We start from the raw sequence: 55,005 nt of genomic DNA on the forward strand, positions 1-55,005 counted from the left end.
GAAAACGTCAAGACCACCGCCACCGACGCCGCCCAGCACGTCAAGGAAGAAGGCCAAACCGCCGCCTCCGACGTCAAAGCAACCGCCACGGACGCCAGGGACCACGTCCAAAACACGTGAGCCGGCATGAGCCTGGCTCATTCCACAGGACCGGAACGCTGGCCAACGCACCGGCTCCTCAGCATCGCTGCCCGTCTGGATGAGCTGCGGATCAACCGCAACCTCACGCACCTGGGCCTGACCAAAGGATCCCTGGACGTGTTGGAATCGGTGGCAGACCTCGAACCTGTCACCGTCTCCGACCTGGCCACCCTGCTCTGTGTAAGCAAACAAAGCCTGGGCAGGGTGGTCCGCCGCCTTCAGGGACTTGGGTTCCTGAGCAGGGAACGCAGCGGTGACAGGCGCTATACCGACATCCGGCTAACGCACCACGGCCGAAAGGTGCTGGCCACCGCCGAGGCCGCCGTGGACCGGCTCAGTCAAGACAGACCGGACAGCGAATCCGCCCTGCGCGGCGACCTGGAACGCTACATCCGTGGCATTCGGATGTAGTGTTCCTGTCCGTCGCGGCCCTGCCCCGCGGGCGGGAGCGCGTCCGCCGGCCGCCGGAGCGCCGACCGTCACTACCTGCTGACCAATAGACCGAAACCACCCGCCGGTTGCACCGCTGCTGCCGGCCGAGGAGAACCATGAAAAAACCCGAACCGCGCGGTCCCGTCAGCGCCGAGCTCATCGACCTTCTGACCCGCCGGCCAGGAGCTGATGGGGCAGCACAAACAGAGCTGCTCGGGCTCGTCACCGAAACTGCGAGACTGACGGACGACATCCTCACTGACGACGATCTCCAGCTCGCACTGTTTTGCCTCTACGAACTGCACTATGGAGGCCTGGAGGGAGTGGATGACTTGTGGGAATGGGAGCCCGGGCTGATCGCCGTCCGCCGGCTTCTGGAAGAACCGTTCGAACAGGCCCTGCGCTCCGCCGCGCTCGTGGCCGCTGGGCCCCCGGCAGACGGTAACAACGCGGCCGCGGAGGGCAAACCCGACAGCGACGCCGTGGCAGAGATGCTGTTTGCCCTGGCCGCCCAGGACGGCGGGCCCAGCCTCTCGCGCTACGTGGCCAAGAAGGCCACCATTGAACAGCTGTCAGAATTCCTCATCCACAAGTCGGTCTACCAGCTCAAGGAAGCCGACCCGCACACTTGGGTGATTCCCAGGCTGACAGGGCGTCCCAAGGCCGCCCTGGTGGAGATCCAGGCGGACGAGTACGGAGGCGGACGCCAGCACCGGATGCACAGCGCGCTGTTCGCCCGGACCATGGATGGACTGGGACTTGACAGTAGCTACGGCAGCTACGTTGACGCTGTTCCTGCCGTGGCCCTCGCCTCGGTGAACATGATGTCCCTCTTCGGCCTCAATCGCCGGCTGCGCGGCGCCATCACCGGTCACCTCGCGATCTATGAGATGACATCCTCCCGGCCAAACCACCTGTACGGCGGGGGGTTCCGCCGCCACGGATTCGGCGCCGAGGTCACTGAATACTTCGACGAACATGTGGAAGCCGACGCCGTCCACGAACAAATCGCCGGCCGGGACCTCGCAGGAGGCCTCGCCGAGGCAGAACCTGAGCTCCTTGAGGACATCCTGTTCGGTGCCACGGCCGCCCTTGCAATCGATGCCAGGCTCACGGCGCACATCGTGGAAGCCTGGCAGGATGGCAGATCCTCGCTGCGCACTCCCTTGCCCGCGCCAGCATGACAAAAGCGGCACAACCAGGTCCACGACCGGACACGGAGTACATTCTGCCCCTGCGCTGGACCGAGGATTCCGGGATTGAGGAGCTGGCGGAATACATTGCGGAGCTCTGCACCTGGACCCCGGTCACCGTGGTGGATGGCTCCCCCGCCGCGCTGTTCGCCCGGCACCGGGCCCTGTTCCCGCCGTCGGTCCGGCACATCCCACCGAAGGCCAACGACGGCGGCTCCGGGGGCAGCAACGGCAAGGTGGCGGCGGTTCTGACAGCGGTCAGGCGGAGCACGGCCGAGCGGCTGGTGATCGCCGACGACGACGTTCGCTACACACGTGAGGGGCTGGCCGCGGCATTCGCCGCCCTTGACGACGCCGAACTGGTCCGCCCGCAGAATTACTTCACCCCGCTGCCGTGGCACGCACGCTGGGACACCTCCAGGACCCTCATCAACCGGGCATTCGGCGGGGACTACCCCGGCACGCTGGCAGTTCGCCGGTCCGCGCTGGCAGCCACGAACGGCTATGCGGGCGTGCTCTTCGAGAACCTGGAGCTCATCCGGACCATCACTGCCGCCGGCGGCCGTGAAAAGCAGATGCCGGCATTGCTGGTGGCCCGGAGGCCGCCCACCGCCCGCCACTTCTTCAGGCAACGTATCCGGCAGGCCTATGACGACTTTGCGCAGCCCGGACGGCTGCTCGCCGAGCTTGCCGTGCTGCCCGTCGTGGCAGTGGTGCTGGCGCAACGGCGAGTACCGCGTGCCCTTGCGGTCCTCGCACTGGCCGGTACCGCCGTCGGCATCGCGGAACGCGGAAGAAGACGCGACGGCGGCACGGCCGCTTTTCCGGCAAGCACCGCCTGGTTTGCCCCGCTGTGGCTTTTTGAACGGGCAGTGTGCATCTGGGTTGCCCTTGCTCTGCGGGCCGGCGGCGGGGTTCCCTATGCGGGCGTCAGGATCAAAACGGCCGCCCATTCCCCAGCCGCGCTCAGGCTCAGGCACCAAGGCAAAATCCGGCCGGTCCAAGGGGCCCACAACCAGAATGGAACACAACATGGATCATGAGACCAAGCAGCCAGGCGACCCCAGCTCCGTGGTGCTCTGCCCGGACGGGCCCATCCTCATACGGGGTGACTTTGAAATAGTCACCCCGTCCGGCGACCCGGTCCCCCGGCATCGGAACACGGTTGCCCTCTGCCGCTGCGGCGCCTCCGCCATCAAGCCCTACTGCGACGGTTCCCACAAGCTGATCAAGTTCCGCACAGGCGTTCCCAGCACGGTGGATGAGGACAGCTGATGTGGTTCCGGAGGATAGGGAGTAGGCTCAAAAGTGAAGGCGAAGCGATCATCAGCATCCTGCTGGCGCCAAGGTCGTAATCCACCTGTTCGTCACGTCACTGGCCGTGGAGGCAAACCAGTCCACGATCGTTACCGGACCTCACATCCGGCCGTAGAAATGGACCGGGCAACCGGCTCCACGTGGATCGGGGCATTTCATGGCCGCTGGCCAGCCGCCGACATCCGGGCGAAATCCCGTACCAACGCTCGAGCAGTTGCAGGACCTACTCCTCGAAAGCCCGGGGTTTGACGAGTTCCTCCTTGAGCTGACCGTTTACTCGGCGTCGAAGCTCGCAGCACCCGAACCGATGCTGTGTGCGATCTCGGTCGAGCGCGACGGGCGGCCGGCCACCGTGGCCAGCAGCAGCGATACGGCCAAGCAGATGGATGAAAAACAGTACGGGTTCAACGACGGCCCCTGCCTGACGGCTTTGAGGGAAGACCGCACCGTTCTGGTCGAAGACCTCAGAACATCCAAAAGATGGCACCGTTACTCACAAGCGGTGACGGGGGAAGGCGTTGTATCAATCCTTGCCGTTCCAATCGATGCAGGGGCCAGCGCAGCTGCAGCCCTGAACTGTTACGCCCTCAGCACGTCCACTTTCGACACCTCGACCATCGCGGCAGTGGAATCGTACGGCGTGTCCCTGTCCCGCATTCTCCGCCTGGCGCTTCGGGTACACCGCTCCGGGGTGCATCCGGAAGGCTTGCACGGCGCCCTGCAATCAAGGGCAGCAGTCGACGCCGCCCTTAGCCTCGTCATGGCCCAGACCCGCGTCAGCCGTGAGGAAGCAGCCAAACTTATCCATGAAATGGCGCGGTCCAGCAAACAACAGCTAAGGCAGATCGCGACGGACATTCTCAATGGTGCGGAGCTCCCGGATCGGCAGTACCGTGATGGCGAGGCGGACCAGTAGGTCCAAGGCCGTGGTCGCGGGACCGGGACTAGTATGGAGAGCACCTGCCGAATAATTCCCCAAAGGGATGTTCACAACACTGATGACATGTGAGGCCAGCCCGTGACGCGGAAGCACCCAATGGCAGGCGAACTGCCCGAGATCTTCGCGCGGGTCGCAGGGCTGCTGCTCACGGAGCCAGTAGTTGACCGGGCTGTGGCCAACCTGGCTCAAGCGGCCCACGAAAGCCTGCCCGGCAGCGTGGGCGCGGGGGGCACACTCATCGATGCCCAAGGCCGGCCGACGAGCACGGCCTCCACAAACAGCCTCGTGAAGCAGGCGGACCGTCTGCAGTACGACCTCGGAGAGGGACCTTGCCTCACGGCCTGGGCAAGCGCCCAACCCGTGAGGGTAGACGATCTTCGCTACGACCAGCGCTGGCCGAAATGGGCCGGGGCCAGCGCCCCTCTCGGCTTGTTGTCCTGCATCAGTGTCCCACTCCTGGTGCCGGACGTGACCGGAAGCGGCGCGCTTGAACCCATCGGAGCCCTGAAAGTCTATGCGGACAGGGCACACGCCTTCGATGCACGCAGCGAACAGGTCCTGTCACTCCTTGCTGGACCCGCGGCACTCATCCTGTCCAACCTCCAGACCAGGGAACGCGCCGCACAACTCAGCGAATCACTCAAGGGCGCACTGCATAGCCGGAGCCTCATCGACATGGCCAAGGGCGCCCTCATGGAACGGCTGCAGATGAATGAAAGGGACGCCTTACAGGTCATGATTAACCGCGCACGCACGGAAAAACTCCTGCTCAGCGTAGTGGCCCTGGGGATTATCGAACCTGCAGCGGACCTCGACCCCCAAGCACCATGACCGCGGAGCGTGATGGAGAGGCGCAAAGAGACCGGACGGCCCACTCATTCCGGCGGTCCGACCTCGATGTCGACGAACTGTGGATGCACTACTTCAGCATCGGCGGCGATGCAGGAGCCATGGAGATCGAAGCCTACCTCCACGGCTCATACATGCTGCGCCCCATCCAGCGGGACCTGCTTGACCACGCCATCTATGAACTGGGCGATTCCTTCAGGGACTGAGGCGGGACTTGGAGGAGCCGGCCCGCGGCTCCCACGTTAGTCCCGCCGTCGTTGGTTGACGGCACCGTCGCCCCGCCCCGGCGCCAGCCCGCCGTCGGCCGTCAACTCCCGTGCGTCGGCTCCAGGGGCGTCAACGGGACTGTTGCGACGGATTGTTGGGGACGCCGTGCGACGGCGGGTTGATCGGCGGTCCCGATGTTGCCGGGCTGACCTTGGAGCCGGTCTGGGCCTGCCCCACTTCCGGGGTGTCCGGAGCGGAGGAGCCGCTGGGTTGCGCGCCCCCCTTTAGGGCCTCCAAACGGTGCTCCAGTATCTGCACCACCGGAAGCCTGTTGCCGTGCGCCCGCTCGTACTCCAGCAGCTGACCCACGCCGCCCTCGTCGAGCCCCGAGATCCGGGACGGCAGGGTTCCGCTGGGGATGTGGTCGTAGTCGGCGAGGGGCAGTTCATCGTGTCGAGGAATATCGTTCATTGAAGCAACCTCCTAAAACAACAGCCTGCATTGCCAGCGAGGACGGCAGGCATCGGTCAGTCTTGCCAAAATAGCAGTGATCATGCGGGAGCATAAGTCAGACGCTCCTGATCTCGAGCGCAGCCAAACCCCGCCTGTAGAGCAGCCAGCCGCCAGCGGTGAGTAGCAGGCTGAATGCCAGGAACCCGAGGTCCCACGCCAGAGGGCCTCCCAGATCGTCCCGGACGTGGTGGATTTGGAGCAGCTGGTGATCCACCAGGCCTTCCACCACGTTGAAGATTCCCCAGCCGGCGATCACCAGGCCGAAATGAAAGCTCCAGTTAGGTGCCAGCCTCCCCTGGCGCCAGGCGCTGATGGTGACAACGGACGCCGCGAGGACCAAGAACCACATAACGAGGTGGAAAAACCCGTCCACCAGCGTGTTTACTTCCAGTCCGGGCACCGTGTCCACCGGGTGATCGTGCGTGTTACTCACCATATGGTGCCACTGCAGAATCTGGTGAAGGACGATGCCATCCGCAAAGCCGCCTAGACCCAGGCCGAAGAGAATGCCCCCAGCCTTGGACGGCGGTTTTCCGACTGCCCCGTACTGCTGCCCCTTACTTGCCATAGGCGTACGCTACCGCGGCCACCCCCTAGTCACACCTCCTGAGCCTTCCCACGTGAGTGGATGGTGGGTAATCTGGGAAAACGGTCGGCCTTCGCGTCTGCGGGATCGGGCGGGCGGTTGAAGGCTCGTGCAGGACGGCCGCTGGTGCTGATAGGACAGCAGCGCCCACAGCCTGGGGCCCAGACCGGCCCTTTCCCATCGAGGATCTCCATGAGCCGAGTTGGACCAGCTACGCACAAGGCAAAAGCCCGCACGTTCGGCGTGGAAGAAGAGTTCCTGCTCGTCGACAGCCGGACGGGGCAGCCCATGCCGGTCGCCGAACAGGCACTTTCCCGCCGCCATCACCCTGCGGGAGCAGTCCCGGGACCGGCACTGACACTGGAGGTCAAGCAGGAGCAACTTGAGGCGGTTGGCCCAGTCTGTTCTACCCTGCCGGAGCTGGCTTCAGCCATCCGCGCAGGCCGCACCATGGCCGATGAAGCTGCCAAGTCAGTGGGAGCCCGGGCAGTGGCGCTTGGCACGAGCCCCCTGCCGACGACGCCGACGGTGGTACCCCAGCCGCGGTACCTGAACATGGCGGCCCGGTTCGGACTGACCTTCCAAGAGCAACTCACCTGCGGCTTCCATGTTCACGTCCGCATCAGGTCGGCCGACGAAGGTGTCGCAATTCTGGACCGGATCCGCATCTGGTTGCCGGTTGTGCTTGCATTGAGCGGGAATTCCCCGTTCTGGCGCGGAACCGACAGCGGTTATGCGAGCTTCCGGTACCAGGCTTGGGGCCGCTGGCAGACCGCTGGCCCCTGCGAGCGCTTCGGCTCAGCGCGCGAATACCGGCGCCATATCCGATCCCTGCTGGCCACAGGCGTACTTCTGGATGAAGGCATGGTGTATTTCGACGCCCGCCTCTCGCGGAGCCATCCCACGGTGGAAGTGCGCATCGCCGACGTGTGCCTGGATGCCCGCCATGCCGCGGTCATTGCAGCCCTCGTGCGGGCGCTGGTCGGGCAGGCAGCGCGGGAAGTGGCAGCCGGCAGGCCAGCTCCCCGCGTCTCCGCCGCGGAGCTCCGCCTGGCCTCGTGGAAGGCCAGCTCGGCCGGCGTGGACGGAACCCTGGTGCATCCGTTGCTCAACACGCCGTGCCCGGCTACTGAAGCGGTCCAGGCTCTCTTGGCCCATGTCCACCCCTCCCTGGCAGAAACAGGGGACGACGAACTGGTGACCACCGAGCTCGCTCGCATTCTTGCGGCCGGCACAGGTGCACGGCGGCAGCGGGAAGTCATGCTCAGCAGCCAAAGCCTGACCGCCGTAGTGATGGACGCCGTCGAACTCACCCATGGCACGAGGCAGGGGCCACGTCCTGTGCCTGGACGACTTCAATCGGCCTGACTACCCGACGGGAGCACCACCATGGATGTGGACGACAAGGTCCGAAGCTACCTGGATGCCAACCTGCCTATGCTGGTCGAAGGGCTGTGCGAATGGGTCCGCATACCGTCGGTGGCCGGCGCTCCCGAGAGAACTGGGACCAGACCTCCCCGTTCGACCTCGTGCCGCGGGACGGCCGCCTCTACGGCCGGGGAAGTTCGGATACCAAGGGCCAGGTGCTGAACCTGCATCCGCGGCATGCTCGGTGCGCGGCTCGAGGTCTACTCGCTGGCCTTTCTGCTGGATGAACTGGGCAAACGCGATTTATTCCCCGTCCCGGGGCAGGCGCGCCACCTTGACGGCGCTCCCGGTACGTATTAAACAATAAGTAACCTTAGTAATTGTTGCGGCCCTGCACGAGGAGGAATTGCCATGAGTGAGAAGCCAGGTAACCAGACGCCGAACACCCCCGATGTCAGCGAGACCGAGCTGCGGGAGATGAAGGTGGATGAGCTCCGGCAGGAGGCGAAGGACGAAAACATCAGCGGAACTTCGGGCATGCGCAAAGAGGAGCTCGTGAAGGAGGTTGCAAGCGCCCGTTCCCAGGGCGGAGGCAACAACGACGGCGGTGCTGACGCCGACGATCTGGGCGCCGGCCCCGAAGGCGGGAAGATCCGGCACGGCGACGCGTCATCCAGCTCGCTGAAGTATTCGCAGGAGGTCACCTCCACCGAGGATGAACCCGAACGTGAAGGCCGCAGCCTGGCCACGACGCACCACGAGGTCATCAGGCAGTGGGCCGAGGAACGCGGCGGAACCCCGGCCACTGTTGAAGGCACTGAACACGGCGACCACCTGGGCGTGCTGCGGATAGATTTTGGCGGCAACGACAGCAACCTACGCCGCGTCAGCTGGGAGGAATGGTTCAAAACGTTTGACGGCCGCCGCCTCAACTTCATCTACCAGGAACAGCGCACTGACGGCACACAGTCCAATTTCTTCCGGCTAGAAAACCCGGAACGTGAAGACGCGTAGGGCTGCCAGGGGCCTGCGGTTTGGGCTCCTCCCCCTGCTGGCGCTCTCGGGGGGCGTACTTTCGGGGTGCGCCGCTGAGGGAACGGAGGCCGCCGAAGCGGCTGAAGCGTTCCACCGGGACGTGGCCGGTTCCGACATGACGGCGGCGTGCTCGCTACTCCAGTCCAAGACGCGGGAGGAGACGGCGCGGTCGAGTGATGCGGGCACCTGCGAGAGCCAGCTAGAAAAGGCCCAATTCGGGGACCCGGGAAAGCTGCTGAGCACCGAGCAGTTCGGCCGTGACGCGTTCATTGAGTTCGAGAACGACACCGTTTTCCTGGCCGCCTCTGACGCGGGCTGGAGAATCACGGGCGCAGGCTGCACCGCGAACGGGGAAGAAGCACCGTACACCTGCGAAGTAGGAGGCACATAGAATGCGCTGGAGCTTTGCCCTGTACCTCATCCTGATCTTCGGCGGACTCGCCTACATGGCCGCCGTCGGGCTTGTTCGGGGATAGGCGGACCGTGAAAAAAGCACTTAGAAACAACGGCCTCAGCCTCTTCTTCGGCCTTATCTTCCTCCTGGCCCTGCTGGGCCAGGCGCTCACCGGCCATGCCCTCTTCAACGAGGAGCAGGTAGCTTCCGGACTGGAAGAAATCAACTTCGCCCAGTACCTGGTGTCGTCCAACTTCGCCGTGGACGTCTCCGAAAACTGGCAGTCCGAATACCTGCAGTTCCTGCTCTACATCTTCGCAACCATCTGGCTGGTCCAGAAGGGGTCCCCGGAGTCCAAGGAACTGAACGCGCCCGGGCCGGAGTCGGACAAGGATCAGCTCGTGGGCGAGTACAGCAACGCCAAGTCCCCGAAGTGGGCCCGCGTCTCCGGCTGGCGGCGCACCCTGTACTCCAACTCGCTGGGACTGACGATGGGCTTGATCTTCGTCCTGTCCTGGCTGGTGCAGTCCATTGCGGGGACTAGCAACTACAACCAGGAGCAGATCCAGAACTTCCAGCAGCCCGTCAGCTGGGCGGAGTACATTGCGTCGCCCGAGTTCTGGAACCGCACCCTGCAGAACTGGCAGTCCGAGTTCCTCGCCGTCGGTTCCATGGTTGTCCTGTCGATCTACCTCCGCCAGCGCGGCTCACCGGAGTCCAAGCCCGTGGGCTCGGCGCACGACGACACAGGCACCACGGGCTAGCGCCGCTTCACAGCCCGTCGACTGCCCAGCCCTCCTGGTAATCCGGATGGTCCTTGTAGACGGCGGCGAGGGACATCAGGACATACTCGCTCGTGGCGCCGATCGCGGTGGCAACATCGGTGACCAGCGGGACGTTGCCCAGAATCACCCGTTTGGCCGCACATTCCGAAAGCACACGCCCGGGATTAAACCAGCCGACGACGGGTCCCGCCGATCCCTCCATCTCCAGTCCCCGCCGGGCATCCGCCTCGTCCTCGGCGATCCGCGCTTCCAGAAAATCGATCAGGTCGGCCATGTGAAGCCCCTCGCATTCTTCTTGTGTGGGTGGATGGTGTCAGTGCTCTGGACCGTCGCCGCGCCGGAGTAACGTCAGGCGTCCTCCTTGGGGCGGTGCCGTCTTTGCGGTGCGAGCGGAACAACAACCACCGGCCGGGTCTGCCAGTGCGTGAGGTGGCCGGCCACCGAGCCGAGCAGCAACTGCTCCAGCCGCGCGCCCACCCCGCCTTCGCGCGTGCCCACCACAATGACCGAGGCATCCGCCGAATCGGCCAGCCGGGCCAGCGCCCGCGCAGGTTCCCCGACAAGGGTCAGGAGCGACCAGCGGATCCCGGCCTTGCCGAGGATAGCCTGCAGGTGCTCCCTCAGATGGGCGCTCGTTTGCTCGACATCGTCGACGGTTCCGTCCTGCCCCGCCAACTGGAGCAGGTCCTGGTCGTCCCGCTCGTTGCTGAGGTAGGAGGTGATGTCCACATAGGCGCAGATGAGCTTGACGTTCAGGGAGTAGGCCAACCGGGCGGCGTTTCGCACGACGGCGGACGGCTGCCCGGGCACGACGCCAACCACCACCGGCCCGACAATGCGCTGGGGGACGAATTCGCCCTCCCCTCCAGGGGACCCGGCTTTCCTAGCTGGCTCATTCATGAGTGCTGCCATTCCCACTGTCCTCACGGCAGATCGACACGACTCTCACTGCCAGCCTACTAGGACCCAATGGCACAGGCGGGCAACCTGGTGGAGGATGGGCGCATGGCGGAACGGGAAGGTCGCACGCAGTTTGCCGTTGCCGGCTGGCTCTTCGGGTCCGTCACTGTCGTCCTGGGCCTGGTCATCCACGCTGTTTCCGGCCATCCCGTGCCTGCGGCGCCGATCACCCTGGGCGGCCACGGACATACGGCCGCAGCGTAGTTCACCGGCCCCGGTCTGCTGCTGGCCGGCGTGCCAACCCAGCCGCTGCACGTGCTGCTGTACGCGCACCTTGCGGCGGCGCTGCTGACATTTCTGCTGGTTCAGCGGCTGAAAACATCGGACCCGAAGCGGTTCAGCCCGGATGCCGCAGCGTACCCCAGATAGGGCAGGCCGAAGGTGTCCTCGATGCTGGCCAGCAGGCTGTAGTGGTTGTACAAACGGTCCGAGGTGGTGCCTGCCCTGGCCATCGGTGACAGCACCAGCGCCCCGATCAGTCCGCCCGCCGCTCCCCCCGGCAGCGCAGCATCCGCGCGTTCCTTCCCCTCCGCCTCGTCGAAGGTGATGACCAGCATCCCGTCCTGCTTGTACGCCGGGGAGGCCAGGATCTCCGGAACATGCTTGCGGAGCCATGCGTCCGCGGACACCAGACCACCCTCCCGCCCGTCAACGCACGGGCTGTCGTGCCCGTCATTACACAGGTTGGGGCTGATGTAGGACAGGTTCGGTGTGGTCGCCACGGTTTTGAGGTCGGCGGCGAGGTTTGAGAAGTCGACGTCGTTGGCCTGGCACTCGGGCGACGACGTGATCCCGGCAAAGTACACGAACGGGTTGTGCCGGGTGGCGTACTGGTCGCCGTCCTGCGCAGCATGGTTCGTATCACGAGTGCCCGGCTCCGGATGGAGGCACGGGGTGCCCATATCCTCCATGTACCCCTTCCAGGTCTTCCCTGCCGCGCTCAACTGGCCGGCGACCGTCTGCACGGACTCGGGGTACACGCAGCCGCGGCCCTGCGCCTGGCCAAGCGATGCTATGCCGCTCGAGTCAAACTGCTCGTAGTCCGGGCAGTCGCCCTTGGTTGCCCGGTTTGGGCCCTGTCCCGAAACCTGGGCGATGTAGTTGGGCAGGGAGGCATGCCCGATTGCGTAGTACCGGCTCAGCAGCACGCCCTGCGGGCGCAGGGTCTGGGACAGGTACTCTGCGTCCGACTGGTCGTTCCAGACATCCCGGAAGGACTTGTTCTCCAGGTTGATCACGAACACGTGCCCCGGCGTTGCCGCTGCCGGCGAGGGCGACGGCGACGGCGACGGACCAGTTCCGCAGGCAGCAAGCCCCGTGAGGGCGGCCACCGTCAGCAGGGCGCCCGGGAGGAGGTTCCGGCCACCCGGACTGCGCCGCCGCCACCCCGGAAGGTCCCACCCGTGGCGGCCCCACCCCGGAAGGTCCCACCTGTGAATCAAAGCAGCTCTCATTGGATCCTGCCTTCTGCAGCAGCGTTGGTTCGCGGTCCAGCTCCATAGGCCCCAGCTCCATGGTGGCACCGCTGCCCCGGCAGAAGCATGAACAAAAGCTGGGAGTTGTTTGGGAGGGCGCACCATGATCCTTTGGAACGCGGGGCGGCTCACATGTTAAGTTGAATCGGTGGGACAGACCTGTCCTGCGCGCCAGCTGAGAGAGCCAACACGTGGAATCGCCTTCGCCAGTCCGAATCCTGACCGTCTGCACGGGCAACATCTGCCGTTCCCCCGTGGCGGAACGCCTGCTGCAGGCCGGCCTGGACCAGGTGCTGCCCGGCGGCTTCGAGGTGCGCAGCGCCGGAACCCGTGCCCTGGTGGGCGACCCCGTCCAGCCGCTCTCCGCGGACATCATCCACACCTTCGGCGGCACGGCGGAGCGCTTCGCGGCACGCCAGCTGACGGGCAAGATTCTTCGGAACGTGGACCTGGTCCTCACCATGACCTCCGGACACCGGGGCGAGGTGCTGCAGCTGGATGCCTCGCTGCTGAAGCGCACGTTCACTATCCGCGAGTTCGCCAGGATGCTCGATGTCCTGGAGGAGCGTGCTGACCAGGCACCCCAGAGCGGCGGCCTCAACGGTGAACGGCTCGCGGCCAACACCAAGCTGTGGCGCAAGCTTCCCGCCCGGGCAGCATCCGTGAGGCACCTCGCGCTGGCCCCGGACGCCGCGGACAACGACGTCGTCGACCCCTACCGCCGCAGCGACGAGCACTACCGGCAGATGGAAGACGAACTGGCCCCGGCGATCATCTCCATCCTGCGTTTCGCCCGGCTGAACGCGCCCTCCTAAAACCGGCCCACCGCCGTCGTTCTCACGGGCGACTTTTGGTGGTACCGTCCGATCATGAAATCCCGGAACAGTCCGGGAGCAGGGGACGATGGCGACCCCGCTCCTGGCGCCAATGGTGGCGCCAAACCCACGCGGACCACACACAACCTAGTTTTGGCCGTGCTGCTCGGGATTGCCCTGGTGGCCGGCGGCTTCCTGTTCAATCTGGCCCAGATCTGGAATACCCAGACCGCCAAGACGGAGGTCAGCGCGGCCCCGGAAAGCCCCCCGCAGACAGCCACCTCCAAGCCCTCGCCCACCAAACCGGTGAAGCCGGCGCCAAAACCGGTGAAGCCTCCGCCCCCGCCCACGCTGCCGATGAACATCCTGCTCATCGGCAGCGATCACCGTAAAGGCGACGCCCCCACTCCGAACGGCCTGCCGAACCAGCGCTCGGACGTCCTTATTCTCGTGCACCTCGCGGCCGACGGCAGGCACGCCTACGGCATCTCGCTCATGCGCGACCTGTGGGTTCCGATCCCCGGGTACGGCGAGGCCAAAATCAACGCCTCGCTGGAACAGGGCGGTATGCCGCTCGCCGTGAAAACAGTGGAATCGCTGTTCGGGCAGAAGATCCAGCACTCCGTCATGATTGATTTTGAAGGCTTCAGGGGAATCACCGAGGCGCTCGGCGGCGTGGATGTGAACGTCCGGGAGGCCTTCACCTCCACGCATGACACGCACCAGCATTTTCCCGCTGGAGTGAACCGGCTCAAGGGCCAGCGCGCCCTCGAATTCGTCCGCGAACGCTACGCGTTTGCCGACGGTGACTTCCAGCGCGTCGAGAACCAGCAGCTTTTCCTGCGCTCGACGCTGGGCAAGCTGCTCTCCGCCCGCACCCTGGCGAACCCGGTAACGCTCTATAAGCTGGTCAGCACTGCGTCCAAGTACATTAAGGTGGACAAGGGCCTCAATGCTGCGACGATGGCCAGCCTCGCCTACAGCCTGCGGAATGTCCAGGTGCAGGACGCGGTGTCCTTCACGCTTCCAACAGCGGGATTTGGGACCAGCACCGACGGGCAGTCGATCATCCTGCCGGACTACGGCGCCATAGCCCAGGTTGGTGCGGCTCTGGGCAAGGACAGGATGGGGCAGTACGCTGCGACCTTGGGGAAGTGAGACGTTCGGAAAATAAGGGGCATTTGTGAAAAAACTTCTTTGGATCATCGTTGCCGTCGCGGTGGTGTTTCTCATCATGGGCGCCGTCATCAAAGCGGTGGCCTTCCTGCTGTGGGTGGCGCCGGTCCTCCTGCTGGCCGCCGTGCTGGTGTTCTTCCTCAACCGCTCAGGCGGCAAACGCATCCCCTGACGCCCCCTCAGGTCCTGCAGACTATTTCCCAACGCTTCCTCACGTCCTGCACGTTTTGGACCGACGCTTCCTCACGTCCTGCGTGCTTCGGGCCAACGCTTCCTCATCCGGTGATGGAGTGTGCCGAAAAGGGCGACGAAAAGTGATCGTGTGTCCGAGGTTGAGCGGAGGGTGGTTACTCTGCTGACATTCCGGGTACGGCACTAGTAACGTGGAAAATTCGCAGGCTGAACGGGAGTGCAATCGTGGGACAGAACGGAACCTCCGCTGACGGAACGCACAAGGATGCGCCGGTACCCGCTGCCTGGACCGCCGGTGCCGTGGAACTCATCCTGATCCGGCACGGCGAGAGCCAGGGCAACGTGGCCGCCACCGACGCAACGGTTTCCGGCGCCGAGGTGATCGCGGTCCCGGCCCGTGACGCCGACGTCGAGCTTTCCTCCACAGGGCGGGAGCAGGTGACTGCCCTGGGCCGCGCGCTGGCGGCGGTCCCCGAGGACCGGCGGGCCGACGTCGTCATCTCCTCCCCGTACATGCGCGCCTACCAGACGGCAGAGATCGCCGTGGAGACGGCGGGCTGGCCCGTCCCCGTCCGCTCGGACGAACGCCTCCGCGACCGCGAACTGGGCATCCTTGACATGCTCACCGCCTTTGGCGTGGAAACCCGGCTTCCTCAGGAAGCAGAACGACGGCGGTGGCTGGGCAAGTTCTACTACCGCCCGCCGGGCGGGGAATCCTGGGCGGATGTGGCACTGCGGCTTCGCTCCGTGATCGGGGAACTGAACGCGCTGGGCAGCGGCCACCGGGTGATGCTGGTCTGCCACGACGCCGTCGTCATGCTGTTCCGCTACATCCTCGAAGGCATGTCCGAACGGGAGCTCCTGGACGTGGCGGCCAGCACTCCGGTCCTGAACGCCTCACTGACCCGCTATGTGCGGCCGGACGGTGTGGGCCCGTGGACGCTGGACAGTTTCAACGTGGCCGACCACCTTATGGAGCAGGGCGTCGAAGTGACCGAACACTCCGGGGACGCCAATGTCCACCCGCGCTGAGCCTGCCAGGGCGTCTGCCGCCGACAGTGCCGCCACCCTGATCACGCCGACGCTGCTGCGGAGCTGGCCGCTGCCCTCGGCGGGATCCGACAAATACTCCCGCGGCTCGGTGCTGGTCATCGGCGGCGGCCGACGCACCCCGGGTGCCGCATTGCTCGCTGGCACCGCCACACTTCGCGCCGGCGCCGGCCGGGTGACCCTGGCCGTAGCGGAGTCAGTGGCCGTTCAGCTGGCGGTGACGCTGCCGGAGGCAGGGGTGATCGGATTGCCCCAATCCGCAGGCGGTTCCGTGGGTGATGCCGGGCTGGAAAACCTGCTCGCGGACTTCGATGCTGCAGATGCCGTCCTGATCGGCCCGGGACTGGACGACATCGATCAGACCGAGGCGCTCCTCCGCGGTCTGCTGCGACATGAATCCTCCCGGGATCCGGGTGATGCTCCGACAGTTGTGCTCGATGCCTACGCCTTGGGCGCACTCCCCCGGCTGCTTGACGAACTGAGCCCTTGGGCGGGGCGGCTGATCCTCACGCCGAACCCCGCCGAGGCCGGGATCCTGCTGGGCCGGGATACTGGGGATTTGGCGGCCGACGTTGTCGAGCTCGCCCGGAAGTACCGCGCGGTGGTGAGCTGCCAGGGCGTCATTGCCGGGCCTCCCGGCGTGGGAAACCCCGACGGCGGCTCACCGGGAACCGGCTCCCCCGGCGTTGATTTCCCGGATACCGGAGACCACTGGGAAATCACTACCGGATACGGCGGGCTGGGCACTTCCGGCAGCGGCGACATCCTGGCGGGTGCCATTGCCGGGCTCCGCGCACGGGGCACCAGCGACGCCCAAGCCGCCTGCTGGGGCACGCACCTTCACGCCGCGGCAGGCGACAGGCTCGCCAGCCGGGTGGGCAGCCTGGGCTATCTGGCTCGGGAACTGGCTGACGAACTGCCCCCGCTCATGATGGAACTGGCCACGTAGCATAGGCCGGCTCAACCAGCGGGCCCAAGCCGCGGAGGCAGGCGCAACCGGCGGCTCACTTCAGCGACTTCAGGATGGACCGGAGGGACGCGGCGGCCTTGGTGGCTGCCGCCTGCGGCTCGGCCCGGCCCGCTGCAACGTCGCTGACGGCATTCGCTATTGGCTGTTCGTTCAGAGAAGCGCCGGCAAGGTCGCCGTGGCCCTGGATAATCCCCCAGTGCTCCAGGTCTTCGGAGCCCTGCAGCACGGTGGCGAGAACGTCCTTTCCGTAGATGCTGCCGAACCGCTCGGTCCTTCCCGTTGCCACGGGAAGGGACATCCAGGCCTCGGCGTACTCGGCCGGATTTGCAGCGCTGCCCGAGCGCACCGGAACCCGCTCCTCCGGGGCAATTGCAAGCCACTCGGCATAGCCGTCGGTCAGGAAGTACTCCACGAACCGGCGGGCAGGTTCGGTGTCCGAATCAGCTGTCACGGTCCACGAGATCACCTCGCCGAAGTGCGCCGGCCGCTGCCCGTCTGGCCCCTGAAGGCCGGCAACTACCCCGGTGTTCCGCGCCAGGAACAGCGGGTCTTTGCTGCATTCGGGGCAACTGGGTCGGGCGTCAACACGAGTGCCGGCCAACTCGTCCAGCATGTGCGTCGGCCAGATGGCCATGGCGGCCTTACCGGCGAAGTATGCGGTCCGCACCGAATCAATGTCCTGGATGCCAGGCCTGGAGTAGTCCTTGAGCAGGTCGCGGTAGAAGGCGAGCGCCGCCACGCACTGCGGGCTGTCGAACATGATGCGGCCCTTGGCATCGACCATCTCGCAGCCGTTGCCCTGTGCAATGTGCTCAAAGGACTGCTGCGTGAAAGCCTGGCCGGTCTTGTTGGCCGCGACAATGCCCGCCAGTTCCGGGGAATCCAGTTTCCTGGCCGCGGCGACGACGTCCGCGTACGTCCGGGGCGCCTTCAATCCAGCCTTGGCGAAGAGGTCCTTGCGGTAATAGATCAGCTGCTGCCAGGCGGAGCCGGGAACGGCCAACTGGTGGCCGTTTTCGCGCGTCAGGTCGAGTGCCCGGGCGGTCCACGTTTGTTCCCCGAGGCTTTGCACTATGGCCGCATTTGTCTTGTAGTCGATGTGTCTCGCGGCCGCTATGGTCCGGACCTGCCCCAGCGACAGGGAACCCATCACGTCGGGAAGGTCACCCGAAGCGGCCGAGGACGTCAAGACCTGGTTGAAGCGGTGCGCGGGCACACCCACAAGGTCAGCCTTGATTCCTGTGGCCGCGGTGAAATCCTCGATGACGACCCGAAGCTTGGCCATGCGGTCCGGAAGCGTCTCGGTGGTCCATACCGTGATGTTGTGGTGGTCGGCATCCGGGCTGGGTACGGGTGGTTGACCGTTGCCGGACGTGCAGGACACCAAGAAGGCCGCCGCCAAGGACACCGCTGCTAGAACGCCCGCCCTGACGTGGCCTCTGGTCCTATTCACCTGGCGCTCCTGCCAAACGGTGCCGCAGTATGAATGCACGCCGGGCAACGAACCCCGCGCACAACTAGGAGACCTGTCTTGTAAGCGTATCCAATTGCTCCCCGACTGTCAGTAGGGCGGAGCCACCACCGCGCACAGGGCGCACATGAAGGGACGGCCCCCGCTCGTTGAGCCGGAGACCGTCCGCGAGAGGATCCGGATGCTGCTGCCGTGCGCTATTTGGCGCGGTGGCGTGCTCCTGGGCTAACCGCCCCTTCTGGCAGCCAATTTAAAGCCCCGGGTCCTCCCGTTCACCGCCAGCCCCATCGGCTGGCTGTAGATGTTTTATAGCACCCCGCCCCTTCCGCCACAAGGGTCCGGCCGCGGGTTTTTTCCTTGTGAATATCCCGCCGCTGGGGCAGGGATTCAGGGCGTACGACGGCGGCCGCCGGGATGTTCCGGGGCGGTCTCCGCCGGGTGGGGGTGCTATTGCTCGGCCCGGCAGGGCGGGAGTATTTTAAGCGTGGGATTGAGCTCAAGCAGCAGGGCCCCGATGCCCCCTAAACAGGAGCACGTCAATGACGACTATCTCCAACGCCCAACTGCCCGGCGAAGCGCAGCGTCCCTCCGGCGACCCCTTGTGGTGTTCCGAGTGCCAGACAGATGAACACCTGATCGTCGAATCGATCGAGGCCCTTCATCCCGCTCAGGACGGCCTAGTGGACGTGTCCTACACTTGCGTCGAATGCGACCACTTTTATGCCCACCCGGCCGGCGTCCACGACGTGGCAGGTGTGTTGAACCGTCACGGCCAGGTGCTGGGGGTGCTGCAATTCGGCGGCGAATACTTCCACTGTGGCGCGCCAATGACGTCGCTCAGCTCGGGAACCAGCAGCATCGCCGGCTCAGAGCTGGGCCGGCACCGCACCATCCACGACGTGCATCTGCCCACCCGGCTGCTGCACTGCGCCTGCGGGTTCCAGATGGAAGTGCCGGACTGAAAAAAGACCCGCACTGAAGTGAACGCCCGAGTTTTTGTGCAGATAATGGGCGCTAGATGCCACTTTGGAGCCATTATCTGTACAAAAACTCGGGGGCAGGTTGGCAGGGAGCGGCGGCAGCCCGCCGTCGTACGGGCAACGAAGGTGAGGAGAACGGCAATGTCCATCTTGGCACGCGACATCATGACTGGCGGGGCAGAGTGCATCGGCGCCAACGAAACCCTGGAGCAGGCGGCCAGGAAGATGAAGGACCTCGACGTTGGTTCCCTCCCGATCTGCGGCGAAGACAACCGGCTCAAGGGCATGCTCACCGACCGCGACATCGTGGTCCGATGCCTGGCTGAAGGCGGCGACCCCAAGAGCACCAAGGCGGGCGATCTCGCGGAGGGCAAACCGGTGACCATCGGCGCCGACGATACGGTCGAGGAAGCCATCAGGACTATGCAGCAGCACCAAGTGCGCAGGCTGCCGGTCATCGACGGCCACGACCTGGTCGGAATGCTCAGCCAGGCCGACATCGCCCGGAACTACCCGGAGGACCGGGTGGGCGAACTGGTGGAGTTCATCTCCTACTGAGCGCCGGGCTCCGTGTCGGGCTGCCCGTCGCCGGCATCGGCAGGCTCGGGTTCGGCAGGCTCGGTGGGCGAAATCTGGGCGTCCGGGTACACCTGCTCGGGGCGGTCGCCGTAATAGCGGGCGAGCCAGCGGCACAGCCCGTCGAGGCCGGGAAACAGCACTCGTTCGGTGACGTTGGCCTGGTCCAGGTGATTCCGGATGGCCCATTTCAACTCAGCCGGAAACACCACCTTGCGGTACAGCTCCGGATGTTCCGCCAGCCAGTCCGCCAGCGAAGCCTCCGGATCCGTCATGATCGAGAACACGGCGGACTGGTTGACGATCCGGTGCTGCTCCAGGCCGCCGGCGGCTTCAGCCTGCAGCCTGGCGAGGCCGGTCTCCAGTGGATAATCGTCCGAGGAGAGGCGCCCCGGTAGGCGATGTTGATGCGGTACGTGGCCTCCGACGGCTGCCACTGGTCCTGGGTCAGGGCAAAGATCAGCTCCTGAAGATCTCCCACCTGGACTTCCTGTCCGTTTCCCCACAGAACCGCCTTTTGGACTGGCGCCAACACAACTCTCACCGGGTACTTATCTTCAGATACTAATCATGCTTACTATATTCATGCCAGCAATGGACAACCGCAGGAGAATATATGCGCAGAGCGCTTGCCACTTTCACCGCCGTGCTTGCCCTAGCCGGTGCCGGGCTTTCGCTCGCTGCGCCGTCATATGCAGGGCCATCCACGACGGCCGCAACAGCGGCTGTCCACGCCGAGGCAGTTCAAGCTGTCACGGTCCAGACGGGCACGTCCGATGCAGCCGGAACGCCGGCGCCCACAGGAACGTCGTCCCCGTCCGCAACCCCGTCGGAACCTCCGGCCAACCCAGGCACAGGAGAACCGGCCGAATCGGAAGCCAACCGCCTCGACTACGCCCCGTACGTCATCGCGGCGGTGTTGATTATCACCCTGATCATCATCTTTATCTGGCGACGCCGCCGCGGGAACAAAACCGTGGTCTAAGCGCCTCCTAGAACAGGCTTCCTTAACAAAGCACACCACAGTAGCCGTTTCACCAATTCCAACTAAGGAGTAGGCGCCATGACCACCATGAACAGCGCGGCCGGTGCAAGGTCCCGGCTGCAAAGGGCCGCCCAGGCCGTCGGAGCAGTATTCCTGCTCGTCGGCATCCTCGGCTTCATTCCCGGCATCACCACGAACTACGCGTCGCTGGGAATGGCCGGACCCGCCTCCGAGGCCCTGCTTCTGGGCGTCTTCCAGGTATCCATCCTGCACAACATCGTCCACCTGCTCTTCGGCGTGGCCGGCCTGCTCATGGCTCGGACGCCGGGACAGGCAAAGAGCTACCTGCTGTACGGCGGGGTCATCTATCTGGTCCTGTGGCTGTATGGCCTGCTGATCGGCCACGACACGGCGGCGAACTTCGTGCCGATCAACACAGCTGACAACTGGCTGCACTTCCTGCTGGGCGTCGGCATGATCGGACTGGCCCTGCTGCTGTCCCGCGACACCAGGAGGGTCCACGGTACCGCCACGGGCCATTAACCAGTAAACCTTTTGCGGGGGTGCCTCAGGCGCTATCCTGATGCCGTCGGTTCTGTGAACCGCTCACGGTGTTGCCGGCACCCCCGCACCAAACGGGGCGTTGAAGCGCGATGCCGGGGAGTGGCAGAAGATGACCGCATATCAGCAACCAGTCAGCACCACCGCCGCTGAGGCTCCCAGCGTGGTGCCCCGACGAAAAGGCAACATGGTGGTCAAGTGGATCACCTCCACCGACCACAAGACCATCGGGTACATGTACCTGATCGCGTCCTTCGTCTTCTTCTGCCTCGGCGGCGTGATGGCTTTGCTCATCCGCGCCGAACTCTTCGAACCCGGCATGCAGGTCCTGGTGACGAAGGAACAGTACAACCAGATGTTCACCATGCACGGCACGGTCATGCTGCTCATGTTCGCCACCCCGCTCTTCGCCGGCTTCACCAACGTGATCATGCCCCTGCAGATCGGTGCACCGGACGTCGCGTTCCCGCGATTGAACGCGCTGGCCTTCTGGTTCTTCCTGTTCGGCTCAACGATTGCGGTGTCCGGCTTCATCACCCCTCAGGGATCCGCCTCCTTCGGATGGACGGCGTACGCACCCCTTAACAACACCATGTTTACACCGGGCATCGGCGGTGACCTGTGGGTGTTCGGCCTGGCGCTGTCCGGCTTCGGCACCATCCTGGGCGCGGTCAACTTCATCACCACCGTCATCTGCATGCGCGCCCCCGGCATGACCATGTGGCGCATGCCGATCTTCACCTGGAACACCTTCATCACCTCGGTTCTGGTGCTGATGGCGTTCCCGCCGTTTGCCGCCGCGCTGTTCGCCGTCGGCGCGGACCGGCGCTTCGGCGCCCACATTTACGACCCCGAGAACGGCGGGGCGTTGCTGTTCCAGCACCTGTTCTGGTTCTTCGGCCACCCCGAGGTGTACATCATTGCGCTGCCGTTCTTCGGCATCGTGTCCGAGATCTTCCCGGTCTTCAGCCGCAAGCCGATCTTCGGCTACAAGGGCCTGGTCTACGCGACCATCGCGATCGCCGCCCTCTCAGCCACGGTCTGGGCGCACCACATGTACGTCACCGGCTCCGTGCTGCTGCCGTTCTTTGCACTCATGACGATGTTCATCGCGGTCCCCACCGGCGTGAAGTTCTTCAACTGGATCGGCACCCTGTGGGGCGGTTCGCTGACGTTCGAGACTCCCATGCTGTGGAGCATCGGCTTCCTCATCACGTTCCTTTTCGGCGGACTGACGGGGATCATCCTGGCCTCCCCGCCGCTGGACTTCCACGTCTCCGACTCCTACTTCGTGGTGGCCCACTTCCACTACGTGGTGTTCGGCACCGTGGTGTTCGCGATGTTCGCCGGCTTCTACTTCTGGTGGCCGAAGTGGACGGGCAAGATGCTCAACGAGCGCCTCGGCAAGATCCACTTCTGGATGCTGCTCGTCGGCTTCCACGCCACGTTCCTCATCCAGCACTGGCTTGGCGTTGAGGGCATGCCCCGCCGCTACGCCGACTACATGCCGCAGGACAACTTCATGGCCATGAACCAGTTCTCCACCATTGGCTCGTTCCTGCTGGGCGCCTCGCTGATTCCGTTCTTCTGGAACGTCTTCATCACCGCCAGGAGCCGGGAAAAGGTAGAAGTCGACGATCCGTGGGGCTTCGGGGCTTCGCTGGAATGGGCCACGTCCTGCCCGCCGCCGCGGCACAACTTTACGTCCCTGCCGCGCATCCGCTCCGAACGTCCGGCCTTGGACCTGCACCATCCCGAGCTGCGCGTCCGCGAGCACGACGCCGTGCACTCCCCGATAGCTGACGCTCTGGGCGCTGCAGACATCGGCGAGCGTGACGTGAAGAACCCGAACCCGGACGTCTGACTCCGCGGTTCCTGACACGGCGGCTCCTGACACTCAGGCCCGGCCGCTGACGGAAAGCACCTTCCGGCACAGACTGAGGCCCCGGACTCCTTGGGGAATCCGGGGCCTCACTGTGTTCAGTTCAGGTAACTGGGTTCAGTCCAGCTAACTTGCGGGCCGGCTCAAGCAGCCGCCGCGACCGGGAAGCGGCCCGCTCCGGCGCCCATACCGCCGTCGGCCGGGGCCAGGACGCGGACGTTGCATTCGGACTGCTGCGGATCAATGGAACGCGGCAGGTGGTGCGTTTTGGAGCATTCCCGCAACTGTTCAAGGGCGATGGGCTCCACCCGGGCGTGGCTGACATCGACGACTAGCTGCAGGCCCTGACGGAGGTGGTTGGCGCGCTTCATAACGACGTAAAGAGCTTGGATGCTTTGGGCGGTTACATGTCCCTGGGCGGCGACCTGAGCCTCACCGCAGTCAAGGTCCACGCGGACCAGTACCTTGAGCTTCTGGTTCAAAACTTCTCCCCTCATGCGCGGCCGCGACGCTGCGACCGGATCTAACCCTAGCCTGCATGTGACTCAGGTAACAGGAAAATCTGGAATGTTGCGGAAATGGGACATTTCCCGACCGCTCGGCATGCGGCCGTCCGACGCGCATTTTGGCCCAGGGCGCGCAAAGGTCCGGCGACGCAGGCATTCCAGCATCACCGGACCATTTGCGCGTCCTCAGGTGTTTTCCGCGTCCCCCGGTGCGCCCCCGGGCGTCCTCAGGTGTTCGCCGACGGCAGACAGCCGGGCGGGCAGCCTAACTGCGGGTCGGGTCGGGGCGCAGTGGCTCGGGCCCGGGGTCCGGCACCGGAAGCGGGCCGGGCGGCTCCGGTGTAGGAATGGGGTTCGGCGGTGCGGGACGGGACGGGTCCGGCCGCATCGGATCCGGCCCGGGCTCCGGCGGAAACGGCTCTGGTTCATGCACTGGCGGGATGGTCATACTTCCCCCTCGAAGGCTCGTGTGGGTTCCTTATTGCTGACGCGAGTTCAGGATACGCCCGGCGCCTGAACGGGGACAGGGCCTTGGCTTGCGGGCGGGGAGCGTCAAAAAGCTAACCTCTCCCCCGGTAGCGAACGGCGGCCCAAATGTCAGAGCGGCTCTATATATTGAGGAAATGACCCACACTCCCCTGCAGCAACCCGCAAGCTCCTCCGCCGCTGCCACGCCCCGGCCGCCCGTCGCCAGGAGGGTGCCGGCCGAGCGTACGCACCACGGGGACACCTTCGTGGACCAGTATGAGTGGCTGCGGGACAAGGAGTCCGAGGAGGTTGTGGCGCACCTGAAGGCAGAGAACGCCTACCAGGAAGCCCTCACCGCGCACCAGGAACCGCTGCGCGAGGCCATCTTCCAGGAGATCAAGGGCCGGACCAAAGAGACAGACCTGTCCGTTCCGAACCGCAAGGACGGCTGGTGGTACTTCAGCCGGTCGGTCGAGGGCAAGGAGTACGGCATCCAGTGCCGGGTCCGCGCCCAAAACACGGGCAATCCGGTGGCGGACTGGACGCCCCCGGCGGTGGAGGCCGGCGTCGAAATTCCCGGCGAGGAAGTCCTGCTGGACGGCAACGTCGAGGCCGAAGGCAAGCCGTTCTTCTCCGTGGGCGGCACCGCCGTCACCATAGACGGAAACCTTTACGCCTACGCCGTGGACAACTCCGGAGACGAGCGGTTCACCCTGCGGATCAAGGACCTGCGGACCGGCGAGCTCCTGCCGGACATCATCGAGAACGTCTTCTACGGGGTTTCCTTCTCCCCGGACGGCACCCGCATCTTCTACACCGTGGTGGATGATTCCTGGCGGCCGTACCAGGTCAAGTCCCACGTCCTGGGCACCCCCGTCACCGACGATGAGGTGGTCTACCAGGAGGACGACGCCGCCATGTGGCTGGGCTTTGAGCTCTCCTCTGACCGGCGTCACCTCGTGCTCGGCATCGGCTGCTCCGAGTACAGCGAAACGCGCCTGCTGCGCTTTGACGATCCCGACGCCGGCCTGTCCACCGTCATTTCCCGCAACGAGCGTGTGCTTTACGAGGCTGAGCCGTTCCTGCTCGACGGCCCGGACGGGCAGAAAACTGAACGCATCCTCATCACCCACAACCGCAACGCCGTGAACTCGATGGTCTCACTGGTGGACCCGGCCGAGCTGTCCAAGCCACTGGCCGAGCAGCACTGGAGCACCGTCGTCGAGCATTCCGACGACGTCCGGGTCAACGGGGCGGGGGTCACCGCCACGCACCTCGTGGTCTCGATCCGGAAGGACACCATCGAGCGGGTCCAGGTGATGCCCCTGTCCGGGCTGGGCACCGCCGCCCAGCAGGCTCCGGTGGAGCCGTCATTTGACGAGGAGCTGTACACCTCAGGGGTCGGCGGCTCCGACTACGAAGCTCCCGTCATCCGGCTGGGCTACACGTCCTACTTCACGCCGTCGCGCGTGTACGACTTCGTCCTGCCCACGCCCGAACGGCCGGCCGGCGAACTGCTGCTGCGCAAGGAAAGCCCCGTACTCGGCGGCTACGACGGCTCGGACTACGTGGCCACCCGGGAATGGGCCGAGGCCGCCGACGGCACCCGGGTCCCCCTCTCGGTGCTGCGGCACAAAGCCGTTGCCCGGGATTCGACGGCGGCCGGTCTGGTCTATGGCTACGGCTCATACGAGCTGAGCATGGACCCGGGCTTCGGCATCGCCCGGCTTTCACTGCTGGACCGCGGAGTTGTGTTCGTCATCGCCCACATCCGCGGCGGCGGCGAACTTGGCCGGCACTGGTACGAGGACGGCAAGAAGCTCAGCAAGAAAAACACATTCACAGACTTCATAGCGGCCACAGACTGGCTGGCGCAGTCCGGCTGGGTGGCACCGGACCGGATCGCCGCGCTGGGCGGATCCGCGGGCGGCCTGCTCATGGGCGCGGTGGCCAACCTCGCTCCGGAGAAGTACACCGCCATCGTGGCGCAGGTTCCGTTCGTGGATCCCCTCACCAGCATTCTGGACCCGGAACTGCCTCTGTCGGCCCTTGAGTGGGAGGAATGGGGCAACCCGATCACAGATCCCGCGGTGTATGAGTACATGAAGTCGTACACGCCGTACGAGAATGTCCGCGAGGTGGCCTATCCGAAGATCGCGGCGGTGACGTCCTTCAACGACACCCGTGTGCTCTACGTGGAGCCGGCCAAATGGGTGCAGGAACTGCGGAACAAGACCACAGGCAGCGAGCCGATCGTCATGAAGATTGAAATGGATGGTGGCCATGGCGGGGCCTCCGGCCGTTATGTGCAGTGGCGCGAGCGGGCCTGGGACTACGGCTTCATCGCGGATTCGCTGGGCGCCACGGAGCTGCTGCCCGGCGCAGGGCTGAAATAGCCCTCCATTGCTCCGGAAGTGCCCTTTTGAACGCTCAGAAGGGCATCGTCGGAGCAATGGCTGGGGTTTTCAAGGGTTCCTGCCTGCGGTGAGGTGTTTCCAGAAAATAGTAATCCTGCTTACTATTGACGGGCATACGGGCTCGGTGCACCTGTCCGCTGGGGGCGGGGAATCCGACGCCGGAACTGGAGCATAGCGTGAGCAATGAACAGGGATTGACCCCGCTTTCCGACGACGAACTCAATGCGCAGGCGGGCACTGCCCTGCCGGACAAGGAAGTGGCGTCCGTACTTGACCTCAATGCCGACCTCGACCTGGGCATCAGCGCCGCCGCGCCGATCGACCTCGCCGTGGCGGCCAACGCCAACGTCGCAGCGCCGATTGACGCGGCTGCCTCGGCCAACATCCTGTCCTTCGGGTCGGAGTCGCAGGCCCTCGCCGACCAAGGCGTCATCATCGACCAGGGCATCACGGCGGATGCCGCGGCAGACTCCGTGCAGGACAGCACCATCACCCAGGGGGCGGGTGCTGACGGCGGGACGCCGGATGCCGCGGGAACAGGTACGGCCGCAACGGGCACAGAGGCGGCCGATGCAGGCGCTGGAGATGCCACTGCACTGCCGGACGGCACGCTGCCCGATGGCACTCTTCCCGACGGTGCACTGCCCGACGGCACAGGTGTCGGCGCCCTTCCTGTCGATCCGGCCGATGCCCTGGACGGGGACCTGCTCAACGTCAACGTGGACCTCGCGGCCGACGCCGACATCGCCGCCCCAATCAACGGCGCCGTGGCCGCGAACGCCAACGTTGCCGCACCCATCGACGCCGCGGTTGCCGCCAACATCGGCTCGATCGACAGCGACGCCTTCGCCGTGGCCCAGCAGGACGCCATCATCACCCAGGACATCGACGGCGAGGCAACCGCATCGGCAGATCAGCAGTCCGATCTGCAGCAGTAGTTTCTAAATGAGCGCCAACCACAGCGGGCCGTCCGGCATGGACGGCCCGCCGGTCTCCCCTACACTCCCACCCGGTCAGATTCCCTCAGCCCGTCTCAATCTCCCACCGGGTCCGACGGCGGCTTCCGCACCGGGCGACCCGGCCGCGTCCCGCACTCCAGCGGGAGTCTCGACGGCATCGGAAGTCCCGTCGTCGGCGGGCGGCTCCTCCGCCCAGGGCGCCCGGGGCGCCGTCGTAATCAGCCATGGCACCGATTTCGGCGACGTGCCGGTACGGGCGGAGGGAGTCCAGCTCATCGGCGAGGCCAAGGGATCCGGCTACCGGGAGGCCCCCTCGCTGGTCCGCCGCGCCGACGGCCAGACCATCCAGCTCACGCAGCTGCTTTTCCAGGTCCTTGAAGCCATCGATGGTGTGCGAAATATCGATGAGATCGCCGAGGCGGCCAGCACGTGTTCCGGCCGATTCATCAGCGGAGACAACGTCAGGACGCTGATCAAGGGACAGCTGCTGCCGCTCGGCCTGCTGCAGCTGGCGGACGGGTCGCAGCCGGCGGTCCGCCGATCGGATCCGCTGCTGGGCATGCGGTTCCGGTACACCGTCACGGACCCGGAGCGCACCCGGAAGCTGACGGCCCCGTTCGCTGTGCTGTTCAATCCCCTGATCGTGACAGTTGTCACCGCGGGATTCCTGGCATCGTGCTGGTGGGTTTTGATGGTCAAAGGCTTGGCGTCGGCCACGCACGACGCCTTCGCGAACCCGTGGCTGCTCCTGCTGATTTTCGCCGTCACGGTCCTGTCGGCCGGCTTTCACGAATTCGGTCACGCCGCGGCAGCACGCCGCGGCGGTGCTACTCCCGGCGCGATGGGTGCCGGGCTCTACCTCGTCTGGCCCGCCTTCTACACGGACGTCACCGACTCCTACCGGCTGGGGCGTGGCGGCAGGCTGCGCACTGATATGGGCGGCCTGTACTTCAACGCCATTGTTGCCGTCGCCACCATGGGCATCTGGTGGGCCACAGGTTTCGATGCGCTGCTCCTGGTGGTGCTCACGCAGATCCTGCAGATGGTGCGCCAGCTCCTTCCCCTGGTCCGCTTCGACGGGTACCACATCCTTGCCGACGCCACGGGCGTGCCCGACCTCTTCCAGCGGATCCGCCCCACGCTGCTCGGGATCCTGCCGTGGCGCTGGGGCAAGCCTGAACCCGAGGCGCAGGCCCTCAAGCCGTGGGCACGCGCCGTCATCACGGCCTGGGTCCTGGTCACCGTCCCCCTGCTGCTGCTCAGTCTGGTGTTGATGGTTGTCTCCTTCCCGCGGCTCTTGGGCACGGCGTGGGCAAGCCTGCAGCATCAGCAGGCCATACTGTCCGGAAGCCTTGCGAGTGGGGACTTCGCCGACGGTGCCGTGCGCGTGCTGGCGATTGCCGCCGTCGTCCTCCCGGTGGTGGGAGTGGTCTACATGCTGCTGCGGCTGGCGCGGCAACTCCTCACGGGACTCTGGACCAAAACCCGGGGCAAACCGCTGCAGCGCGCCACCGCCATGGCGGCGGCCGGCGCCGTCGCCGCGGGGCTGGCGTGGGCCTGGTGGCCGCTGCCCGACAGCTACCGCCCGGTGCAGCCCTACGAACGCGGGACCCTCGCCGATGCCACGGCCGTCGTCTATCCCGTCTTGGCTGGTAGCGATGGCGCCCTTCACGAGGGCCGGTCGGGGCAGACCGTGGCACTCTGGCCGGACGGCACGGCGCTGCCCACCCGGGAGCAGCCGCAACTCAGCCTGGTGCTCGTGCCGAGGCAAGGGGCAGCACCCGCTTCCGCGCCGGGCCAAACGGACCGCAACCAGCCGGGCCCCGAGCCGGGCCAGCTGGGCCAGCCTGGCCCCGGTACGGCAGAAGGCGACGCCGCGCCGCCGTCGTGGGTCTTCCCGTTCGACAAGCCCCCGGCCCCGGAGGAGGACGGCAACCAGGCCCTCGCCGTGAACACGACCGACGGCTCCGTTAGTTACGACGTCGCGTTCGCGCTGGTGTGGGCCGAGGACGGGCCGGTGGACACCCGCAACGAGGCCTACGCCTTCGCCAGTTGTGCGGACTGCGCGGCGGTTGCTGTCGGGTTCCAGGTGGTGCTGATTGTGGGCCAGGCCGACGTGGTGGTGCCCGAGAACCTCTCCGCCGCCGCGAACTACAACTGCGTCCGGTGCCTGACATACGCCCTGGCCAGCCAGCTGGTGCTCACCCTGGACGGGACGCTCAGCACCGACGGCATGGCCAGGCTCAACGCGCTGTGGCAGGAGATCGCCGAGTTCGGACGCACGCTGCAGGGCGTTCCCCTGTCAGAGATCGAGGACCGGTTAAGCGCCTACAAGGAACAGCTCATGGAGATCATCCGGACCGATCCCAGCGCCAAGCCCCAAATCGGCACCAGCGCTCCGTCGCCGGGATCATCGCCGTCGCCCGGAGCCAGTGGCGGCTCAGACCCGGGCTCGGGATCCCAGCCGGGTGAACCGACGCCGGGTCAGCCGGCCGCGCCGTCGCCGGCCGCGCCGTCGCCGGGTGTTCAGTCTCCGGGTGCAGCATCGCCCGGCGCGCCGTCGCCAGGAACGACGGCGGACCTCACGGCTCCCACACCGGGAACGGGAACGACGCCGGTCCCCGCCGTTCCTGCCCCAGCCTCCACAGGTGCGGCACCGGCCCCAGCGGCTACAGCTCCTGCCAGCACGGCGCCCCCGTCACCGGCACAGGAGGCGGCAGGCCAGTAGAGCCACTTGCGTCGTCGTTTTGCCAAAAATGGCCGCCTGAGAACCCGCCCGGCGGCCATTTTTGGTAACCGGTGGACCCGAAGACGCAAGACGGCGGTTTGAGCGGTGAAATGACGATCGCGGGCCACGGGCCTCGCACTGAACGGCGACGTGTCCCAGGCAACATATATTTGAATGATGCTCTCGGCGCTCAAGAAATACCTGCTGCTCCCGAAACTGGTGAAGCTGTCCTCCAACGCGCCAAAGGACCCGAGTGTGGCCTGGGACCAGTACTGGGGCAGGGTCCGGGCCACCGGCGCAGGAGGCGACGTGCTGTGGGATTCCGGCAGTGACCACGAGCTTCAGGCGTATCTGGAGCACCTGACGCGGCAGCTGGACCCCAACATTCCCATCGTCGACGTCGGGTGCGGCAGCGGAGTCTTCAGCCGCGCGCTTGCCACCTACTTTCCGTATGTTCTGGGGGTGGACGTCTCAGCCAACGCCGTGGCCCGTGCGGCCGCCGAATCCGAAGGGCTGGAGCGGGTCTCCTACGTCACGGCCGACATGACAGCTCCCGCCGGCACCCGTGCAGTGGCCGACGCCCTGGCCGCAGCCGGATTCTCCGGTGAAGCCAACATCTTCATCCGGGGCGTCCTCCACGTGCTCAAACGGCCTGCCCAGGCGGCGTTGGCCGGGCAGCTGCACCCGCTCGTGGGCAAGCGTGGCCGCGTGTTCCTCGCGGAGACCGACTTCCGCGGGAATCCCATCCAGTACGTCAGCCATCTTGGGGCCACGCTGCGATCCATCCCTGGGCCACTCGAGAAGGCCATTCGCGGGCTGCCCATGCCCGGCCACTTCGGCAACGCCCAGCGCAGACGGGCATTCCCCGAGGCCAGCTGGGATGTGGTGGAAGACGGCCCCGTCACCATTGAAACCCGGCCGCTAAAGTCCCTTGACCGCCCGGAACAGATCCCGGGCTATTTCGCCGTGCTCCAAGCCCGCTAAAAACTTCCGCTGAAGACTACCGAAGCTTCAGCCAGGAGACGGCCTCGGACCGGTCCGTGAAGAACCTCGTGGGGCACGGGAGCTTGTTAATGCCCAGAATGAAATTGGCCAGCACCCGGTCCACGGGCGACGAACCGAGCAGCGCGATCCTTGAGGCCTGGCAGGGACGGCCGAACACGGCCCGGGCCCCGCGGCTCACATCGGCAGTGGTGGCCATGTCCACGAGCATGGGGTACCGGTTCTGGCCGCAGAGTGCGTTGACCTCCCCCATGGCTGCCTCGGCGTCCGCGTCGGTGATGCTGGCGCCCCTGGCCCAGGTCAGCCGCAGCAGGCCTTCGGAATCCAAATCCAGGTCGAACAGCGTGTTCGAGCCGGTGCTGTGGGAATTCAATTCAAACCTCCGCGGTGGCTAATGTGGACAAGTATCAAGGTACATCCCTCCAGGACGCGGCCGACGGCCCGCCTACTGATAATGTGAGTCCAAAATCACGGTAGCCTCAAAAGGCACTCGCAGCACAGGGGGCACATGGTCCAGGCACCGGCGGAGTACGCCTCCGCACCGCGCGAGGCGGTGGTCGCACTCACCGATGCCGCGCGCCTGGACGCCGTAGCGTCTGTCCTCACCGACGCAGGTTTCAATGTTCGGAAGGCGCCCGACGCCGGGTCCCTCGCCGGGGAGCTGGAAGGCAACCGGGCCGCCGTCGTACTTCTCGATGCGGGGCTGACAGACGGGTACAGGTGGGAAGGCACACCAGTGCTGCTCCTGGTGGACCTCGCCGGTGACTTCGACCTTGCCCGGCTTGAGTCCTGGGGCATCGCAGATTACATCTCCAGGGACGCGACTGCCCGGGAACTCACCCGCCGGGTAGAAACCCTGATCGGCCGGGCCAGGGAACGCCGCCGCATCCGGGCCCAAGCCGAGTTCCTGCGCGAAAGCCTCCGCAACGTCTCCGCCGCCATCCGCGGCACCAACAGCCCCCAGCAGATGGCCGGCCACCTGGTCCGCGGCTTTGGCGAATCCCTGGGCGTGGACCACGTCTGGTTCACCACCTTCCAGGATTCGCGCGTTCCACGGATCAGTGCCCAGTGGTCCCGGTCAGGCCGGTCCAAGCTGCCAGACACGCTCGAAACATTCGAGGACGCGGCCAGGGAGCAGACAACCGCGCTGTGGTCCGCCGCAGAGGCCCTGGCTGTTCCGGACCACCGGACGGCTCAGTCGGCCGCGCTGGCCGAGGGACTGCGGAAATGGTCCGGCCTTGGGTCCGTCCGCGCCGCGGTCGCCCTGCCGGTGGGAGAAGGCGAGTCGGCGCTGGGGGTCATCTGGATCGCGCAGCTGAAGGGGCCGCGAAACTGGACGCGGGCCGAGATCGCCCTCATCCAGCACGTGGCCGGCAACCTCGCCCACAGCCTCATCCAGGGCCACCTGATCAGCGCGCAGCTGCAGGTGCTGCAGCAGCTCCGCGAGCTGGACAAGGCCAAAACGGACTTCCTGGCCACGGTCAACCACGAGCTCCGCACGCCGCTCACCTCTATTACGGCCTACCTCGACATGATCCGCGACGGCGCTGGCGGCCCCGTTCCCCCGGGCATCGAGTCGATGATGGACGTCATTTCCCGGAACTCGGACCGGCTCCGCAGGCTGATCGAGGACATGCTCACGGTTTCCCAGCAGGACACTTCCGGCAACCTCAACCTCAAGCAGGTGGAGCTCGGCCAGGTGCTGAGGATCGTGGTGGCGGCACTGCGTCCGCTCGCCGATTCGCGCAACGTCACCATCACCGGCGCCGACTCGCATGAGGACGTGAAGGTACAGGCCGACGAGGCCCAGCTGGAGCAGGTCTTCACCAACCTCGTTGCCAACGCCATTAAGTTCACCCCGAAAGGCGGCCGGATCAGCATCAGCTTCATGTCCGCCGCCTCCGAGGCCGGCAGCCCGTGCGCCATCGTCAACGTCATGGACACCGGCGTCGGAATACCTAAGCAGGAAATCACCCAGGTGTTCACGCGGTTCTACCGGGCGTCCAATGCCTCCTCCGCAGCGATCCCGGGCAGCGGACTGGGCCTGGCCATTGCCTACGACATCGTCCGGCGCCACGGCGGTTCGCTGGACCTGTCCTCCGTGCTGGGTGAGGGAACCACCGTCTCCGTGCACCTTCCGGTCGACGGCCCCCAAGCCGAAGAAGCGGCCGACGACGAGGCGGACAGCGACGAAGGGGCAAGCGCGCCCGAAACTGACTGACCCGGCACAGACAACAGACTGACGCCCAAACGAAGATCGCTCCCGACCAGCAGGTCCGGAGCGATCTCGGTAATTCTGGTGGCTACTGCCACCCTTAGTGGGGCCACCAGCCGATGGTCGCGTAGTTGACGTCGCTGTTCGAAGTGGAGGACGTGGTGGTGTCCTTCTCCTTCGGGGCGGCGTTGGCAGGAGCAGCGAAACCTGCTACTGCCAGGATGCCGGTCATAACAAGTGTTGCGGCAAGTTTCTTCATCCGCTGTCCCCTTCGTCGTTTGTAGCCGTGAACCGAATTACATGTTACGGCGACAGTATACGGTCACTGGATCAAGGTTTGGTCAAGTCAATTCCTGTCAATTCCACAGTATTTGCCATGTTTTTCCGCCGGGCTGTTGCAATTGCCGTAACAAGGGCTTTTTCACCCGCACACCCCTGTACTCCCTGCAGGATTATGGATAATTGGGAGCATGCCTATGCAGCGCGACTTGTCCCCCTTTGTGATTGCAGAGCTGGAAGCGCGGGAAAGCTGGAAGCGTCGGGACTACAGCTCCGGATATGAACAGGCCGGGCGCGCCGCCGAACTGGCCCGTGACGCCGGCGACGAGCTTCGCTGGTGGAAGATGGTCCTGCTGCAGGCGGAGTGCTTGCTTGACCAGGGATCTGTCCAAAACTGCCGGGAACTCGCTGTGGAGCTCGCCGCCCATCCGGTTTCGGCCTCCTCACCAGACCTGGGTGCGCGGGCAGCAGTTCTTCTCGCTGTCTCCCTGCAAGGTCTTGGGTGTCTCCCGGAGGCAGTCGAGGCAGCATCCCACGCCGCCCGGCTTGTGGCCGGCGACTTTGAAAACGTCTACCTGCACATCCAGGCCCAGCAGGCCCTCATTGCCGCCCTCGCGGAAAGCGGCCGGCTGGAGGAAGCGTGGCGGGAGTGCCTGGAGCTGGAGTCACTCCTCACCGACCATGTGGACGAGGATACGGCCGGCAAAGCCTACTGGGTGATCGGCAATGTGGCGTTCCTCAGTCACCGGGTTAGCGAAGGCGGGCACTACCACGACCTCGCGGCCGGCAAGCTCTCTCCCTCCCAGGACGTAGACCTGTGGGCCCGCTTTAACCGAGGATCCGCCGAAATGCGTCTGCAGGCCAAGCTCACCGACGCCGGCACGCTGCGCTGCATTGAGCGTGCCGAGCTCGCCACGGAGGTGGTGGGCGGCAGCGAACGGGACATTCTGGAGATGTCCCTGGTCCGCGCCCACTGGTACTACCTCACCGGGGACATGGAGCGGGCCATCAGCCTCCTCACTCCGCTTCGCAGCAAGTTCCCCATCCTCGCCACCCAGACCGGCGCCGAGGCCACCTTCATCCTGGGCAAGGCACTGATGGCACAGGGACACGAAACGGAATCACAGCAAATGCTTGACGAGGCCGCTACGCTGTTCGATACAGCTGCTGCACCGGAGCGTAGCGCCACCGTCCGTGGTTTCATCGCCTCAGCGGAGCCTTCGGGCCGGCGCCAACAGCAATTTCTCCAGGGGGGGTAATGCCAGAAGCGACAGTGTTTCCCGGTGCCGCACCGCTGCAGCCGGAGTCCCCGACGCGCCCGGCTCCCGCGCCCGTCGTTACCTTCACCGTGCTGCCCGACCTTGCCGTCAAGGCGGTCCTCCCGCCCGGGGCGCACCTGAACGAGACCGCGGCCGCCCAACTGCACACCCGCCTCGGCGAGCTGGCGGGAGACCGGAGGGTCGCCGTCGTACTTGAGCTGACGGGAGTGGCCTCCGTGACCCGCGCGGCACGGGCCGCGTACGCCGCGATGCCGTGGGTGTCCGCCTGGGCGATTCTGGGTGAATCCCCGGTGGACAGGCTGCTGGGGCACTTTCTGTTGGGTGGCGAATTCAGCTCCGTGCCGGCCCGCTATTTCACCGCCGAAAACGACGCCCTCGACTGGTTGAGCCGCCTTGACGATGTTCTCTAACGACGATCCCCGGCTAGGAAAGCTGCTCGACGGCATCGTCCACCTGGCAGCCGGGGAACTCCATTCGCGCATCGAAATTTCCGAGGCCAGGGACGAGCTGGACGCGGTGATCATGGGCACCAACCTGCTCGCCGAGGACCTGCAGATCATCTACCAGGAGCTCGAGGAGCGCGTGGAATTGCGCACGCGCATGCTCAACGCGGCGCACGAAGAGCTGCAGCAGATGGCGCTCACCGATTCCCTGACGGGACTCTACAACCGGTCGGCGCTGGTCAGCGCCGTCAACGCGGCCCAGGCAGAGGTGGCCGACGGCGGGCTTCCGCCGGCGCTGCTGCTGCTGGACCTGGACGCCTTCAAGAGCATCAATGATTCGTACGGCCACTCGATGGGTGACCAGGTGCTGGCCACGGTGGGCGCACGGATCCGTTCGTGCGTGCGCGACGGCGACATGGTGGCCCGGCTGGGCGGCGACGAGTTCGCCGTCCTGTTGCCTTCCACCGCCCCGGCCAAGGCGGCCGCCGTCGGAAACCGGATCCTGGATTCGCTCAGCGAACCCCTGAAAGTGGACGGCAAGACCATCCGCTGCGGTGCGAGCCTGGGGCTTCGGATTGCGGATCCCGGCGAGACGTCGGAGGAGCTCCTGATGGAGGCGGACATCGCGATGTACGCCTCCAAGGCCGACGGCCGCAACAGGCTCCGCGTGTTCGAACCCGCCATGCTGCATGCCCGGCAGCTCCGCAACCAGCTGGTGGGGGAACTGCGCGAGGCTATCGCCACCGACCAGCTGGTGCTGTACTACCAGCCGGTCATCGAGCTTGCCTCAGGGAAAATCGAGGGCGTGGAGGCCCTGGTCCGCTGGAAACACCCCAAGCGCGGCCTGATCATGCCGGACGAATTCATCCCCATCGCCGAGGAAACCGGCCTCATCTCGGAGCTAGGCAACTGGGTGCTGAAGAATGCGGTGGAGCAGCTCCGGCTCTGGCGAACGGCTTCCGAAACCAGCCGGCACAACTTCGACATGCGCATCAACATTACGGCGGCGGACCTTCAGCGGCTCCAATTCATTGAGGACGTCCGGGAGGTGCTCACCGCGGCGGACCTCGAGCCGGCCCTTCTGGTCCTGGAGCTCACTGAAGGCGCGATCATCCAAGGCAACGAGCTCGACAGGTACACGCTCGCCAGCCTGCGGAAACTCGGTGTGGGCCTGGAGATCGACGACTTCGGCACCGGGTACTCGTCCATCAGCTACCTGCGGCGCCTGCCCGTGGACCGGGTCAAGGTGGACCGGACTCTGCTCACCGCCCTCGGCAGCGACCCCGCGCAACCGGCCCTGATCGCGGCCATCCTCCAGCTCATCCGGGCCTGCGGGCTCGAGGCCGTGTGGGAGGGCGTCGAGAACGCGGAGCAGGCCGACCACCTCCGCAACACCGGCTGCATCAGCGGGCAGGGCTACTACTTCAGCCGCCCCCTCCCCGCTGCCGAGTTCACCGAGCGCCTGGCCAGGCAGGACGTCTGGCCCGGCTGAGGACCGCTGATCGAGCTTGCCGAGATCGGGCCTGTTACCGCTGATCGAAACCACGTTGGCCGCCCGGGCTCGCAAGTTTCGACAAGCTCAACCAGCGGCCACGAGGCCGGCGACAGCCTAGCCCCCGACGACGGCGGCTGTTGCCTCGGCGATGGCGCGCTCTTCGTCCGTGGGCACCACGAGCACCGGGATGGCTGAGGCTACAGTGGAAATCACCCGGGGTTCCTTGGACCGCTCACTGTTCAGGCCGCCGTCGAGCTCAATGCCCAGCGCCCCCAGCTTCTCCCCCACCAGGGCACGGAACTGGTGCGAGTTCTCGCCGATCCCGGCCGTGAACACCAGCGCCTTCGCCCCGCCGACCGCCACGTGGTAGCCGCCGATGTACTTGGCCAGCCGGTAGGAGGCGACCGCCAGGGCGGTGGCCGCGCGGGAATCACCGGACTCAGCCGCCTCCACCACTGAGCGCATGTCGTTGTTGCCAGCGAGCCCCTTGAGCCCGGACTCGCGGTTGAGCATTGAATCGAGGTCCTCGGCGTTCCACCCGGTGCGGGCCAGGAACACCAGGATGGAGGGGTCCAGGTCGCCGGAGCGGGTGCCCATGACCAGACCCTCCAGCGGCGTGAAGCCCATCGACGTGTCGACCGACTTGCCGCCCCGGATCGCCGTGACAGAGGCGCCGTTGCCCAGGTGGGCGATGACGCCGTCGAACTCCTCCACCGGGATATCCAGCAGCGCGGCGGCACGGTTGGTGACGTATTCGTGCGACGTGCCGTGGAACCCGTACCGGCGGATCCCGTGGTTGGTGTAGAGCTCCTCGGGAACGGCGTAGCGCCAGGCGTGCTCGGGCAGGCTGCGGTGGAACGCGGTGTCGAACACGGCCACCTGCGGCATATCCGGCCACTTCTTCGTGATGGCGCGGATGCCCAGCACGTTCGCGGGGTTGTGCAGCGGCGCCAGCGGGTTGAGCCGTTCGATGGCGCGGGTGATCTCGTTGTCGATCAGCACGGGCTCGCCGAACCGCTCGCCGCCGTGCACCACCCGGTGCCCCACCGCGTCCAGCTGCCTGTCCCCCAGCACCTCATGGATGGCCGCGTCCACCTGCTCGAGGGCTTCGGCATGGTCCGCCGGGCCCATCACCTCGCCGTCGCCCTGGCCGCCGTTGGACACCCCGATCCGCTCGATCAGCCCTTCGGTGAGGACGCTGCCTTCGGCGACGTCGCGCACCTGGTACTTGAGCGAGGACGAGCCGGAGTTGATGACGAGCACGAGCATGAGGCCTCCTAAGCCTGAGCTGCTGAAACGGCGGACGGTTCTGTGGTGCTGGGGGTTTCCAAAGGGACGGCCAGGCTCTGCGCCTGGATGGCGGTGATGGCCACCGTGTTCACGATGTCCTCCACGGTGCAGCCGCGGGAGAGGTCGTTGACTGGCTTGCGCAGCCCCTGCAGGACGGGCCCGACGGCGACCGCTCCGGAGCTCTGCTGCACCGCCTTGTACGTGTTGTTGCCGGTGTTGAGGTCCGGGAAGATGAACACGGTCGCCTGCCCGGCGACGGACGAGCCCGGCATCTTGGACTCCGCAATGGAAGCGTCCACGGCGGCGTCGTACTGGATGGGGCCTTCGACGGCGAGATCAGGGCGGCGCGCCCGGACCAGGTCGGTGGCCTGCCGGACTTCCTCCACGGCCTCACCCGAGCCGGAGCCGCCGGTGGAGTAGGACAGCATGGCAACCCTCGGCTCCACGCCGAACTGGCCCGCGGTCTCCACCGAGGCCAGGGCGATGTCCGCGAGCTGCTCCACGTTCGGGTCCGGGTTCACCGCGCAGTCGCCGTAGACCAGCACGCGGTCGGGCATAAGCATGAGGAACACCGAGGAGACGATCTTCACGCCCTCCCGGGTCTTCACGAACTCCAGCGCCGGGCGGATCGTGTGGGCAGTGGTGTGTGCGGCGCCGGACACCATGCCGTCCACCACGCCCAGCTGGACCATCATGGTGCCAAAGTAGCTTTCGTCCTGCATGACCTCCAGCGCCCGGGCCAGGTCCACGCCCTTATGCGCCCGCAGCTCGGCGTACCTGGCGGCGAAGTCCTGGCGCAGCTCGGACGTGGCAGGGTCCACGATGCTGATGCCTGCGAGGTCAATGCCCCGGCTGGCGGCGAGCTCCCGGACGTCGGCCTCCCGCCCCAACAGCGTCAGATCGCAGACGTCCCGGCGGTGCAGGATCTCGGCGGCCTTCAGGATCCGTATGTCCTTGCCCTCCGGCAGCACGATGTGGCGGCGCTGCGAGCGGGCGCGTTCGATGAGGTCGTGCAGGAACCTCAGCGGGGTCATCCGCTCCGCGCGGGGCAGGTGCAGGCGCTCAAGCATCTCGGCCTCGTCCACCTGCCGGGACCACAGCCCCAGCGCGGACGCCACCTTGCGCCGGTGCCCGCTCCAGATTTCGCTGCGGACCTCGGAGACGCGCCGGGCCGTGGTGTAGGTGTCATCCTCCGTGGCGAACACCGGGAACGGGGCGGAGGCCAGCAGCGGATAAATGTTGGCGTCCGGGGCCAGGCCGCCGGTGAGGATCAGCCCCGACGGCACCGGGAACTCGGGCGAGAACGACGACGCCAGGCAGGCCACCATCACGTCCGCCCGGTCACCGGGCACGATCACCAGCGCGCCGTCGTCGAGCACGTTCAAAAAGTTGCCCACATTCATGGCGGCGACCTTAACGTCACGGACGTCCCGCTCCATGTCCGCCCGGCCGGCGATCTGCCGCAGGCCCAGCGCGGCGCCCACCTCGCCGGTCGTGGGCCGGGCTATGTCCTCCAGCTCCGGGAAGACGTACACCGGCCGGCCGGACGCACCGGGCTTAACGGCTGCCACGATCGCGTCCACGTCCTCCGGGTCTGCGCGGTTCACCATTATGGCCAGCAGCGAGCACTTCTCGGCGGCGAGTTCCTTGCGGGCGACGTCGACGGCGGCCGCGGCCTCCGCCACGCTGCGCCCCTTGGCGCCCACTACCGCCACGACGGGCGCGGCCAGGTTGTTGGCGAGGCGCGCATTGAGGTCGAATTCGACGGCGGCGTCGTGGCCGGTGAGGTCCGTGCCCTCCACGATGATCACGTCGCAGTGGCGTCCCATCTCGGCGAAGATCTCCACGCAGCGGGAGTCGATGTCCTCGCGCCTGCCCTCGGCGAGCAGGCCCCGGACCTCGGTGAACGTCAGCCCGCCGCGGCAGCGCTGGTCGTCCAGGTCAAAGCGGGACTTCATGAGCGCCACCATCGGATCCGCGCCGGCATCATCGCCATGGACCACAGGTTTGAAGAATCCGATCCGGTCCGCGTGCCGGTGGAGCGTGTCCGCCAGGCCCAGCGCTATGAGCGACTTCCCCGATCCCGGAGTGGTCGCGCTGACGTATATCCCTTTGGCCATGATCTGTCCTCTGGTTGGATGCTCCTGCGCGGAACGTGCTGCATTGGACGTGCCGGTTTGCTGACTGGATGCGCCGAGGCGCGCCCTCCCCCATACTTTCACTTGTTGCCGCGCTTCCGGGAGCACACAATGGTGTTGATTGCCACGTCGGCGCACAATCGCCGTCCCGGATCCGGAGTGGGCCAGCGCCCCCCCGGGACCGGCCATCCGCAGCAGCCTCCTGAGCTGCAACGTCCTGAACGATGCTGGTCCCGATGAACCCCGCTGGCCGCGCTTCCGATCCATCCGCCCCTCCGTCCCAACGTCCGCTGCGCCGGCTCATCGCTGCCGGCCCGGTGGCAGCGTTCCTGGTCGTTGCGATCGCACTGACGTGGCTGGCCCTCATCCTGTCCACCGCACTGCTCGGCAACGCGGTGCTCGGCATCCTCGCCGAACTGCTCATCCTGCTGGGAACGGCGTTCGGCGCCACCGCGTGGGCAGACGTGGCGGTTGCGTGGGGCGTGCTGCTGGTCTTCGCCCCGTTGTTCCGTCTGCTGGTGGGCATTGCCTACCTCGGAACGGGCCAGAGCCTGCTGATCGTGGCCCTCCTCCACGCCTCGTTCAACGCCTCGGAGCAGTCGAAACTAGCAGTGTTCGACGGCGCGTGGCAGCAGATTGCCGCGGCCACCCTTTTGCTGGTGGTCCTGGCGCTGCTCCGGAAATTCCGCACACTGACGGCGGAGGCGGGCCATGGCGCAGCAGTCGCCGGCTGAGCAGCCCATGCCCGCCAGGCGGGCATTGCCCGCTGGCGGCGGCCGCCGTCGGGCCCGGAAGGAGGCGGCACGGCACCGGACCTTGTCGCAGCGCGGAACTAAACCACGGCGCCGGACCATAGGGCCGCGCGGGGCCCTGGCTTGGCCGGCGGGCCACCGGCTCCCGCTGTTCTTTGCCCTGGCCTTCGCTATTTCATGGCTGCTGTGGCCGCTGACCCTCCTCAACCCGAACAGCTCGCCCCTGATACCGTTCGGACCCGCCCTGGCCGCGGCCATCACCGCCTACCTCGCGGGCGGCAAGGCCGAGCTGCTGCGGCTGCTCCGGCAGCTGGCCCGCTGGCGCGTAGCCGGCCGCTGGTACGCCGCCGCCGCTGGCCTGCCATGCCTGCTGGTGGCGGTGTCTGCCGGACTCACGGTCTCCGGCGGCGCGCCCGCCCCGGAGCTGGGCCCGAACCCGGGCTGGTTCATGCTGCTGGGCACCTTCGCGTTCACCCTGGTGGCGGTGGGCCTCTTCGAGGAGCTGGGCTGGCGCGGCTACGCCCTGCCGCTCCTGCAGCAAAACCGCCCGTCCCTTTCTGCGGCGCTGCTCCTCGGGCTGGTGTGGGCGGCATGGCACCTGCCGGAGCTGCTGTCGGATCCCACCGGGCAGCGGCCGCCGCTTCCGTTCCTGCTGATGGTCCTGGCGCAGTCCGTGCTGCTGGCCTGGCTCTACAACAGCAGCGGCAGCGTGCCCGTCTGCATGGTTTTCCACGCGGCATTCAACACTTCCGGCACCCTGGTCTTCCCCGCCATGCTGGGGCCCGATTACCTCACGCTCTGGTGGACCGTGGCGCTCCTTCATGTCCTGGCAGCGCTGGTGGTCATCGCAGTCGCCGGGCCCCTCCGGCTGGCCCGCACCCTTGACACGAACCCCTCCCATGGGATTACCTAATGAACATTCGGTAAATAAAGCTGGAGGCAACGACGCATGGCTGAAACGGCAATCCCCGGTGTGGCCCACCACATCCTCGAGAACGACTACGCCTCGGAATGGATGGGCATAGAAGTCCTCACCCTCAGCGACGGCCACGCAACCATCCGGATGACCCTCCGGCAGGAAATGCTCAACGGCTTCGGCATGGCCCACGGCGGAATGATCTTCGCCTTCGCAGACTCAGCGTTCGCCCTCGCCTGCAACCCCGCGTCGCCTGCCGACCCCGACAGCATCACCGTTGCTGCCGGCGTCGACATCAACTTCCTCAAGCCCGCCTACCAGGGCCAGGTGATCACCGCCGTCGCCGACCGCCGCTCCAGCGCGGGCCGCAGCGGCCTTTACGACATCCAGATCTTCGCTGCCGATCCCACTGCCCAACTGCCGGGGGAACTCATCGCAGAGTTCCGCGGACGCAGCCGTACCATTCCCAAGAAGTAGGAAGCAGACCATGACCCTCCATGCACCTGAACCCACCGTCGCCGTGCACACCGACGCCGTGCTCGACCCCGAGGAGACCATGTCCCGGGACGAACTGGAGACGCTCCAGCTCAGCCGGCTCCAGCACACCGTCGCGTACGCCTACGACCGGGTTCCCCTGTACAAGCGCAAGTTCGACGACGCCGGGATCCACCCCTCGGACCTGCGCGAACTCGCCGACCTCGGCAATTTCCCCTTCACCACCAAGGAGGACCTGCGCCAGGAGTACCCCTTCGGCATGTTCGCCGTGCCGCAGAGCGAGGTGGCGCGTGTGCACGCCAGCTCGGGTACCACGGGCCGGCCCACCGTCGTCGGGTACACCAAGCAGGACCTGGCAGACTGGGCCAAACTGGTGGCCCGCTGCCTCCGCGCCTCCGGCGTGCGTCCGGGCATGAAGGTCCACAACGCCTACGGCTACGGCCTGTTCACCGGCGGCCTTGGTGCCCACGCCGGTGCCGAAGCCCTCGGCTGCACGGTCATCCCGATGTCCGGCGGGCAGACCGAACGCCAGATCCAGATGATCCAGGACTTCAAGCCGGACGCCATTCTGGCCACCCCCACCTACCTGCTCACCATCGCGGACGCCATGGCGCACATGGGCATCGACCCCACCTCCACGTCGCTGAAATACGCCGTGCTCGGCGCGGAGCCGTGGACGCAGGAGATGCGGCACGAGCTCGAGGTCACCATGAACATCAAGGCCTGCGACATCTACGGGCTGTCCGAGGTCATGGGTCCCGGTGTTGCGGGCGAATGCGTGGAGACCCAGGATGGCAGCCACATCTGGGAGGACCACTTCCGCCCCGAGATCATCGACCCCTTCAACCCCGCCCCGGGCAGGGAAAATGTGCTCGCCGACGGGGAGCACGGAGAACTGGTGTTCACCTCGCTCACCAAGGAAGCCCTGCCGATCATCCGCTATCGCACCAAAGACCTCACCCGCCTGCTCCCCGGCACCGCGCGCCCGGCACACCGCCGGATGGGGCGCATCACCGGCCGCAGCGACGACATGATCATCCTCCGCGGCGTGAACCTCTTTCCGTCCCAAATCGAGGAAATAGCCCTGCGCATTCCCGAGCTCAGCCCTCACTTCCAGCTGGAGCTCACCCGTCCCGAGGGGCAGCGCATGGACCAGCTGACCGTGAAGATCGAGCGCCGTGACAATGTCACCACCGGGCAGATTACGACGGCGGCCCGCACCCTGCGCGAGCAGATCAAGATTCACGTGGGTTCTTCGTGCACCGTGGATGTGGTGGAGCCCGGATCGCTCGAGCGCTCCAACGGCAAGCTGCGCCGGATCTACGACCTGCGGCCGAAGGCATAGCGGCCTGCTTCCGTTGCCGGCGCCTGCCGGCCACGGAGGCCGCCTGCACGTATTGACCGAACGTTCATGAGAAAATATCCCGTATGCCGAGTACAGCACCCAGCCCAGCAGCCCCCACCAAACGCGGCCGTCCCGGCTACGACCAGCAGTCCGTGCTGCTGATCGCCGTCGACGTCTTCAACCGCCACGGCTACGATGCCACGTCCATGGGCATCCTCGCCGAAAATCTGGGCATCTCCAAGTCGGCGATCTACCATCACGTGCCGTCAAAGGGGGACCTCCTGAAGCTCGCCCTGGACCACGCGCTCGGCGGTCTGGAGGCCATCCTGGAGCAGCCGGGGGCAACCTCCGGGGCGGCCGATGCGCGGCTGGAGTTCGTGCTGCGCGAGACCATCGCCGTGCTGGTGGACCGGCTGCCCTTCGTCACGCTGCTGCTGCGGCTGCGCGGGAACACGGACATCGAGCGCGACGCCATGGAACGCCGTCGTGCCTTCGACCACAGGGTGGCTGAGCTGATCTCTGCGGCCCGCGACGAGGGGTCACTGCGCCAGGACATCGACCCCCGCACCGTGACCCGTCTCCTGTTCGGAACCATAAACTCGATAGTCGAGTGGTACAAGCCGGGCGGTTCGCTCTCACCGGAAAAGCTGGCCGACGACGTCATCACCATGGCGTTCGACGGCCTGCACGCCAAGCCCTGACAGGCTAACAATTAGCCGCTAACGAATTGGGCGTTGACGGCGGGCGCCCTGGTGTCCACCCTGAATGCATGGCCACGAAACTGTCGGATCTTCTGTTCGGCGCATTTCCTGATCTCCGGTACCAGCCCACCTCCAAAAGGGTCCGCGCGGGCATCGACGGAAGTCCCGTCGTCGACACGCTGGAAGCCCTCCTGGTCTGGGAACCGAAACGCGTCACTCCGGTTTACGCAGTGCCCGAAAAGGACCTGCTGGCGCGGCTGGAGCCACCCGCCGCTGGGGGGGACGGCGGCCCGGACGAGTATCCCGTCCGCCTGATGGCAGACGCTCCACCGGCGCTGGACCCGCGGACCGGGTTCAGGCGGCACACGGCGGCGGGCGAGGAGCTCGACGTCGTGGCATCCGCGTTCAGCGTGCCGCGGGCAGCATTCCGCCCCTCGGATCCGGACCTGGCGGGGTATGTCGTGCTGGATTTCGGCGCGTTCCACTGGCTCGAGGACCACGAGGAGATCATCGGCCACCCCCGGGACCCGTTCCACCGCGTGGACGTCCGCGCCACCCTGCGGCACATCGAAGTGAAGCTCGACGGCGTGGTGCTGGCGGAGACCGTCGGAGCCCATCTGCTTTACGAAACGCTGCTTCCCTTGCGCTACTACATCCCGCCCAAGGACGTGCGGCTGGACCTGCTCGAGGCCAGCCCGCACCGAACCGTCTGCCCCTACAAGGGCGAGGCCAGGTACTGGAGCTATCCGGAGTCGGCCCGCGGCAAGAACATCGCCTGGGCCTACGACTCGCGGTTCATCGACGCCCGGCAAATCCACGGGCTGGTCTGCTTTTTCAACGAGCGCGCCGACGTGTACGTGGACGGCGAGCCGCAGGAGCACCCGGTCACCCCGTGGTCCTGAACCCTCCCTCACCTTTCGCCGCTTTTTGGCCACCCCTCCCTCACCTCTCGCCGCTTTTTGGCCAACCCTCCCTCACCTTTCGCCGCTTAAAACCCAACCCTTCCTCACCAAGGTGAGGAAGGGTTTGGGAATCTGCGACTGTGTGGCGGATCAGAGCTGATATTCAGCCTGTGTTCCGAGCCTCTCGTGGACGCAGAGGATGTTGTTCTCGGTATCCATGAACCAGGCGCATTTCTCTGCGTCGGTTGAACAGATGTGATGATCGGTCTTCAAATCGGGGAGGTCATAGTCCTGGAACCGAACGCCCCTGGACTCCATGTCCTGGACGGTCCGTTCAATGTCAGTGACCTCAAAACTCAAAGCGGTGTGCTCGGAGTGCTTTCCGTCCCTTACAGGCATCAGCTGCAGCATGGGGCCGTCAGCGTTGCCGAATAAATCGCTTCCATCTTCAGCCTTGCCACGGTGTGGGAGGCCCAACGTTTCCGCGTAAAATCCGCGGGCGCGGTCCGGATCATCGACAGGCAGGATGGTTGTGGCTGTTCTCAGTGCTAGGGTCATTTCGCCACCTCCTACGCGGGTCATTTTACGCCGGAAGCCCCGAAAGATCATGGGAAATTCCATACTGCCCGGCAGCATTGCGGGAGGGTTCCAGGAAACCCGACAGGACCTGAGGAAGCATCCGGAAAAACCCGACAGGACCTGAGGAAGCGTGCGGGTTACTTCTCCACGAGGGTGAGGACGTCGTAGGTGGCAACGATTTCGTCGTTCTGGTTGGTCAGGACAGCGTCCCAAGCCACCTCGCCGTACTCGTCGGTCTCGCGCGGGGTGATCTTCTTGGCGGTGAGGGTCACCCGGATGGAGTCCCCCGCAGCCACTGGAGTGATGAAGCGCAGGTTCTCCAGTCCGTAGTTTGCCAGGACGGGGCCCGGAGCCGGCTCGACGAACAGCCCGGCAGCCCAGGCCAGCAGCAGGTAGCCGTGCGCCACGATGCCCGGGAAGAACGGGTTGGCTTCCGCGGCCTCCTGGTTGGTGTGCGCGTAGAAGGTGTCGCCGGTGGAGTTGGCGAACTTGGTGATCTCCTCCAGGCTCACTTCGCGCAGCTCGGAGCGGATCGCGTCGCCAATATGCAGGGTCTCCAGCGACTTCCGGAACGGGTGCTGGCCTTCGGTTTCCAACGTGAAGTTCCGGTCGGCGCCGGCATGCCAGACACCTGTGACTGCCGTGAGCATGTTGGGCGAGCCCTGGATGGCAGTGCGCTGCATGTGGTGCATCACCGAACGGATGCCGCCCAGTTCCTCGCCGCCGCCGGCACGGCCGGGTCCGCCGTGCACCAGATGCGGAACCGGGGAGCCGTGGCCTGTTGACGAACGCGCATCCTCGCGGTTTAGCATCAGTACGCGTCCATGGTGGGCTGCGATGCCCGTGACCAGTTCCTGCGCAACAGAAGGATCGTTGGTGCAGACCGAGGCGACCAGCGAACCGCCGCCGCGGGCGGCGAGCCGGACGGCGTCGGGAATGTCCGTGTACCCGATCACCGACGACACCGGACCGAAGGCTTCCAGCGAGTGGACCGGCTCGGCCTCCGCGTCAGCCCAGCTGAGCACCACGGGAGACATGAAGGCGCCGCCCTCGACGACGCCGGTTGCGCCGTCCGCGCTGGTGACCGACGGCGAATCGAGGGTTCCGTACGCCAGCTCACCGCCGGCGTCGAGCATGGACTGCACGGCGGCCCGGACATCTGCGAGCTGCTCCACGGAGGCAAGCGCGCCCATGGTGACGCCCTCGGCGCGCGGATCGCCGAGCACCACGCGCTGCTCCACACGGGCTCCGATGGCGGAAACGACGGCGGTCGCCAGCTCCTGCGGCACGATGGCGCGGCGGATCGCGGTGCACTTCTGCCCGGCCTTGACAGTCATTTCGGTGACAACGGACTTGATGAAGGCGTCGAACTCCGGGGTACCTTCGACGGCGTCCGGGCCGAGGATGGCGGCGTTGAGGGAGTCGGTCTCGGACGTGAACCGCACGCCGCCCAGCACCACATTCGGGTGCGACCTGAGCGACTGCGAGGTGGACGCCGAGCCGGTGAAGGCCACGAGGTCGCGGTAGTCCAGCACGTCCAGCAGCCCGCGGACAGAGCCGGAAATCAGCTGCAGTGAACCCTTGGGCAGGATGTTGGACTCGATAATGGCCTTCACCACGGCCGCGGCGACGTAGCCCGTGGGGGTGGCCGGCTTCACGATGGTGGGGACGCCGGCGATGAACGCCGGGGCGAGCTTTTCCAGCATGCCCCAGACCGGGAAGTTGAAGGCGTTGATCTGCACAGCGACACCCGGGATGCGCGTGTAAATGTGCTCGCCGGCGAACGATCCGTCCTTGGACAGCACCTCCATGGGGCCGTCCACCACCACCTGCGCGTTGGGCAGTTCACGCCGGCCCTTGGACCCGAACGTGAACAGCACGCCGATGCCGCCGTCGATGTCGATCATCGAGTCGATTTTCGTGGCGCCGGTCTGGGCAGAGAACGCGTAGAAGTGCTCGCGGCGCGCGTTCAGGTACTGCGCCAGCTCCTTTAGCTTGAGGGCACGCTGGTGGAAGGTCAGCTTGCCGAGTTCCGTTTGGCCGGTGGTGCGGCCATAGTCCACGACGGCGGCCAGGTCCAGCCCGTCGGTGCTCACCTTGGCCAGGATCTCACCCGTGCTGGCGTCCCGGACGGGGACAGCGGAAGCCGCCGAGCCGGCGTCGGGAGTCCACCAGGAATCCTGCACGAAACTGGGGACGGTTTCCACGGTTTCCAGGGTGGCCTCGGGGGCAGTGGCGGTGGTGGTCATCGTTGACGGGTCCTTCCAACGGGGACAAATCTGATCCGGCCAGAACATTACTGACCGTCCGTTCGGTAATATGTCTACAGTACATGAATGTGCCCCGCTGCACACTAGTGGCACAGACACGACCCAAGGAGAGCACATGACGCCGGAAGCCCGCGACGCAGAACTGGCGGCTACCCAAGCACCCGAAGGCCCGACGCCCGGAGAGCTGTGGAAGATCACCCTCGGCGAGCTGGACGAGAAGATGGGCGTGAAAATCGTGGAGGAGTCCGTCGAGCGCGTCGTGGCCACCATGCCGGTGGAGGGAAACCGGCAGTCGTTCGGCCTGCTGCACGGTGGTGCCTCGCTGGCCGTGGGCGAGGCCGTGGGATCGTGGGCGGCGGTGATCCACGCCAGCACGCTGGGCAAGACCGCCGTTGGCGTGGACGTCTCCGCCACGCACCACCGCTCCGCCCGGACCGGCGTCATCACCATTACGGCCACCCCCCTCCACCTTGGCGGCACCCTGACCACGCACGAAGTGCTGATCACCAACGACGCCGGGCAGCGGCTCTGCAGCATGCGCATCACCAACCTGCTGCTTGCGCCGAGGGCCTGACGTCTTCCCTGACGCCGCCCTGAAGCCCTCCGCAGCGCCGCCCCGGCTAGGCTGATCTGGTGACCGAGCTTGGCAGCCTGACCCCCACCCTGATCGCGGTGGGCCTCCTGATGGCGCTGACTGCCGCCGCCCTCAGTGCTTTCCGGGTTCCGCATGCCTTCGCGCCGGCCCTCGCCATCCTCCGCGGCGCGGCTCAGCTCGCCGCCGTCAGCCTGATCCTCGGCGCCGTGATCGCCAGCGCCGAATGGGTGGCCGTGGCGCTGGCCGTCATGTTCACCGTGGCCACCCTTACCGCCGCACGCCGCCTCGCCTGGTCCTGGCGCCACCTTGCGGTTGTGGCCGGCTCGATGGCCGCCGGGATCCTCGCGTCGCTGGTCATCGTGTTCGGTACCGGCGCCATCGAGTTCACCTCCCGCTATGCGCTGGCGATCGGAGGGATCGTCGTCGGCAATTCCATGGCGATCGCGGCGCTCGCGGGCCGCAGGTTCAACGAGGCCGTGATCGACCGCTGGGACCAAGTGGAGGGCTGGCTCGCCCTGGGCGCCTCTCCCCGGCAGGCCACCCGCGAGATGGCACGCAGCGCCGTTTACTCCGCACTCATTCCGTCGGTGGACCAGACCAAGACGACGGGCCTGGTCACGCTGCCGGGGGCCTTCGTCGGGGCGATCTTCGGAGGGCTTTCGCCGCTGGAGGCGGGCCGGTTCCAGATCGTGGTGCTGGCTTCGATCATGGCTGCCGGGTCGGTCACTGCCATCCTGCTCATCGGCATGCTGGCACCGATCCGCGTGCGGCCAGCACCCCTTAAGTAGGAACCCGGCACCGTGCCGTTGACATTGCGCCGGGCGCTTTATACTCTGGCCGCTCCGGACCACAGGCAGCGGCACTGCTGGGCCGGGCCATCATTGTCTGCCCCCAGCCGGTGCAATCATGAGCACACTTTCCACAAGGACCGCCGCCGCACTGGCTGCTGTCCTCTTGGCGGTCCTGCTGGTGGGATGCGTCTCGAAGCCAGCCCCTTCGACGCCGACCACCCACTATTACGTGAGTGCCGCGGGAAGCGACACCAACTCCGGAACGTCCCCGGATTCGCCCTGGCAGTCGCTGAAGAAAGTCAACGAGACGGCATTCAACCCTGGTGATTCCCTTAGTTTCCGCAGGGGTGACGAGTGGATCGGCAAGGTCGTGCTCGACGAAAGCGGAACGCCGTCGTCGGCCATCAGACTGAACAGCTACGGCAACGGGAACCTGCCGACAATTACCAGCGGCGAGAACGGAGACTGCTTCCGGCTGGACGGCAGCCACATCGAGGTTGACGGGTTGCGCGCCACCAACTGCGGGTACGCGGGCTTCAATGTGTACGGCGACCACGTGGTGGTGAAGAATTCCGAGGCTTCCAACAACACCGCCGGAATTAGGGTGGGCACGGGCTCCGACTTTGGAAACTACTCCAACAATGTCCTGACGGACAACAACATCATGAACGTCAACACCCGGGGAAGGCGGTGCGGCACCGCGGATGAAGCCAACTGCAGCGACGACTCGGGTGCGTTCGGCGTGCTGATCAACGGCAACGACAACGAGTTCTCGGGCAATACCGTCACAGGTTCCACGGCATACTCCTACGACTTCCGCCGGGACGGAGGCGCCTTCGAGATCTACGACGGCAGCCGCAACAACATCCATCACAACAAGGCCATAGACAACAACGTGTTCTCCGAGGTCGGGCGCTCCGACGGGAAGGCTGACGGCAACACTTTCCGCTACAACCTGATCCGCTCCTCGTGTGGCACGGAATGCGCAGAGTCAGCCGGACTGATCATCCGTGGCCGGGACACACGGTACGGCCCCACCAAGAGCACCACTTTCGAATTCAACACGGTATGGCTCAACGGCAGCCGTTCGCGCGGCGTGGTCTGCCACGCTCTCTGCCCCTCTTCCACGGTCATCCGCGCCAACATCCTCGTGGCCGTGCGTGACGCCCTGTGGATGGACGGGTCCGGATGGACGGCACAGTCCAACGTGGTCAACGGCCCCAGCAACGTCCCGCTGGACAAGAGCTCGACGACGGCTCCCGCAGAATTCGTCAATCCCCCCAAGGACCTCCACCTCACCAGCGGCAGCCCGGCGATAGACCGCGCGAAAAGCAGCCCTTCCGGGGTGGACCTGGATCATGTGCCCGTTCCGCAAAAAGGGCACTGTTCCGGAGCCGGACAGGCCGACGCCGGCGCTTACGAATATGACCCGGCCAACTGCTAGCTGTGGCGTAAGTCAGCACCGGGTGGCTAGGCGCGGGTAAGTCAGCCCGGGCTGGCGCCGCTCACGTCGGATGGACCGCCGTCGACGCCGGCACTCCCGGTAGCGTCTTCCGCGCGCTACAGCGCGGGGACGATAATCAGATATCCGCTTTGCACACCAATGGAGGTGTTGGATATGTCTGTATACACGTTGGGTATCTGGCTCGTGAAGCCGGGCCACGAGGACGACTTCGTGAGGGCCTGGAAGGACATGGCCGACCGGACCCACAAGGAGTATCCCGGTGGCCGGGGCCTGTTGATGCGTGACCGTGATGTGCCCAACCGCTTCATCAGCACCGGACCTTGGGCCTCACTCGAGCAGGTCGAACAGTGGCGGGCGTCGGCGACGTTCACCGAGGGTCTCGCGTCGATCCGCGACATCGTTGAGCACTTCGAGCCGCACACGTTGGACGAAGCCGCCACAATCGGCTGAGCCGGCCCGGCTCCGTTCCACCTGGCCCCGTTCCACCTGGCTCTCCGTACAACCCGGCTCCGTTCCGCATCGCATCAGCGCACCGTAAGGCGCTGGCGCCATCTGTCGCTGTGCGGCTAGAGCCTGCTTCGGCGCCGCACGACTACCAACACCAGGCCGCCGAGCAGCAGGGCCGCTCCCGCTACAGCAGCGGCGAGCGTCAGACCGGATACCCCCGTGTCGGCGAGCATCATCGGCGGTGCATCCGGGTCCGGAACTGCAGCAGGAAGCACGGCCACCACCGTCGGCTGCGGCGCGGGCACTAGGCCCCCCGGCTGGGGGCCCTGTGCGGCCGCTGGCTGGGATGGCACGGGCGTCTGTGTTGGGCTCGGCGAGGCCGGGGAAGGACCGGCAGCGGGACCAGCGGGCTCCGGCGCTGCTGGAGCGGCCGCAGCGCGGAAGGTGCTTGGCAGTGAGCGGCTGAAGCCGTTCATCGCCTGGGCGGTGAACTCCCCGGCCGCGACAGGCGCGCTGAAGGCCCAGTTTCCTTGGGCGTCCACGCCCACATCGAACGGGTCGCTGCCGGGGAAGGTGACCCGGACCTGCGTTCCCGCAGGAACGTCTGTGGCCGGAGCCGTGGCGAGCCGCCCGGCGACGCGCTGGCCGGATTTGATGGGCCCCGGAGGCAGGACGCCGGCAAGGACTGGGCTGTTCAGAAACAGCCTCAGCTGCACGCCCGGAAGGACCGCCATGGATTCCTCGAGCGTTGCCGCCACCGCGAAATTCTCGGCGGAGAACCTGCTGTTGCCCGCGGAGTGTGTGCCCACGGCGTAGTTTCCACTGATCCAGGGCCCGCCGGAATCGCCACCGCTGGATTCCACCGACCTGGAAAACAATCCGCGGAAGGAACGCAGGTCCGCAGGGTCCCCCGAGCCCCCGGCCACAATGTAGATCCCCACCTCGTCGACAGTTCCGCACGACCACCCAACGGTTCGTCCGGAACGGCAGACGGGCTGCCCCTGGAACGGCGACGCCGTGCCCACAATTGGTACTGAGCCGGTTGCGAGATGGGCGGCATTCGCCCAGGTGGCGGCGGCCGGGCGCGCATCCAGGCCGGGGCGGATGGACTCGATGACGGCGATGTCGTTCCCAGGAGTGCCGGGATTCTTCGGATCGGTGACCCGCGAGTTCCCGGGGCCGCCAAACTGGCTGAACCCGAACGTTCCAAGTTTTCCGGTGACCGCGCTTTCGGCCACGGATCCGCCCGCGGGATCCCCGGCGGGCAGGGTAACCTCGGCGAGCCGCGCGGCGCCGTCGTCAGCGCAGTGGCCGGCCGTGAGGACCAGGGGCCGGCCCTCGGCGTCGAAGGCGCTGAACCCCGCGGAACAGGCCACCCAGCCGTCGATCCTGTAGCCCTGTCCGCCGAAGAAGTCCTCCTCCCGGACCAGAGGCTCCCCGCTCTCCAGGACCACGTTGGCGTACTGCTCCACGAACTCCGACGGCGACAGGCGTGACCCGCCGGGTGAACCGGCAGACGGGGCAGCCGGACCGTCGGTCTCGGCAACACGCCCGGACTGCGGTTCCGACTCGGGCTGGTTCACACCGCCCGTGCGGATGATGAACTTGCCGTCCGCCTCGGCCACGGCTTGGAGCCCGGCCGGTCCCACTTCCCGGAGGTAGGTCCGGTAAAGCTGGTCAATGCTCGTAGCACGGAGATCTGCCGCCGCGGTGTCCGGCTCGGCGGCAGGCTGGGTGGGTGAAGAATCCGGGGACGCCGGGAGCGGGGAGGATTGCGGGGAAGGGACCTCCGCGGCGGGCGCTTCGGAGGGTGCCAGCACGAACTCCTGCCGGGACGCGGCGTTGGCCTCGTTGAGTGCGCGCACGGCGTTGGCGAGGTCCGTGCCCGCACCTTCGACCAGGATCCTGCCCCCGTCCAGCCTGATCGACTCGAATCCTGCGGCCTTCCGGAGCTCGGGCAGGGCGGCGGCCGCACGCTTGCCCTGCTCTCCTGCGGCGTTGAATTCCGCCATGGTCATGCCGAGGTCCCGCAGAACGGCGTCGGCAAGGCCTACTCCGGACAGTTCGGCTGTTGCGGAGCCGACCGCCCGGACAGCCGGGGACGGCACCACCGCCGGGGCATCCGGGCCGTCCTGCGCCGTCGTGCTTTCCGCCGTCGTCGTGGTTTCCCCCGTCGTCGTGGTTTCCAGGGCAGCGTATGCCGGCACGGACGCGAGCGGGGCACTGAGCGCCACCGCAGCCGCCGCCGCAAGGGCGAGTGCGCGCCGGAGCAAAGGGCCGTAGGTGGAAGAAGTCACAGGGAAACCCTAGCGCCGAGGACGGCCAACACCGACTCCAGCTCAGGCTCGGTGACGCCGTTCTGCAGCAGGAAGTCCCGGGTGTTGAGCTGCCGCACGAAGCCCAGAACCCGGGCACCGCGGGTTTCCAGGAGCGGGGCGAGGGTTTCCTCGTCAAGGTGGCGTTCGTGCGGATGCGGGGGCCACATGGTCCGGTGGCGTTCGTTGATGCCGCGCATGGCGGCCTGGTAGCTGGTGACGATCTCGGCCTCGTCGGCACCCGCGAGGTCCTGCAGCATGGCCGCGATCATGCCGCTCCGGTCGCGGCCGGCGGAACAGTGAATCACCACGCCACCGGAGGAAGCGGCAACCGCCTTGAAGACGGCGGCCAGCCGGTCCGGGAACAGGCGGGCATTGGCGGCATAGTGCGCGGGATCGTTGAGGTACGGATCGCAGAGGGCCTTGAACTCAAGGTTGTCCGGGTCCTCCGTGGGCGCGTGGACGACGTCGAACGCGGCGAGCGCCCCGCCTACGTCAGGATCGCTGGGCCTGGGCTGGCGTTCGGCGGGGTTCCGGAGGTCAATGATCGTGCGGATGCCATCGCGGTAGGCTTCCTGCCAGCCCGCCTCCGTGAGCCATTCCCGCCGCCCCATCCGGTAGACGGAGCCAGCCACAAGCCAGGCGTTCACCGCCCCGTCCCAGCCGATTTGTCCCCTCGCGTTCACGGAGCCAGCTAACCACACCTGCCCCGGCTGCCGCACGGGGTTCGGAGCAAGTTCCGGCCGATGGCGGCTGGCCTGCCAGCCCGGAGTCTTGACCGCCGGAGTACCGTAAGGGAACGGCGCCGCTCCTCGGCCTGAGCAAATATGGGGGTTCTTCATGGCAACCAAACAGCCTTTGCGACGGCGGCTCGCCCGCCTCACCGGGGTCATCGCGGCGCTGGCCCTCGCCGGCCTGACCGCAGCGCCAGCCTCCGCGGACCGGTTTGATTCCTACGTCGCGCTGGGAGATTCCTATGCGGCAGGCCAGGGCGCCGGACCGTACGCGGACACCTGCCTGCGGAGTGACCACGGCTATCCGGCGCTGCTGGACGCGGTGCGCAAGATCAGCCTGGCCGGGAATCCGGCCTGCAGCGGCGCCACCACCAGCACGGTCCGAGCCGACCAAATCCCCTCGCTGGACAAGAAGGTGGATCTGGTGACCGTCACCGCAGGCGGCAACGACCTTGACTCTATTGGCGCGCTGGTCATCTGCTCGCAGGACTCCGGTCCGGCATGCACCGCCGCTCTGGCCCAACGGGCCGCCGTCCTGCAGACAGCCCTGAACACCCCGACGGCAAGCCCGTTTTTCCAGGATCTTCTGGCCATGCTGAACGACGTCAAGGCGAAGGCACCCCGT

At 66.3% G+C, this 55,005-nt stretch carries 57 protein-coding genes (1 of these 57 only partly in view); 41 read left to right on the forward strand and 16 right to left on the reverse strand.

All coding sequences use genetic code 11. The features are described 5' to 3' along the window. Window positions 1-126 precede the first annotated feature (126 nt). The 7 genes from J7I85_RS14025 (at window position 127) to J7I85_RS14055 (ending at window position 5,078) form a co-directional block, all read left to right on the forward strand. The gene (locus tag J7I85_RS14025) at window positions 127-552 is read left to right on the forward strand and encodes a MarR family winged helix-turn-helix transcriptional regulator (RefSeq protein ID WP_214852622.1); all 426 of its coding nucleotides are present in this window, start codon (window positions 127-129) and stop codon (window positions 550-552) included. 137 nt (window positions 553-689) lie between these two features. After that, a complete protein-coding gene (locus tag J7I85_RS14030) occupies window positions 690-1,757 on the forward strand; it encodes an iron-containing redox enzyme family protein (protein WP_214852625.1) in 1,068 nt (355 codons plus the stop codon). Beyond that, complete coding sequence (locus J7I85_RS14035; protein ID WP_214852627.1) at window positions 1,754-2,809, forward strand: glycosyltransferase family 2 protein; 1,056 nt, start codon at window positions 1,754-1,756, stop codon at window positions 2,807-2,809. Before J7I85_RS14030 ends, J7I85_RS14035 begins: the two co-directional genes overlap by 4 nt. After that, window positions 2,799-3,041, forward strand: a complete 243-nt coding sequence (locus J7I85_RS14040) for a CDGSH iron-sulfur domain-containing protein (protein ID WP_214852629.1) — start codon at window positions 2,799-2,801, stop codon at window positions 3,039-3,041. The genes J7I85_RS14035 and J7I85_RS14040 overlap by 11 nt, the downstream gene beginning before the upstream one ends. A gap of 199 nt (window positions 3,042-3,240) precedes the next feature. Then, on the forward strand, window positions 3,241-3,999 hold the full coding sequence (locus tag J7I85_RS14045) for a GAF and ANTAR domain-containing protein (RefSeq protein WP_214852632.1): 759 nt from the start codon (window positions 3,241-3,243) through the stop codon (window positions 3,997-3,999). Window positions 4,000-4,119: 120 nt separating this feature from the next. After that, complete coding sequence (locus J7I85_RS14050; RefSeq protein ID WP_214852634.1) at window positions 4,120-4,854, forward strand: GAF and ANTAR domain-containing protein; 735 nt, start codon at window positions 4,120-4,122, stop codon at window positions 4,852-4,854. After that, window positions 4,851-5,078 carry a hypothetical protein gene (locus J7I85_RS14055; protein ID WP_214852636.1) on the forward strand — a complete coding sequence of 76 codons (228 nt, stop codon included), beginning with the start codon at window positions 4,851-4,853 and terminating at the stop codon, window positions 5,076-5,078. The genes J7I85_RS14050 and J7I85_RS14055 overlap by 4 nt, the downstream gene beginning before the upstream one ends. Window positions 5,079-5,208: 130 nt before the next feature. On the opposite strand, the gene J7I85_RS14060 is transcribed toward J7I85_RS14055, so the two are convergent. Both J7I85_RS14060 and J7I85_RS14065 read right to left on the reverse strand, forming a co-directional pair. Then, window positions 5,209-5,550, reverse strand: a complete 342-nt coding sequence (locus J7I85_RS14060; RefSeq protein WP_214852637.1) for a hypothetical protein — start codon at window positions 5,548-5,550, stop codon at window positions 5,209-5,211. A gap of 97 nt (window positions 5,551-5,647) precedes the next feature. Next, window positions 5,648-6,160 (reverse strand): DUF2243 domain-containing protein, encoded by a 513-nt coding sequence (locus J7I85_RS14065; RefSeq protein ID WP_214852638.1) that lies wholly within the window; start codon window positions 6,158-6,160, stop codon window positions 5,648-5,650. A 210-nt stretch (window positions 6,161-6,370) separates the two neighbouring features. Between J7I85_RS14065 and J7I85_RS14070 the strand changes: the two genes are divergently transcribed. The 4 genes from J7I85_RS14070 (at window position 6,371) to J7I85_RS14085 (ending at window position 9,739) form a co-directional block, all read left to right on the forward strand. Further along, entirely contained in the window at window positions 6,371-7,546 is a 1,176-nt protein-coding gene (locus J7I85_RS14070; RefSeq protein ID WP_214852639.1) for a glutamate--cysteine ligase, read from the forward strand. Window positions 7,547-7,957: 411 nt separating this feature from the next. Next, window positions 7,958-8,560 carry a Rho termination factor N-terminal domain-containing protein gene (locus J7I85_RS14075; RefSeq protein ID WP_214852640.1) on the forward strand — a complete coding sequence of 201 codons (603 nt, stop codon included), beginning with the start codon at window positions 7,958-7,960 and terminating at the stop codon, window positions 8,558-8,560. Next, window positions 8,547-8,972 carry a hypothetical protein gene (locus J7I85_RS14080; RefSeq protein ID WP_214852641.1) on the forward strand — a complete coding sequence of 142 codons (426 nt, stop codon included), beginning with the start codon at window positions 8,547-8,549 and terminating at the stop codon, window positions 8,970-8,972. The genes J7I85_RS14075 and J7I85_RS14080 overlap by 14 nt, the downstream gene beginning before the upstream one ends. Window positions 8,973-9,064: 92 nt before the next feature. Further along, window positions 9,065-9,739, forward strand: coding sequence for a DUF6766 family protein (locus J7I85_RS14085; RefSeq protein ID WP_214852644.1), 675 nt, complete (start codon window positions 9,065-9,067; stop codon window positions 9,737-9,739). Window positions 9,740-9,746: 7 nt separating this feature from the next. On the opposite strand, the gene J7I85_RS14090 is transcribed toward J7I85_RS14085, so the two are convergent. After that, the gene (locus J7I85_RS14090) at window positions 9,747-10,034 is read right to left on the reverse strand and encodes a DUF6221 family protein (RefSeq protein WP_214852646.1); all 288 of its coding nucleotides are present in this window, start codon (window positions 10,032-10,034) and stop codon (window positions 9,747-9,749) included. Between the two features lie 74 nt (window positions 10,035-10,108). Continuing rightward, entirely contained in the window at window positions 10,109-10,660 is a 552-nt protein-coding gene (locus tag J7I85_RS14095) for a universal stress protein (protein ID WP_251024354.1), read from the reverse strand. A 105-nt stretch (window positions 10,661-10,765) separates the two neighbouring features. Here J7I85_RS14095 and J7I85_RS14100 point away from each other — a divergent pair, with 105 nt between their 5' ends. Further along, window positions 10,766-10,924 carry a hypothetical protein gene (locus J7I85_RS14100; protein WP_214852650.1) on the forward strand — a complete coding sequence of 53 codons (159 nt, stop codon included), beginning with the start codon at window positions 10,766-10,768 and terminating at the stop codon, window positions 10,922-10,924. 101 nt (window positions 10,925-11,025) lie between these two features. Here the strand turns inward: J7I85_RS14100 and J7I85_RS14105 are convergent, their stop codons facing one another. After that, window positions 11,026-12,174, reverse strand: coding sequence for an alkaline phosphatase family protein (locus J7I85_RS14105; RefSeq protein ID WP_251024355.1), 1,149 nt, complete (start codon window positions 12,172-12,174; stop codon window positions 11,026-11,028). A gap of 212 nt (window positions 12,175-12,386) precedes the next feature. Between J7I85_RS14105 and J7I85_RS14110 the strand changes: the two genes are divergently transcribed. From J7I85_RS14110 to J7I85_RS14130, 5 genes are all read left to right on the forward strand, one after another. Continuing rightward, the gene (locus J7I85_RS14110; RefSeq protein ID WP_214852652.1) at window positions 12,387-13,010 is read left to right on the forward strand and encodes a low molecular weight phosphatase family protein; all 624 of its coding nucleotides are present in this window, start codon (window positions 12,387-12,389) and stop codon (window positions 13,008-13,010) included. A gap of 54 nt (window positions 13,011-13,064) precedes the next feature. Continuing rightward, complete coding sequence (locus J7I85_RS14115) at window positions 13,065-14,168, forward strand: LCP family protein (RefSeq protein WP_214852654.1); 1,104 nt, start codon at window positions 13,065-13,067, stop codon at window positions 14,166-14,168. A 25-nt stretch (window positions 14,169-14,193) separates the two neighbouring features. Beyond that, window positions 14,194-14,358 (forward strand): hypothetical protein, encoded by a 165-nt coding sequence (locus J7I85_RS14120; RefSeq protein WP_214852655.1) that lies wholly within the window; start codon window positions 14,194-14,196, stop codon window positions 14,356-14,358. A 245-nt stretch (window positions 14,359-14,603) separates the two neighbouring features. Beyond that, entirely contained in the window at window positions 14,604-15,410 is an 807-nt protein-coding gene (locus tag J7I85_RS14125) for a histidine phosphatase family protein (protein WP_374102472.1), read from the forward strand. Next, window positions 15,394-16,377, forward strand: coding sequence for an ADP/ATP-dependent (S)-NAD(P)H-hydrate dehydratase (locus tag J7I85_RS14130; RefSeq protein ID WP_214852656.1), 984 nt, complete (start codon window positions 15,394-15,396; stop codon window positions 16,375-16,377). Before J7I85_RS14125 ends, J7I85_RS14130 begins: the two co-directional genes overlap by 17 nt. A 55-nt stretch (window positions 16,378-16,432) precedes the next feature. Here J7I85_RS14130 and J7I85_RS14135 read toward each other — a convergent pair whose 3' ends face one another. Next, entirely contained in the window at window positions 16,433-17,851 is a 1,419-nt protein-coding gene (locus J7I85_RS14135) for an extracellular solute-binding protein (RefSeq protein ID WP_308159488.1), read from the reverse strand. Window positions 17,852-18,408: 557 nt separating this feature from the next. Here J7I85_RS14135 and J7I85_RS14140 point away from each other — a divergent pair. Next, entirely contained in the window at window positions 18,409-18,831 is a 423-nt protein-coding gene (locus J7I85_RS14140; RefSeq protein ID WP_214852657.1) for a hypothetical protein, read from the forward strand. Between the two features lie 159 nt (window positions 18,832-18,990). Further along, window positions 18,991-19,407, forward strand: a complete 417-nt coding sequence (locus J7I85_RS14145; protein ID WP_214852658.1) for a CBS domain-containing protein — start codon at window positions 18,991-18,993, stop codon at window positions 19,405-19,407. Here J7I85_RS14145 and J7I85_RS25045 read toward each other — a convergent pair. Beyond that, window positions 19,401-19,862, reverse strand: a complete 462-nt coding sequence (locus J7I85_RS25045) for a hypothetical protein (protein WP_251024356.1) — start codon at window positions 19,860-19,862, stop codon at window positions 19,401-19,403. The genes J7I85_RS14145 and J7I85_RS25045 overlap by 7 nt on opposite strands. Before the next feature lie 179 nt (window positions 19,863-20,041). On the opposite strand from J7I85_RS25045, the gene J7I85_RS14155 reads away from it, so the two are divergent. The 3 genes from J7I85_RS14155 to ctaD all read left to right on the forward strand — a co-directional run bounded on the left by J7I85_RS14155 (window position 20,042) and on the right by ctaD (window position 22,835). Next, the gene (locus J7I85_RS14155; RefSeq protein WP_214852659.1) at window positions 20,042-20,410 is read left to right on the forward strand and encodes a LuxR family transcriptional regulator; all 369 of its coding nucleotides are present in this window, start codon (window positions 20,042-20,044) and stop codon (window positions 20,408-20,410) included. Between the two features lie 78 nt (window positions 20,411-20,488). After that, complete coding sequence (locus J7I85_RS14160) at window positions 20,489-20,953, forward strand: DUF4383 domain-containing protein (protein WP_214852661.1); 465 nt, start codon at window positions 20,489-20,491, stop codon at window positions 20,951-20,953. Window positions 20,954-21,083: 130 nt separating this feature from the next. Further along, window positions 21,084-22,835, forward strand: coding sequence for a cytochrome c oxidase subunit I (gene ctaD / locus J7I85_RS14165; protein WP_214852663.1), 1,752 nt, complete (start codon window positions 21,084-21,086; stop codon window positions 22,833-22,835). A 161-nt stretch (window positions 22,836-22,996) separates the two neighbouring features. On the opposite strand, the gene J7I85_RS14170 is transcribed toward ctaD, so the two are convergent. After that, window positions 22,997-23,335 carry a hypothetical protein gene (locus J7I85_RS14170; protein WP_214852666.1) on the reverse strand — a complete coding sequence of 113 codons (339 nt, stop codon included), beginning with the start codon at window positions 23,333-23,335 and terminating at the stop codon, window positions 22,997-22,999. A 647-nt stretch (window positions 23,336-23,982) separates the two neighbouring features. Here J7I85_RS14170 and J7I85_RS14175 point away from each other — a divergent pair. From J7I85_RS14175 to J7I85_RS14190, 4 genes are all read left to right on the forward strand, one after another. Then, the gene (locus J7I85_RS14175; protein WP_214852668.1) at window positions 23,983-26,223 is read left to right on the forward strand and encodes a S9 family peptidase; all 2,241 of its coding nucleotides are present in this window, start codon (window positions 23,983-23,985) and stop codon (window positions 26,221-26,223) included. A 197-nt stretch (window positions 26,224-26,420) separates the two neighbouring features. Beyond that, window positions 26,421-27,182 (forward strand): peptidoglycan-binding protein, encoded by a 762-nt coding sequence (locus tag J7I85_RS14180; protein WP_308159489.1) that lies wholly within the window; start codon window positions 26,421-26,423, stop codon window positions 27,180-27,182. A gap of 7 nt (window positions 27,183-27,189) precedes the next feature. Next, a complete protein-coding gene (locus tag J7I85_RS14185) occupies window positions 27,190-29,931 on the forward strand; it encodes a hypothetical protein (RefSeq protein WP_214852670.1) in 2,742 nt (913 codons plus the stop codon). 177 nt (window positions 29,932-30,108) lie between these two features. Then, complete coding sequence (locus tag J7I85_RS14190; protein WP_214852957.1) at window positions 30,109-30,915, forward strand: class I SAM-dependent methyltransferase; 807 nt, start codon at window positions 30,109-30,111, stop codon at window positions 30,913-30,915. Window positions 30,916-30,931: 16 nt separating this feature from the next. On the opposite strand, the gene J7I85_RS14195 is transcribed toward J7I85_RS14190, so the two are convergent. Beyond that, window positions 30,932-31,306 (reverse strand): STAS/SEC14 domain-containing protein, encoded by a 375-nt coding sequence (locus J7I85_RS14195; RefSeq protein WP_214852672.1) that lies wholly within the window; start codon window positions 31,304-31,306, stop codon window positions 30,932-30,934. Window positions 31,307-31,441: 135 nt separating this feature from the next. Here J7I85_RS14195 and J7I85_RS14200 point away from each other — a divergent pair, with 135 nt between their 5' ends. Then, entirely contained in the window at window positions 31,442-33,154 is a 1,713-nt protein-coding gene (locus J7I85_RS14200) for an ATP-binding protein (protein ID WP_214852675.1), read from the forward strand. A 94-nt stretch (window positions 33,155-33,248) separates the two neighbouring features. Here the strand turns inward: J7I85_RS14200 and J7I85_RS14205 are convergent, their stop codons facing one another. Beyond that, on the reverse strand, window positions 33,249-33,407 hold the full coding sequence (locus tag J7I85_RS14205; protein ID WP_214852678.1) for a hypothetical protein: 159 nt from the start codon (window positions 33,405-33,407) through the stop codon (window positions 33,249-33,251). 211 nt (window positions 33,408-33,618) lie between these two features. On the opposite strand from J7I85_RS14205, the gene J7I85_RS14210 reads away from it, so the two are divergent. From J7I85_RS14210 to J7I85_RS14220, 3 genes are read left to right on the forward strand one after another with little or no spacing between them, the layout of a single operon-like run. Further along, complete coding sequence (locus tag J7I85_RS14210; RefSeq protein WP_251024357.1) at window positions 33,619-34,686, forward strand: hypothetical protein; 1,068 nt, start codon at window positions 33,619-33,621, stop codon at window positions 34,684-34,686. Next, entirely contained in the window at window positions 34,686-35,117 is a 432-nt protein-coding gene (locus J7I85_RS14215) for a hypothetical protein (RefSeq protein WP_214852681.1), read from the forward strand. Before J7I85_RS14210 ends, J7I85_RS14215 begins: the two co-directional genes overlap by 1 nt. Further along, window positions 35,107-36,642, forward strand: a complete 1,536-nt coding sequence (locus J7I85_RS14220) for a bifunctional diguanylate cyclase/phosphodiesterase (RefSeq protein WP_214852963.1) — start codon at window positions 35,107-35,109, stop codon at window positions 36,640-36,642. The genes J7I85_RS14215 and J7I85_RS14220 overlap by 11 nt, the downstream gene beginning before the upstream one ends. A 117-nt stretch (window positions 36,643-36,759) precedes the next feature. Here J7I85_RS14220 and J7I85_RS14225 read toward each other — a convergent pair whose 3' ends face one another. Next, window positions 36,760-37,914, reverse strand: a complete 1,155-nt coding sequence (locus tag J7I85_RS14225) for an acetate kinase (protein ID WP_214852683.1) — start codon at window positions 37,912-37,914, stop codon at window positions 36,760-36,762. Between the two features lie 8 nt (window positions 37,915-37,922). Further along, complete coding sequence (gene pta, locus J7I85_RS14230) at window positions 37,923-40,055, reverse strand: phosphate acetyltransferase (protein ID WP_214852686.1); 2,133 nt, start codon at window positions 40,053-40,055, stop codon at window positions 37,923-37,925. 254 nt (window positions 40,056-40,309) lie between these two features. Here pta and J7I85_RS14235 point away from each other — a divergent pair, with 254 nt between their 5' ends. The 6 genes from J7I85_RS14235 to J7I85_RS14260 all read left to right on the forward strand — a co-directional run bounded on the left by J7I85_RS14235 (window position 40,310) and on the right by J7I85_RS14260 (window position 45,184). Continuing rightward, window positions 40,310-40,807, forward strand: a complete 498-nt coding sequence (locus J7I85_RS14235; protein WP_214852688.1) for a hypothetical protein — start codon at window positions 40,310-40,312, stop codon at window positions 40,805-40,807. Then, window positions 40,785-41,738, forward strand: coding sequence for a CPBP family intramembrane glutamic endopeptidase (locus J7I85_RS14240; RefSeq protein ID WP_214852691.1), 954 nt, complete (start codon window positions 40,785-40,787; stop codon window positions 41,736-41,738). Before J7I85_RS14235 ends, J7I85_RS14240 begins: the two co-directional genes overlap by 23 nt. A 36-nt stretch (window positions 41,739-41,774) precedes the next feature. Continuing rightward, window positions 41,775-42,218, forward strand: a complete 444-nt coding sequence (gene paaI / locus J7I85_RS14245; protein WP_214852694.1) for a hydroxyphenylacetyl-CoA thioesterase PaaI — start codon at window positions 41,775-41,777, stop codon at window positions 42,216-42,218. 10 nt (window positions 42,219-42,228) lie between these two features. After that, window positions 42,229-43,581 carry a phenylacetate--CoA ligase PaaK gene (gene paaK, locus J7I85_RS14250; protein ID WP_214852697.1) on the forward strand — a complete coding sequence of 451 codons (1,353 nt, stop codon included), beginning with the start codon at window positions 42,229-42,231 and terminating at the stop codon, window positions 43,579-43,581. Between the two features lie 83 nt (window positions 43,582-43,664). Next, the gene (locus J7I85_RS14255; protein ID WP_214852700.1) at window positions 43,665-44,282 is read left to right on the forward strand and encodes a TetR/AcrR family transcriptional regulator; all 618 of its coding nucleotides are present in this window, start codon (window positions 43,665-43,667) and stop codon (window positions 44,280-44,282) included. A 68-nt stretch (window positions 44,283-44,350) separates the two neighbouring features. After that, window positions 44,351-45,184, forward strand: a complete 834-nt coding sequence (locus J7I85_RS14260) for a DUF427 domain-containing protein (RefSeq protein WP_214852702.1) — start codon at window positions 44,351-44,353, stop codon at window positions 45,182-45,184. Window positions 45,185-45,334: 150 nt separating this feature from the next. Here the strand turns inward: J7I85_RS14260 and J7I85_RS14265 are convergent, their stop codons facing one another. Next, entirely contained in the window at window positions 45,335-45,742 is a 408-nt protein-coding gene (locus tag J7I85_RS14265; protein WP_214852705.1) for a VOC family protein, read from the reverse strand. 158 nt (window positions 45,743-45,900) lie between these two features. Beyond that, the gene (gene paaZ / locus J7I85_RS14270) at window positions 45,901-48,012 is read right to left on the reverse strand and encodes a phenylacetic acid degradation bifunctional protein PaaZ (RefSeq protein ID WP_214852708.1); all 2,112 of its coding nucleotides are present in this window, start codon (window positions 48,010-48,012) and stop codon (window positions 45,901-45,903) included. A gap of 136 nt (window positions 48,013-48,148) precedes the next feature. On the opposite strand from paaZ, the gene J7I85_RS14275 reads away from it, so the two are divergent. The 4 genes from J7I85_RS14275 (at window position 48,149) to J7I85_RS14290 (ending at window position 51,334) form a co-directional block, all read left to right on the forward strand. Further along, entirely contained in the window at window positions 48,149-48,607 is a 459-nt protein-coding gene (locus J7I85_RS14275) for a PaaI family thioesterase (RefSeq protein WP_374102473.1), read from the forward strand. Window positions 48,608-48,666: 59 nt separating this feature from the next. Next, complete coding sequence (locus J7I85_RS14280) at window positions 48,667-49,416, forward strand: ABC transporter permease (RefSeq protein ID WP_214852711.1); 750 nt, start codon at window positions 48,667-48,669, stop codon at window positions 49,414-49,416. Window positions 49,417-49,534: 118 nt separating this feature from the next. Then, window positions 49,535-50,863, forward strand: a complete 1,329-nt coding sequence (locus J7I85_RS14285; RefSeq protein ID WP_214852713.1) for a hypothetical protein — start codon at window positions 49,535-49,537, stop codon at window positions 50,861-50,863. A gap of 174 nt (window positions 50,864-51,037) precedes the next feature. Next, window positions 51,038-51,334: an antibiotic biosynthesis monooxygenase gene (locus J7I85_RS14290; RefSeq protein ID WP_214852716.1), complete on the forward strand. Its 297-nt coding sequence runs from the start codon at window positions 51,038-51,040 to the stop codon at window positions 51,332-51,334. Window positions 51,335-51,450: 116 nt separating this feature from the next. On the opposite strand, the gene J7I85_RS14295 is transcribed toward J7I85_RS14290, so the two are convergent. Continuing rightward, window positions 51,451-53,628: a S1 family peptidase gene (locus J7I85_RS14295; RefSeq protein WP_214852719.1), complete on the reverse strand. Its 2,178-nt coding sequence runs from the start codon at window positions 53,626-53,628 to the stop codon at window positions 51,451-51,453. Then, the gene (locus J7I85_RS14300) at window positions 53,625-54,332 is read right to left on the reverse strand and encodes a tyrosine-protein phosphatase (protein ID WP_308159491.1); all 708 of its coding nucleotides are present in this window, start codon (window positions 54,330-54,332) and stop codon (window positions 53,625-53,627) included. Before J7I85_RS14300 ends, J7I85_RS14295 begins: the two co-directional genes overlap by 4 nt. A 154-nt stretch (window positions 54,333-54,486) precedes the next feature. On the opposite strand from J7I85_RS14300, the gene J7I85_RS14305 reads away from it, so the two are divergent. Then, window positions 54,487-55,005, forward strand: the 5' portion of a protein-coding gene (locus tag J7I85_RS14305; protein WP_214852725.1) for an SGNH/GDSL hydrolase family protein. 330 nt of this gene lie beyond the right edge of the window; only the first 519 of its 849 coding nucleotides appear in the window; it begins with the start codon at window positions 54,487-54,489; the stop codon falls past the right edge of the window.

Source organism: Arthrobacter sp. ISL-65 (assembly GCF_018613795.1).
Taxonomy (GTDB): domain Bacteria; phylum Actinomycetota; class Actinomycetes; order Actinomycetales; family Micrococcaceae; genus Arthrobacter.

Excerpts from the sequence above, each read along its gene's own strand:
- J7I85_RS14025 (WP_214852622.1), top strand. The coding sequence starts at position 127 with ATGAGCCTGGCTCATTCCACAGGACCGGAACGCTGGCCAACGCACCGG.
- J7I85_RS14030 (WP_214852625.1), top strand. The coding sequence starts at position 690 with ATGAAAAAACCCGAACCGCGCGGTCCCGTCAGCGCCGAGCTCATCGAC.
- J7I85_RS14035 (WP_214852627.1), top strand. The coding sequence starts at position 1,754 with ATGACAAAAGCGGCACAACCAGGTCCACGACCGGACACGGAGTACATT.
- J7I85_RS14040 (WP_214852629.1), top strand. The coding sequence starts at position 2,799 with ATGGATCATGAGACCAAGCAGCCAGGCGACCCCAGCTCCGTGGTGCTC.
- J7I85_RS14045 (WP_214852632.1), top strand. The coding sequence starts at position 3,241 with ATGGCCGCTGGCCAGCCGCCGACATCCGGGCGAAATCCCGTACCAACG.
- J7I85_RS14050 (WP_214852634.1), top strand. The coding sequence starts at position 4,120 with ATGGCAGGCGAACTGCCCGAGATCTTCGCGCGGGTCGCAGGGCTGCTG.
- J7I85_RS14055 (WP_214852636.1), top strand. The coding sequence starts at position 4,851 with ATGACCGCGGAGCGTGATGGAGAGGCGCAAAGAGACCGGACGGCCCAC.
- J7I85_RS14060 (WP_214852637.1), bottom strand. The coding sequence starts at position 5,550 with ATGAACGATATTCCTCGACACGATGAACTGCCCCTCGCCGACTACGAC.
- J7I85_RS14065 (WP_214852638.1), bottom strand. The coding sequence starts at position 6,160 with ATGGCAAGTAAGGGGCAGCAGTACGGGGCAGTCGGAAAACCGCCGTCC.
- J7I85_RS14070 (WP_214852639.1), top strand. The coding sequence starts at position 6,371 with ATGAGCCGAGTTGGACCAGCTACGCACAAGGCAAAAGCCCGCACGTTC.
- J7I85_RS14075 (WP_214852640.1), top strand. The coding sequence starts at position 7,958 with ATGAGTGAGAAGCCAGGTAACCAGACGCCGAACACCCCCGATGTCAGC.
- J7I85_RS14090 (WP_214852646.1), bottom strand. The coding sequence starts at position 10,034 with ATGGCCGACCTGATCGATTTTCTGGAAGCGCGGATCGCCGAGGACGAG.
- J7I85_RS14095 (WP_251024354.1), bottom strand. The coding sequence starts at position 10,660 with ATGAATGAGCCAGCTAGGAAAGCCGGGTCCCCTGGAGGGGAGGGCGAA.
- J7I85_RS14100 (WP_214852650.1), top strand. The coding sequence starts at position 10,766 with ATGGCGGAACGGGAAGGTCGCACGCAGTTTGCCGTTGCCGGCTGGCTC.
- J7I85_RS14105 (WP_251024355.1), bottom strand. The coding sequence starts at position 12,174 with ATGAGAGCTGCTTTGATTCACAGGTGGGACCTTCCGGGGTGGGGCCGC.
- J7I85_RS14115 (WP_214852654.1), top strand. The coding sequence starts at position 13,065 with ATGAAATCCCGGAACAGTCCGGGAGCAGGGGACGATGGCGACCCCGCT.
- J7I85_RS14130 (WP_214852656.1), top strand. The coding sequence starts at position 15,394 with ATGTCCACCCGCGCTGAGCCTGCCAGGGCGTCTGCCGCCGACAGTGCC.
- J7I85_RS14140 (WP_214852657.1), top strand. The coding sequence starts at position 18,409 with ATGACGACTATCTCCAACGCCCAACTGCCCGGCGAAGCGCAGCGTCCC.
- J7I85_RS14145 (WP_214852658.1), top strand. The coding sequence starts at position 18,991 with ATGTCCATCTTGGCACGCGACATCATGACTGGCGGGGCAGAGTGCATC.
- J7I85_RS14155 (WP_214852659.1), top strand. The coding sequence starts at position 20,042 with ATGCGCAGAGCGCTTGCCACTTTCACCGCCGTGCTTGCCCTAGCCGGT.
- J7I85_RS14160 (WP_214852661.1), top strand. The coding sequence starts at position 20,489 with ATGACCACCATGAACAGCGCGGCCGGTGCAAGGTCCCGGCTGCAAAGG.
- ctaD (WP_214852663.1), top strand. The coding sequence starts at position 21,084 with ATGACCGCATATCAGCAACCAGTCAGCACCACCGCCGCTGAGGCTCCC.
- J7I85_RS14175 (WP_214852668.1), top strand. The coding sequence starts at position 23,983 with ATGACCCACACTCCCCTGCAGCAACCCGCAAGCTCCTCCGCCGCTGCC.
- J7I85_RS14185 (WP_214852670.1), top strand. The coding sequence starts at position 27,190 with ATGAGCGCCAACCACAGCGGGCCGTCCGGCATGGACGGCCCGCCGGTC.
- J7I85_RS14190 (WP_214852957.1), top strand. The coding sequence starts at position 30,109 with ATGCTCTCGGCGCTCAAGAAATACCTGCTGCTCCCGAAACTGGTGAAG.
- J7I85_RS14200 (WP_214852675.1), top strand. The coding sequence starts at position 31,442 with ATGGTCCAGGCACCGGCGGAGTACGCCTCCGCACCGCGCGAGGCGGTG.
- J7I85_RS14205 (WP_214852678.1), bottom strand. The coding sequence starts at position 33,407 with ATGAAGAAACTTGCCGCAACACTTGTTATGACCGGCATCCTGGCAGTA.
- J7I85_RS14210 (WP_251024357.1), top strand. The coding sequence starts at position 33,619 with ATGCCTATGCAGCGCGACTTGTCCCCCTTTGTGATTGCAGAGCTGGAA.
- J7I85_RS14215 (WP_214852681.1), top strand. The coding sequence starts at position 34,686 with ATGCCAGAAGCGACAGTGTTTCCCGGTGCCGCACCGCTGCAGCCGGAG.
- J7I85_RS14220 (WP_214852963.1), top strand. The coding sequence starts at position 35,107 with ATGTTCTCTAACGACGATCCCCGGCTAGGAAAGCTGCTCGACGGCATC.
- J7I85_RS14225 (WP_214852683.1), bottom strand. The coding sequence starts at position 37,914 with ATGCTCGTGCTCGTCATCAACTCCGGCTCGTCCTCGCTCAAGTACCAG.
- pta (WP_214852686.1), bottom strand. The coding sequence starts at position 40,055 with ATGGCCAAAGGGATATACGTCAGCGCGACCACTCCGGGATCGGGGAAG.
- J7I85_RS14235 (WP_214852688.1), top strand. The coding sequence starts at position 40,310 with ATGAACCCCGCTGGCCGCGCTTCCGATCCATCCGCCCCTCCGTCCCAA.
- J7I85_RS14240 (WP_214852691.1), top strand. The coding sequence starts at position 40,785 with ATGGCGCAGCAGTCGCCGGCTGAGCAGCCCATGCCCGCCAGGCGGGCA.
- paaI (WP_214852694.1), top strand. The coding sequence starts at position 41,775 with ATGGCTGAAACGGCAATCCCCGGTGTGGCCCACCACATCCTCGAGAAC.
- paaK (WP_214852697.1), top strand. The coding sequence starts at position 42,229 with ATGACCCTCCATGCACCTGAACCCACCGTCGCCGTGCACACCGACGCC.
- J7I85_RS14255 (WP_214852700.1), top strand. The coding sequence starts at position 43,665 with ATGCCGAGTACAGCACCCAGCCCAGCAGCCCCCACCAAACGCGGCCGT.
- J7I85_RS14260 (WP_214852702.1), top strand. The coding sequence starts at position 44,351 with ATGGCCACGAAACTGTCGGATCTTCTGTTCGGCGCATTTCCTGATCTC.
- J7I85_RS14265 (WP_214852705.1), bottom strand. The coding sequence starts at position 45,742 with ATGACCCTAGCACTGAGAACAGCCACAACCATCCTGCCTGTCGATGAT.
- paaZ (WP_214852708.1), bottom strand. The coding sequence starts at position 48,012 with ATGACCACCACCGCCACTGCCCCCGAGGCCACCCTGGAAACCGTGGAA.
- J7I85_RS14275 (WP_374102473.1), top strand. The coding sequence starts at position 48,149 with ATGACGCCGGAAGCCCGCGACGCAGAACTGGCGGCTACCCAAGCACCC.
- J7I85_RS14285 (WP_214852713.1), top strand. The coding sequence starts at position 49,535 with ATGAGCACACTTTCCACAAGGACCGCCGCCGCACTGGCTGCTGTCCTC.
- J7I85_RS14290 (WP_214852716.1), top strand. The coding sequence starts at position 51,038 with ATGTCTGTATACACGTTGGGTATCTGGCTCGTGAAGCCGGGCCACGAG.